This is a genomic window from Streptomyces sp. NPDC018964, assembly GCF_044390325.1.
GTDB lineage: Bacteria > Actinomycetota > Actinomycetes > Streptomycetales > Streptomycetaceae > Streptomyces.
In genome coordinates this window covers 1-56431 of the sequence record NZ_JBIRYZ010000023.1, presented here as the reverse complement: position 1 = coordinate 56431, position 56431 = coordinate 1, and the positions used below count along the sequence as shown (strand labels likewise).

Genomic DNA, 56431 nt, shown 5'->3' with positions numbered 1-56431 from the left:
ACCACCGTGTGCCCGGGCGGCACGTCGGCGGCCGGCGTCACCCGGGCACCGGTCCGGTCCTCGCGCAACTGCCGTGCCACGGTGGCGGAGGAGAACGTCAGCAGGCCCCGCACCGGCCGGTCGGCGTGGGTGAGCCGGACCGCGTCCCGCACCTGGCGCGCCGTCGACGCGCGGTGCCACCGTCCGCGGCAGCGCCCGGCCCACAGGGCCCGCGCCCGCCGCTCGCCGTCGGCGCTCCCCGTCCACACCACGCTGACCCGCGCGGTCACCGCCCCGACGGCCTCCAGGATCCGCTCCACCGGTTCCTCGTCCCCGAGCAGCAGCATCAGGTGCTCCCCGCACGGGGTGTCGTCCCCGCGGCCGTCCGGCGCCGGGCCGACCCGTTCCAGCCGCAGCGACGCCAGGGCACGCCGGGCGGCCTCCTCGGCGGTGCGCGCGGCCTCCTCGGCGGTACGGCCGCGCGCCAGTACGTGGCCGAACCGGTCGTGGTTGGTGCGCAGCGCCCGTACCCGGTCCCCGGCGGTGACCTCGAGACGGGCCTCGACCACCGAGGCGTCCGGTCCGTCCACCGGCCCGGCGGCCCGCACCACGGCGTCCACGGGACTGGTCAGCTGGTGCAGGGCGACGACCGACTCGGCCGGCGCGGCAGGCCGCACCGGGTCCCCGACGGCCAGCGCCACCAGGTCGCGGGTGATCGACCGCCCCAGTGCCAGCGACATCTGACGCGTCACCACGTGCCCGGCGATCCGGCCGTTGACCTCGATCAGTTCCGGCCCGGTGGGGGTCAGGAGCAGCTCGGCGTGCACCGCCGAGGCGCGGATGCCGAGGGCGCGCACGGCGTCCAGGACGAAGGCGCGGGCCGCGGCCTCCTGCTCGGGCCGGGCCGGGAAGTGGCCGCCGAGCTCGGCGGTCTGCCCGGGCGGAGCAGGCAGCCGTTCGGCGAAGCCCAGCAGCACGGTGCGGTCGCCCTGCACCAGCAGCTCGGCACTGACGTGCCGGCCCACCGCGTACTCCTCGACCAGGGCGCGCGGCGGCCTGCCGTCGTCGCCGGCGGCCGCGCCGAGCACCCGCGCCAGCGCGGCGGCCGCCTCCGCCCGGCTCCAGGCGACACTCACCCCGACCGACCAGCCGCCCACGGTGGGCTTCACCACCACGGGCAGTCCGATCTCGTCCACGGCGGCCAGCCCCTCGGCCTCGGTGGCGGCCACCCGCCAGCGCAGCGACCCGATGCCGTGCTCGTCGAGCCGCGCCCGCACGGCCGCCTTGTCGCCGAGCAGCCGTGCCGCGGCCGGCGACTCGTGGGGCACTCCCAGGTCCCGGGCGAGTCCGACGACGGCCGGCAGGTGCACTTCGTCCCGGCAGATCACACCGTCCGGCGGCACCGGTCCGAGCCTGCCGCGCAACCGGTCGGCGAGGGCGCCCTCGGCCGTCAGGGAGACCTCGACCAGACGCGCGGCGCGTGCGGAGAGTTCGAATCCCGGCTTTCCCCGATAGGCGTCCAGGTTCGCGGTGACAAAGCTCACCTCGATACCCGCATCCGCCATTTCCGCGACCATGTCGAAACCGCGGACCGATGCCGTTTCCACCAGCACTATGTGCACGCCGCTCAGCTCCCTGGACCGGTTTCCTGCACTTCGTGCGAGCCTGTTCCGCGCACGGCCCGGCCTGCAAGGAGACGACCCGGAATCGGTCAGGTAGCCCTCCCGAGGCCCCTGTCCGGGGGCCCGTCGGCACCGTTCGGGGCTCTGTCAACACCACGGCGGCTAATACCCGAAGTTGCCACATTGCTGTCCGTCCGCTCGTCACCGGACGTTCCGGCGCCTAATTTCGGTGCCCGGCGAACGCGTCACCGCATTTCCCGCGGCGGCGTTCGCGCCCCCCTGGAACCGACGACCCCGAAAAAACGGAAACCTGTGACCCGAAAAATCCGGGAAACCGAGAAAAGGACGAGACGGCGTGCGGACCATTGACCTTCCGGCCTACGGATCAGGCCACTTCGCCCCACTCACCCACGTGGGATTCACCCCCGACGGGAAACGCCTGGCCACCTGCTCGTACGACGGCACGGTGATCGTCTGGGACACCGCCGACCCGACCCGACCGGTGCCGCTGGCCCGTCTGCGCCACCGCCGCCTGGTCAACGCCTCCGCCTGGAACCCGGCCGATCCCGAACTGCTGGCCACCGCCTCGGCGGACAAGACGGTCGCCGTGTGGCGGGTGGACGGCCGGGGCCGCGGCTCCCTGCAGACGGTGCTGGCCCGGCACACCGACGACGTCAACTCCGTCGCCTGGCTGCCCGACGGCAAGCGCCTGATCTGCGTCTCCGAGGACGGCCGCGCCACGCTGTGGTCGGCGGTCGACGGCGCGTTCCTCGCCGAGGTCGGTTCCCACGAGGCGCACTGCATGATGGTGTCGGTCAGCGCCCGCGGCCTGGTCGCCACGGTCGGCGAGGACGGCCTGGTCGCCGTCAGCGACCCCGACGGCGCCACCGGACCCGTCACCCGCCGCTACACCTCCTCCATCGAGGGCTGCGCCTGGTCCCACTCCGGCCGCCTCCTGGCCGTCGCCCGCGACGACGGCTCCGTGGACCTGCTCACCCCCGGCCTGGAGGTGGTGCGCACCGTCGCCGTGTCCACCTCGGCGGCCCGCGCGGTCGCCTGGGCGAAGGACGACTCCTGCTTCGTCGTCGGGGCCTACGACGGGGCCCTGCACTGCTTCGACGTCGTCGGCACCCGCCTGTACCGCGTCGACGACCGCCGGCTGTGGCCGCGTTCGGTCAGCGTCGCCGACGGCCTCCTCGCCGCCGGCAGCTTCTGGAACGGCCCCCACCTGTACGACCTCGACACCGGCCGGTGCGTGGCCGCGCCCGACGCCCCCACCCACGGCCCCAACGCGCTCGCCCAGTCGGGCGAGGAACTGCTCGTCGGCACGGACTCCGGACTCCTCGTCGCCCTCACCCCGCGGACCGCGGGCGACCCCGAGGTCCGCTTCGTCGAACTCACCGACGGCCCCGTCCTGTCCCTGGCCGCCGACGGCGACACCGTCTACGCGGGGACGTACTCCGGCCACGTGCTGCGCCACGACGGCGACGGCGTCACCTCCAGCGTCCCGCTCGGCGCACCCGTGCCCTCGCTCACCGTGCACGACGGCACCCTCGTCGCCGGCACCTACAACGGGGAGTTCGTCCTCCTCGACCCGCACACCCTGGACGTCCTGGAACGGACCGACGCCCACGACGGCTCGGTGAAGTCCCTCGCCCCGCTCACCGGCGGCTTCCTGTCGGCGGCCACCGACCGCACCGTCGCCGCCGGCCCCGTGCGCGGACGCGACCGGCTGTGGGAACACGGCAACCTCGTCAACGCGGTCGCCGCACTCGACGGCCGGGTCGCCGCCAGCGCCTCACGCGACCACACCGTCAAGACCGGACGGCTGCACCGGCTGCCCGACGGCACCTGGCGCGCCGAGGACGTACGGACACTGCTCGGCCCCGACGAATCCGTCAAGTGCGTGGCCCTCCTCGGCGACGCGGAGGCACCCGTGGTCCTGGCCGGCAGCTACGACTTCGGCCTGTACGCCTGGCGGATCGACTGGGACGACTCGGCCGCCACCCTCGCCTCCGGACACGTCGTCGCCGAGTTCACGCAGGGCCTGTCGTGCATGCTCCGCCTCGACGACGGCACCGTCGCCGTCGCCGGCTGGGACGGGCGCCTCCTCCTCACCGCCCTCGACGACACGGGCCGCCCCGTCGTCCGCCGCTCCTGGCAACTGGGCGACCTGCTCGGCCGCTCCGCACCGGCACCCGTGAACACCCGCACCGTGGAAGGCAGGGCCGCATGAACCACCTCACCGGACTGCCCGGCACCGCCACCGTCCGCGCCCGGGTACCCGTCACCCTCGACCGCGCGGCCGGCCGCACCGCCGAACTGGTCACCTTCCACGACCTGCCCGACCCCCAGGAGCACATCGCCTGCGTCCTGCCGCACACCCCCGGCACCGTGCCCCTGGTGCGGCTCCACAGCGAGTGCCTGACCGGCGACGTCCTCGGCTCCGCCCGCTGCGACTGCGGCCCCCAGCTCGACGAGGCGCTCACCGCCCTGGCCCACACGGGCGGCATCCTGCTGTACCTGCGCCAGGAGGGCCGCGGCATCGGCCTGTACAACAAGCTCGACACCTACGTCCTGCAGGACCAGGACATCGACACCTTCCGGGCCAACCGGCTCATCGGCCGCGGCGAGGACGAACGCGACTACCGCGCCGCCGCCGCGATGCTGCGCGCCCTGGGCCACACCCGCATCCGGCTGCTCACCAACAACCCCGACAAGGTCGCCCAACTGCGCGACCTGGGCATCCGCGTCGAAGCGGTCCTGCCCACCGGGGTCCACCTCACCCCCGACAACGCCCGCTACCTGTCCGCCAAGGCCGGAAGCGGCCACACCCTGACCCTGCTGAAGGAGGCGAGCGCATGAACCTCGAGGACGTCGCCCGCTCCCCGCACTTCACCGAACACGCCGACCTCGCCGACCCCGCCCGCGTCCACCCGGCACCGGCGGCCGGTCCCCCCTCCGCCGACCGGCTGCGGCTGGCCGCCGCCGTCGAGAACCCGTCGCTGCCCCTGACCGACCGGCTGGCCGCCGGAGGCATGCTGGCCCTGCTCGGCGACCCCCGCATCACCCCCGTACCGGCCGTCTGCTTCGTGCCCGGCGCCGCCGTCCCGATCGGCCTGCCCGCCGAGGAGGTCGGCCACGTCACCCGGGCCTGGGCCGACAAGGGCGTCGAGGAGTCCTGGATCGCCAAGGAGACCCCCGAACACACCGTGCGGATCGCCGACTTCTTCATCGCCCGCTACCCGGTGACCAACGGCGAATGGCGCGACTTCCTCGCCGACACCGGCCTCGAGGAACGCCCCACCACCTGGTACCTGGGCGCCTACCCCTGGGACCGCTCCAACCACCCCGTCGCCGGCATCCGCCCCGAGGACGCCGACCACTACGCCCGCTGGCTCAGCGAGCGCACCGGCCACCCCTGGCGGCTGCCCACCGAGGCGGAGTGGGAGTACGCGGCCAAGGGCCCCGAGGGCCGCCCCCACCCGTGGGAGGGCGGCTTCGACCCCGACGCCGCCAACACCCGCGAGAGCGGCGTGCACACCACCACCCCCGTCGGCGCGTTCCCCGCCGGCCAGGCCCCCTTCGGAGCCCACGACATGGGCGGCAACGTGGAGGAGTTCACCGCCGACGACTACACCCCCTACCCGGGCGGGGAACAGGTCGACGACCACCTCGTGCAGACACTCGGCTCCTACCGCGTGGCCCGCGGCGGCGGCTTCGCCCGCTTCGGCGACCTCACCCGCACCCGCCGCAGGCACGGCCCGTTCCCCGGCCCCCTGTACCCGGTCGGATTCCGCCTCGCCACCAGCGAGCGTCCCTCATGACACCGCCGACCCCGACCCTGACCGCCGTCGGCCACCGGTCCGCCATCGAACGGGCCCTGGCCGAGCGCCGCCCCACCGCCGCCGACATCGAGGCACCCTTCGGCCCCCTGGAACGACGCGCCCACCTGCTGCTGCCGAAACTGTCCGCGATCCGCCCCCTCATCGGCTCCACCCCCCTCGTCCCGGTGCCCAGCCGGGCGGGCCGCGGCACCGTGTGGCTGAAGATGGAGGTCGCCAACCTCACCGGCACGGTCAAGGCCCGCACCGCCTACGCGCTGCTGTGCGCGGCCGTGGCCCGGGCCGGCACCGCCCGGCTGAGGCTCGTGGAGTACTCCGGCGGCTCCCTCGCCCTGGCCCTGGCCGAGATGTGCGCGCTGCTCGGCATGGACCTGCACCTGGCCGTGCCCGACGGCAGCCCGGACCGCCTCACGGACACTCTGCGCCGGCACGGCGCGCAGGTCAGCCACGGACCCGCGGGCGCCGGATTCCTCGGTGCCATGGACGAGGCCGTCCGCATCGCCGAACGCGAGCAGCGGCACCTGCTGCTCCAGCACTGCGCCCCCGAGGCGGCCGCCGTGCACCGCGAACACACCGGCGCCGAGATCATCGCCCGGCTCACCCAGGAAGGCGTCGTCCCCAGCGGGCTGGCCGCCTCCGTCGGGTCCGCCGGCACGCTCGTCGGCACCTCCCGGGCCCTGCACACCCGCTGGCCCGGCCTGCGAACCGTCGCCGTCTTCCCCACCGAAGCGCCCTACGCCGACCACCACGCCCCCGGCAGCGCCCCCCGCATGACCGGCACCGGCGGTCTCGGCCACGGCCTCAGGCAGCCCCTGCTCGCCCCGTACGAGAACGACGTCCACTTCGCCGAGGTGGGCTACCCGCAGGCCCTGGAGGCGATGCGGGTGCTGCGCCGGACCCAGCGGATCGCCGTCTCCTCCAGCGCCGCCGGCGCCTACCTCGCCGCCTCCCGCATCGTCGACGAAGGCCCCCGCGACGGCCACGCCGTGGCCGTCGCCGCCGCCCGCGGAACAACCGAGGAGTGGACCCATGCCGACCGGCACTGACACCGTGGCGGACTACCCGGCCTACCGCCGGATCGTCGCCGACTCCTTCGGCACCTGGTACGGCCAGGGCCGCGACTCCTGGACCGGCGACGCCACCAGCGCGCAGGTGACCGGCTTCGTCCACGCCCAGGCACCGGTCCCGCCCGCCGGACGCCGGCTGAGGGTCCTGGACGTCGGCTGCGGCCGCGGCCGGCAGAGCACCGACCTGGCCACCCGCCTGGACGCCGACGTCACCGGCCTGGACCTGCTGCGCGTGTGGGACGCCCCGCCGCCCGAACGCGGCCGGGCCCGCTTCGTCCAGGGCGACTTCCTCGACCACACCGAGGACACCGGCGCCCTCGACCTCGTCGTCGACAACGGCTGCCTCCACCACCAGCGCCGCACCGACTGGCCCGCCTGGGCCGCCCACGGCGCGCGCCTGCTGCGTCCCGGCGGCGCCCTGGTCGTCAGCGTCTTCCTCAGCCCCGCCGACGAGGTCACCGCCCTGCCCCTCGACGACGGCCGGCTGAACTGGTGGCTGACCGAACGGGCCGTCACCGACCTGTACGCGGACGCCGGGCTCGCCCTCTCCGACCGCCTGGTCATCGACCGCGACTTCCAGTACCAGGGCCACCGGCTGTTCTACCTGGTGCTGTCCTTCCGCAAGACCGACGGATGACCTTCGTCCTCCGTGAAGGGACCCCACATGCTCAAGGAAATCGACCTGGCCCGGCCCGGCGGACACAGCCATCTGCGCAGCGCCCTGCACGACGGGTTCTTCCTCGTGCGCAACACCGTGCCCGAGAGCCTCCTGGACGAGGCGTACGACTTCCTCCGCGCCTTCTTCGCGCTGCCCGCCGAGGACAAGGACGCCTGCCGCGTCCCCGGCAGCAACGGCCAGGCCGGCTACACCCCGCCCCTGGTCGAACACGCCGAGAAGGGCGCCGTACCCGACTGGAAGGAACTCTTCCACTGGGGTGCGCCGCTGCCCGTCGGCCATCCGCTGCGCGTGCGCTACCCCGCCCGCTACCCCGACCCGTACTTCCCCGACCTCCTGGTACCCGGCATCGGCTCCGCGCTGCGCGAACTGCACGCGCGCATGCTGGACTTCCAGCACGACGTCGTGCGCACCCTGGCCGACGCGCTCGGCGCCCACCCCGACTACTTCGCCGACATGCTGGAGGACGGCCCCGTCGTCAACCGGGCCACCTGGTACCCGCCGATGGACCTGGCCCCCTCCGACCGGCACGTGTGGGCGGTCGAGCACCAGGACTTCGACCTGATCACCGCGCTGCCCCGGGCGACCGCGGCCGGCCTGGAGGTCCTGGTCGACGGCGAGTGGCTGGCCGTGGACGCGCCCCGCGGCTACGCCGTCGTCAACGTCGGCACGGTGCTCGACCGGCTCACCAACGGACTGGCCCGCGCGGCCGTCCACCGGGTGGTGGCCCGGCCGGGACAGCACGAGGGCCGGCTGTCCATCGTGCAGTTCTGCCACCCCGCCCCGTGGACCACGCTCGCCCCCCTGCGCGTCCCGGGGGCCGAGGACCGGCCGCAGCGTTTCGCCCCGCTGACCGCCGACGAGCTCTTCCAGCGCACCATGTACCGCATCCGACGGCTGGACGCCCCGTCCCCGGCGTCCACCCGGCGATGACCGGGCCCGGGCCCGGGCCAGGGCCAGGCGCCCCGGCCGCGGCCCCGAAGGCGGGCACGGACACCGGCGCGGGCGCGGACACCGGCGCGGGCACGGACGATCCGCGGAGCGGCACGACACCACCCGTCCGGCGCCCGGCCCCCCGCGGCACGGGCACCCCGGTCACCCTCCTCCCGCAGGCCCCCACTCCCGGACCCTCCGCTCCCGCTCCCGCCGCACCGCACGGCGGCGACACCCGCCCCGCCCCGGGCCTGCTGCGGCTGGTCCGCGAGGACCTGCACGCCGTCCTGGACCGCGACCCGTCCTGCTCCGGCCGCCCGGAGGCCCTGCTGCACGCCGGCTGGCAGGGCCTGGCCCTGTACCGCCTCGCCCACCGCCTCCACCGGCGCGGACACCGGCTGCGGGCCGCCCTGACGTCCCGTCTGGCCCGCCTGCTGACCGGCATGGAGATCCACCCCGGCGCACGCATCGGCCGACGCGCCTTCATCGACCACGGCTTCGGCGTCGTCATCGGGGAGACGGCGGTGATCGGCGACGACGTGACGCTGTACCACGGCGTCACCCTCGGCTCCCGCGGGTGGCTGCGCGACGGCGCCGCAACCCGGCGCCGCCACCCGGTCGTCGGCGACGGCGTCCTGATCGGCACCGGCGCGTCCGTCCTCGGCCCGGTCACCGTCGGCGACGGCTGCCGCATCGCCGCGCACGCACTCGTCCTGGACGACCTGCCCGCCCGCGGCACGACACCGCGCCGCACGAAGGCACCGCACCCCCGAAGGTGACGGACTCTCCCCCGGTCGTCCCGCCGCCACCCCGCCGTCCCGGATGCTGCACCCACGACTCGCACACGTGTACCCCCACACGCGTGCCCCGCACCCACGCCCGTGTCCCATCACGGAACACCCAGGGCCCACGTCCCACGGACGGAACGGAGAGTGACCCACGTGATCAGCAGGCGCTCCCTCATACGTGCCTCGGCCGGCGCCACGGCCGCCGCCGCCCTCACCACCACCACGGGCGGCCTCGTCCTGGCCGCCGGCGACACCACACCGTGGAACGACCTGCGCGGCCGCCTCACCGGCCGCCTGGTCCTGCCCGGTGACTCCGACTACGACACCGCACGGCAACTCCAGCTCGCCCAGTTCGACGCCGTCCACCCCCAGGCCGTCGCCTACTGCGCCACCAGCCGGGACGTCGCCGCCTGCGTCCGCTTCGCCCAGGACCACCACCTGGCCACCGCCGTGCGCAGTGGGGGCCACAGCGCCGCCGGCTACTCCACCGGCCCCGGCCTCGTCATCGACGTCTCCCGCCTGAACGCCGTCCGCACCGACGGCTCCACCGTCCACCTCGGCCCCGGCACCCAGGGCGTCGACGCCGTCAACGCCCTCGCACCCCTCGGCCTGCAGGTCGCCGGCGGCACCTGCCCCACCGTCGCCATGGGCGGCTGGGTCCAGGGCGGCGGCATCGGCTACGCGGCGCGCAAGTACGGCATGGGCGTCGACCGCCTCGTCTCCGCCCGCGTCGTCCTCGCCGACGGCACCGCCGTACGGGCCGACGCCGACCACCACGCCGACCTGTTCTGGGCCCTGCGCGGCGGAGGCGGCGGCAACTTCGGCATCGTCACCGACTACGAGGTCCGGCCCGTCCGGATGCCGGTACTGACCCTGTTCAACCTCAACTTCCGCTACAGCGACGCCACCCAGGCCATCCTCGCCTGGCAGGACTGGATGACGACCGGCCCCCGCGAACTCTTCTCGGAACTGATGTTCCTGCACTCCACCGACGCACCGGCCGGCACCGAACCGAACGTCGTCCTCACCGGCGCCTACCACGGCTCCAAGACCGACTGCGACCGCCTCCTGGACCGCCTCACCACCGGGATCGGCCACCCCGGCACCAGCCGCACCAGCACCGAACTCCCCTACGCGCAGGCGATGATGCAGGTCTACGGCTGCGGCGACAAAACCGTCACCGAGTGCCACCGCATCGGCTTCAGCCCCGAGGCCCAGCTGCCCCGCGACAACTACACCGCCCAGCGCAACCAGTACTTCGCCGAGCCCTGGACCACTACAACGGCCCGAGCCGCACTCGACGCCCTCACCGCCGACACCCGCCCGGGCCAGTTCCGCTTCCTCGGCCTGTTCCCCTACGGCGGCAGGATCAACGACATCGCCCCCACGTCCACCGCGTTCGTCCACCGCGACGCCGTCCTCAACGCGGGCTTCGCCGTCTCCCTGTACACCCCCGACCCCGCCCAGGACGACCGCGAGCACGCCCACACCTGGGTGGACCGCGCCCACACCACCATGAGCGTCCACTCCAACCACGAGTCGTACCAGAACTACATGGACCCGGCCCTGACCACGTGGCGCGAGGCGTACTACGGCCGCAACTACACCCGCCTGCAGGCCGTCAAGCGCTCCTACGACCCCTACCGCTTCTTCCACTTCGCCCAGGCCATCGACTGACCCGGTGCGCCCCGATCCGAAGGACCCACCATGACCCACACCAGCGCCCCGCGCGACGTCATCGTCATCGGCTCCGGCCCCGCCGGCTACACCGCCGCCCTCTACACCGCCCGAGCCCAGCTGAAACCCCTGGTCTTCGCGGGCTCCCTGCTCGTCGGCGGCGCTCTGACCACCACCACCGAGGTCGAGAACTTCCCCGGCTTCCCCACCGGCATCCAGGGCCCCGACCTCATGGACGGGATGCGCGAACAGGCCGAGCGCTTCGGCGCCGAGATCATCGACGACGACGTCACCGCCGTCGATCTGACCGGCGCCGTCAAGACCGTCACCGACTCCACCGGCACGCTCCACCGGGCCCGCACCGTGATCGTCGCCACCGGCTCGCAGCACCGCAAGCTGCACCTGCCCGGCGAGGACGCCCTCGGCGGCCGCGGCGTCTCCTCCTGCGCCACCTGTGACGGCTTCTTCTTCAAGGACCGCCACATCGCGGTCGTCGGCGGCGGTGACACCGCCATGGAGGAGGCCACCTTCCTCACCCGCTTCGCGGCCTCCGTCACCATCGTCCACCGCCGGGACACCCTGCGCGCCTCCAGGATCATGCAGGACCGCGCCTTCGCCGACCCCAAGATCAGCTTCGCCTGGAACAGCGAGGTGGCCTCCCTCCAGGGCGAGGACCGCCTCACCGGCCTGACCCTGCGCGACACGCTCACCGGGGCCGAGCGCCCCCTGGACGTGACCGGTCTGTTCGTCGCGATCGGACACGACCCCCGCACCGAGCTGTTCAAGGGCCAACTCGCCCTCGACGACGCCGGCTACATCAAGGTCGACGCCCCCTCCACCCGCACCAGCCTGCCCGGTGTCTTCGCCGCCGGAGACGTGGTCGACCACACCTACCGCCAGGCCGTCACAGCGGCCGGCACCGGCTGCGCCGCCGCCCTGGACGCCGAACACCACCTGGCGACGATGCGGACCCCCGCCCTGACCTGACCGCCTCGACGTGGTGTGCAGCTCGGGCGGGCAGGACCACCGTGGGACGGTCGGGAACGCTCCCGGCCACCGCGCCCCGACCCCGGTACTCCTCGACGCGCGTCCGTGTCGGGGAGCGTACCGGGCCTGCCGTACCCGCAACGTTCAGCGGGTGACGACATCCGGCAGCAGCACTCCCCCACCCGTTCCTTGGACCCGCACCACCGAAAGTCAGCCACGACGATGCCGGCAGTCGACGGACCAGGCACGCGTGTGTCACGGCAACCCCGTCCCGGTCCCAGCCACGCTTCCTTTTTCGAAGACCCCGGCGGACCCGTCGGCCGCCCACGGCGAACGACCACCCCGGCGGGGCACCGCAAGCCCGTCAGGGCTGAGGAGCTACCGACCCAGCGCGTACCAACTCCAGCCCCCGGAGGTCGACTTGGCGCCTTGTTGCCCTCAAGAGGGTCACCGATGTCATGGGAACGATGACCCCTGACATCAGCCCTCAAGGGCGGCACACAAAGACGGACCCGCACTTATAGAGAATAGAGCGGATCACATCTTCGCAGGTCAGAGGGGTTCACGACGCCTCAGAACATGACTCCCACGTCATTTTGAGCCCGCGTAAGTTGCGTTGAGAGTCAAGTTGCCCCGTATCCATTGCGACCTATGTGCGCAATCTCGCGAAGGGGGGTCCGAGTTGCCGCGGACATGACTTCAGAGTCACGATTCGACGCGCCCAACGCGCAGATAGGTCGCGTCGTTGCTATCTATATGCGCAATCACTACTGTGCCCTGCGTCTAGGTTTCGATCTTGAGGAGCACGTAGCGTCATGTCCGCACAGCCTCAACGGGACCCTCGCAGGGCCCCCGGCTCGCCCCCGCCGCGTGCGCCGAGTCCCACCAGTCCGTACGCCGGAGCCCTCGGTCCGAGGAAGAACCTCGTCGAGCTGCCCGTCGGCCACACGGCGGAGGTCAAACCCCCGGTCACCGCCGGTGACTTCATCGGCAAGTACTTCGCCCAGGACAGTCTGGAGTTCCTGCGCTGGGCCGCCAGGTACTTCAGGGACGACAACGTGACCCTGTGCGTACTGCTCTACATGATGGGAAGCCAGGAGGTCGGGGGAGCGGTCGAGCTCAAGCAGGCCGAGATCGCCGCCGAGCTGGACATGGATCCCGCGCAGGTGTCACGGGCCCAGAGCAAACTGAAGAGGCTGGGACTGGCCTACTCGCCGAAGAAGGGGTCGATCCAGCTCCAGCCCGCGGTGACCCTTCGCGGAGGCTACCGGCTGATCGAGAAGCCCGTTCGCGGGTCAGCGGCCAGGAGCGTCAAGGTCCAGGTGGAACAATTGAGCCTCCTCAACGAGCTCGTGCTCGACCCGAACGTTCCGGAAGAGTTCAGAGGTATGGCCCTTCCGGGGGCGAACCTGCCCGAACCGTCGTCAAAGAAGCGTAAGCGCAAGTGCAAGAAGCCGGAGGCGTGAGATGAGGACTGCAGCGTCCGCGAGCCCGGAGCCGCTGGATCTGACATACGGCACTTTCAACGGTTTCGCCTACATGCCGGCGATGCCGGGCATCGCCTACCGCGTGCTGTTCCGGCTCCTCGGGACGCAGGAGCCGGGAGGCCGCTGCCTGGTCACGGAAGAAGAGCTGGCCGAAGCCCTGGACGTGCACCGCTCCATGGTGGGACGGGGCCTGCAGGCCCTTATCCTCGCCAAGCTCGTGTTCCGTCAGGCCAAGGGCATCTACCTCCTCAACCCGATGATCAGCGGTGGGCGCAGCGTCACCGAGCACCTGGAGGCCATCGGGACGCTCGATCCCGCGGACCGCCTCGACGTCGACGACTATCAGGAGCGGTACGACGCCGCCGTCGCCCAGGCGGAGCAGGAGAAGAAGGAGAAGCGTCTGGGCCGCAGGAGTTCGCCCGGCCGCTCGAAGCCGACCAAGGCCGTCGCGGAGGGGACCGCGGAGGTACTGAGCCTCTCGACAGCCCGTGACCGGTCGCGGCGGAGGCCGTCCCGTTCGTGAGACGACCGGCACGACATTGAGGCCCCCGCCGGAGCGGGGGCCTCAATGTGTCTAGGTTTCGGAGGACAGCTTACCTTTTCACGCGCATCGACACCACAGAAGATCTTGACGTCGACGTCACGCCGGTGCCTCCAAGACCGGCCGACCGGCACCGCAGCGCCTGCTCCAGGACGGCCGGACCATGCGGAACAACGCCGTGTCGTCGATGGTTCGCCGGCGGGCGGGGCGGTGTCAGCACTTATCACGGCGTGATAATCCGGCCCGTGGCGTCGTCTCGGTGGCCCGGGCCGGGAGAGCGGCAGCAGAGGTCGACCACTCCGTGAGGCACCGCCGCCCGGCACTGTCCGATCGATGAACCACGGTCACCGGAGAGATCCCGGATCGAGTGGTGGCGTCTTCCCCGGCTGTCTAGAAGAGGCCTGCGCGAGCGTATGGCGTGAGGCTCTCGAGGATCTCGCGCATCCACGGGCTGCGGACGCCCGGCAGTCGGACCAGAGTGCGCCGGAACACTCCCCAGTCGGCCTGGAACAGGCTGTAGGGGTGAGGGAGGGGAGGATCGTCACGGAGGACGCCGTCGGGCATGACCCCCGACGCGGGGGCGGGCAGGTGCGGTTCGGGGAAGGCCAGCCACCACCACACCCCGAACGGCAGCGGCACCGGGTATGCCGAGGTGGCTTCGGCCGGCGTCCATGATTCCCCCGTCTGCGGGTGGACCGGCACGAGAAGGATGTCGGCGTCCGCGTCGGGGGCGGGCCATCCCGGTCCGGCCAGCACGGCCCGCCGCTTCGGCGCGTCTGCGGGCAACAGGGTGTCGAGGACACGTTGGAACACTTCCGCGGTCAGTCCGACCGGGACGGTCACCGGCCGGCCTTCCGAAGCCACCAGCAGATGGGCGAGAGCCCGACCGGCTGCCGCTTCCCATCGCGGGCTCCACGACCACCAGTGGTACAACCCCAGCCGCGGGCCTTCCCAGGCAGTGATCGGCTCGAACGGAGGTGTACCCCTCCCCTCCGCCGTCAACTCCGCCCAGGAGAGCGGTACGGCGTCGGTGCCCTCGACGGGTTGGCGGCGCACGGCGTCCGGGGCGAGCCACACCGCCTGCCAGAGCGAGCAGTCGTCGATCCGGCTCGCCACGGGCAGTCCGCAGGCCTCGCAGGCCATGTTGGGGCCGTCGGCCCCGTCGAGGCCGCAGCAGTAGCCACCGGCACGCTCCGGAATCAGCCGGGTGCCGCGGACATCCCCCGGTGCGATGACGATCGTGCCGGGGGCGCCGTCGGACAGGGTGTGGACCGGCGCGTGGATGCCACGGGCCGCCGCCTCGGCCGGATCGATTTCCTCCCACCTCCGCCACGGCGGCCCCCAGGGCTCCGGCTCCACGGCGAACGTGCCCGGCTCCATGAGTACGGGGAGCTGGATTCCGTTCCCGTACTTCTGGTGGGTGTGGACCGGCAAGGGGACCTGGGACAGCGGAGCGGTCAACTCGGCGCCGCACCCTGTACACACGAAGACGAACAAATGCCCTCCGCTTGGGAAACAAGGGCATCGTCACAGCTCGGCAGCGATCGGCCAACGTGTTTTTCCCGTGCGACCACCGGGCCGGAGCGCGACCACGGCGTGGAGTGTCAGCAAGTCCAGCTGCTTCTCGGCAACGCGGCGGACCCGCTCATGCAGTCCGGAGCGGTTCCGCTTGATGACGGCCAGGTGGTGAGCCCGCGCTCGTGCAGGAAGGAGGCGTGATCGTGCCGGGTGTGCAGGGCGTCGGCCTGGAGCGGCACCACCGAAGCACACCGAGCCGGAGGAACCTCACCCATCTCAGGATCACAGGTCGGTGATCGCTGTCGCCGACCTCCGTGGACGGAACACCTGGGCTACCGCGGCGGCCAGGTGGGTCAACGACGCGTCGAGCTCGTCGGCGGTGACGACCGGCAGCCGCAGCAGGTCTGCCGGGTGTGTGACCGCTGCCCAGTCGTAGGTCTGGGTCACCTCGGTACGGCCGTCGTCGGTCGGGGTGAGCTTCCAGGTGAAGCGGTGCCCGCTCGGGAGCTGCCCGGGCTGTCCGGGGGCCCAGCCGATGACCTGGTTCTCGGTGAAGGCGACGACGCGGTTCTCGATCCGGTAGTCGCCGCGCTCCTCACTGTGCATGGCCATGACGAAGGTGTCGCCGACGGCGGCGAGCGGCTGGGAGGTCTCGGCGTGCCGCAGTCGGCCGGTGGCGTCGAGTCCGGGGTGGCGGCGGGGGTCGCGGAGGACGGCGAAGATCCGCTCGGCCGGGGCGTCGAGCACCTGGGAGACGGTGGTGTGGGTCGGGCCCTCCATCGTGACCGGGTCGGGGTAGAACCGGGCCCAGGCGATCAGTCCGTCGCGGGTGGTGAGGATGACCGGGCCGCGCAGCAGGACCGTCGCTCCGGTCGGGGCGGTGCCTCGATACTCCCACTCCGACCACAACTCGTCGCCGTTCTGCGCGTGGCGCAGGATCTCGACCCGCAGGTCGGGCAGCCCAGCCAGGATCTTCGTCCAGTTCGCGGCGACCTCGCCGGAACCGATGAACCCTTCGGCCGGCCGCAGCGGTCGTTCGGCGACGTAGTCCTCGGTGAAACAGCCGGCGATCCGTTCCGGGACGTGGGAGTTGATCGCGTCGCGCAGTGATTGAAGGGCCTGGGGGAGCATGGCGTGGGTCTCCTAGCGGTGGTTCGTCCTGTCATGTCGATCATGAATATCGGAGGTGTCGCCCGACAACCGGACGCTGCCCTGACACCGTCCGGACAGCGGTCCGGACAGCGGTCCGGACCCGGTGGGCATAATCGACATCGTGAACGATTCAGCGGGACCGGCACGGAAGACGATCAGCTTCGCGGCGCTCCTGCGGGACTTGAGAGAGGCCAGGTCGCTGACCCAGCAGGAGCTGGCCGCCGCCGCCAAGGTGTCCGTCGACGCGGTCAGCGCGCTGGAACGCGGGCGACGGACCCAGCCCCAGCCGCACACCGTGCGGGCGCTGGCCACGGCACTGCAGCTCCGCGACGCCGACCGCATGGCGCTGCTGTCCACCCTGGGCCGGGCCGGGGACGCGGCGCTCGAAATGCCGTCCCGCACGCTGACGCCCCGCACGCCGTCGCCGCCGAGCGTCGAGGTGGTCGGACGGGACGACGAGGTCGCGGAGATCGTCGCCGCCCTGGGCACCACGCCGGGTCGGCTGGTGACGCTCACCGGTCCGGGCGGGGTGGGCAAGACCACCGTCGCCCTCGTGGCCGCTGATGTGATGGCCGCCGAGCGCCCGGACGCCGTGTACTTCGCCGACCTCACCGAGATCACCGAACCCGAGGACGTCCTGGCGGTCGTGGCCCACGCGGTGGCCTGCACCACCGACACCGTGACCGGACTCGCGGAGCATCTCGCCGGGACGTCGGCCCTGCTCGTCCTCGACAACCTGGAGCGCGTCACGGCCTGCGGCCCCCATCTGGCCGAGCTGCTCACGGCCTCCCCCGACACGGTGATCCTGGCCACCAGCCGCGTCCCGCTGCGCGTACGCCGGGAACGTGAGGTGCGTATCGCCCCGCTCGGTCCGAGCGCGGCGGAGCGGCTCTTCGGCGAGCGGCTGGCCGCCGCCGGGACACCGCCCAGGGGGAGGGCGGACGACAGTGCCGTCGCGCAGCTGTGCCGACGGGCCGACGGACTGCCCCTGGCCATCGAACTTCTGGCCGCCGCGGCGGCCCGGCTGGGGCCGCGGGCGCTGCTCGAGCGGATCGACGCGCTCACGGAACTGCCCGTGGCCGGCCCACAGGACCTGCCGGCGCGGCAACGCACCATGGCGGCCACCATCGAGTGGAGCTGCCGGATGCTCGGCCCCGCGGGCCGGCGCCTGCTCCCCCGGCTCTCCATGGTGCCGGGCAGCTTCTCCCTCGACACCGTCGACGCGATCGCCGCACCGGACGCACCGGACGCGGCGGGAACGGTGGGGGCACTCGCCGAGCTGCTCGAGCACTCCCTGGTGACCCGCGCCGACGACATGGAGCCGGTCATGCGGTACCGGCTGCTGGAACCGGTCCGCCGGCACGCCGTCGAGACCCTCGAACCGGCCGACCGGGAACACGTCCTTCGAGGCGTGGCCCGATGGGCCCTGCGGGCGGGACGCGAACACGGTGCGCGGATCCGGGGCCGCGGCGACATGACGGCGGTCGAGCAGGTCGAGGCCGACCGCCATGTGCTGCGGCTCGGCTTCGACCACCTCGTCGACACCGGCCAGTACGACGACGCCGCCGAGCTGCTGTGGTCCGTGTGGCTGCCGCTGTGGATGACCGGGCACACCCACGAAGCCCTGTCCTGGACCAACCGCCTGCACGAGGACGACCTGAGCGAACACGGGCGGGCCCGCTGGCTGGTGGCGCGCGCCGGGTCCAATCGCGTGGCCGCGGATCTGTTCACCACCGCGGAGCGGGCGATGCGCCTTGCCGAGCGGATCGACGACGCCTCGCTGGCCGCGGAAGCAGCGATCTTCGCGTCGGCGGCGGCGCTGCGCCTGGAGGACTTCGACGGTTCACGGACGCTGCTGGCCAGGGCAGAGGCCCTGTTGAAGAAGCGCCTCGATGCGGAGCACGACGTGTGGGCGGCCGTGCACGTGCCGATCGGCTACGGCGACGGTGCGCTGTTGCGCGGCGACCGGGCCGCGGCAGCGCGGCACTGGCGGGCCGCCGCGGACACGGCGCGAAAGCTGGGCAGTGAGTTCTCGGTCCCGGCGGTCCTCGCGGAGTGCGCGCAGGCCGCCCGCAGCGAAGGACGCCTGGACGACGCCGCCGTGATGCTCGCCGTCGCCGCCGAACTCTCCCCCCGGCAGGACGAGCGGCCGCGGACACACTTGGCGGGCGTGGCCGCAGCCGTGGCCGCCGACCTCGGTGACGCGGCATCAGCGCGATGGTGGGAGGCAGTGGCGGGCTCGGAACCGGCTCCGGACTCCGACCAACTCGGCGAACGGTTCCGAGAACTCGTCCGGCGTGCCGAGTCCCTTTCCGGGCGGGACTGAGCCCGGCCGTCCGCCCGTACCGGCGCTGTCCGGTCGCTGTCCGGTGGTCTCCCCCCGAGCGAGGCGGCCAGGATCGGGTTCATCGGGTCGGCCACCCCTACGGGCCGACCTCCGTCGACCCCGAGGAAGCCCTCCATGACAGCCGCCCCCGTCGTGCTCGCCGCGACCCCGCTCACCGGTCACGTCCGGCCGGTCCTGAACCTCGCCCGCCACCTCGTCGCGGCCGGACGACAGGTCACGGTCGTCAGCGGCAGCCGGTTCGCGCGGCAGGCCGAAGCAGCGGGGGCGGCGTTCGTCCCGCTGGCCGGACCGGCCGACTTCGACGACCGCCGCCTCGGTGAGCTGCAACCGTGGCTGCACGAACTGCCGCCGGGCCCGGCCTTCCTGGAGGCCATGTTCGGCTGGTTCACCGACATGGCACCGACGCAGAACGCCGTGCTGCAGGAGGTGCTGGCACAGCAGCCGGACGCCGCCGTCATCCACGAGGCCGCCTTCTACGGAACGTGGCCGCAACTGCTGGGCGCACCCGGGATCCGGCCACGGCGCACCGTCGGCCTCGGGATCTTCCCCCTGACCCTCAGCGGGGCCGAGCTGACCATGATGGGGCCTCCTCCCCCGCGCGCCGGGCTCGACGTGCGGGGAGCGGCTGCGGCGTTCAACGCCGAACTCGCCGCCCAGCTCGCCGACGCCACCGCGCACGCCCAGCACGTCATGGCGGGGCTGGGCGCGACGGCCACACTGCCCGTGATCAGCGACGCGCAGATCCTGCTGCCCGACGTGTTCGCCCAGCTCACCGTCCCGTCCTTCGAGTACCCCCGGATCGATGCGCCGCCGACGCTGCGGCTCATCGGGGCCCTGCCGCCCGAACCGCCCACCGCGTGGCAGCCCCCCTCCTGGTGGCCCGAGCTGTCGCAGCGCCGCGTCGTCGCGCTCACCCAGGGCACGGTGGCCAACCACGACCTGACCGATCTCGTCCAACCGACACTCGACGCGCTCGCCGACGAGGACGTGCTCGTCGTGGCCGGGCTCGGCGGCCGCAAGATCGCCCCCGGTGACCTGCGCGTGCCGCCGAACGCACGCGTCGAGTCGTTCATCCCGTTCGACGCGCTGTTCCCACTGGCCGACGTCGTGGTCACCAACGGCGGATACGGCGGCGTGCAGCTCGCCCTGCACCACGGTGTGCCGCTCGTCGTGGCAGGCGGCAGCGAGGACAAGCCCGCCGTGGCCGCCCGGGTCGCGGACTTCGGAGTCGGTATCGACCTGCGCACCGGACGACCGGAAACCGCCGCGGTCGGACAGGCCGTCCGGCGGGTGCTCGACGAGCCGGCGTTCCGACGCCGGGCGCGGGACCTGAGCGCCGAGTACCGGTCCGCAGACCCAGTGCGCGCCGTTCTCGACCTCATCGAGGTTGCATGACCTCTCCGTTCGCGACCGCCCGTTGTGGCTCGGCCGGCCTCGTCGACGGTGAACGACGTCCCCGTTCGGCACGGCCCCGGCAGCGTGGAAAGCGTCAAGCACTGTCGGCTCGCCCCGGCCCTGTTCGAGTACCGCAGCCCGGCCGGACGCCACTTGCGACCCGACTCCGGAATCGGGTCGCTTCACTGTCGAGGGCAGATACGAGCTGAAGCTTCCCAAGGACTCAGCAGCGGCGGTCGGTTCGACTGTCACCGGGGCGGCCACCGCGGACCCCGCCGAACTCCACGACCAATGGATCGCCTTCCCCCGCCGCTGCCTCTCCGACGAGAGCATGGACGCCCCCCCACCCCGACCGCGGGCCGACTTCAGCCCTCCCCACCACAGAAGACCTGCGGGAGCCCGTTGCCATGGGCGCAGCCGTGCCGGACGGCAATTATCACGGCGTGATAATCCAGCTGGGGTGCCCACCGGGTGAAAACGCGTCAGAACTTGCAAAGCGGGTGCCATTACACCTTCAGAAGTCAGTATGCTGACGTCATGGCTTCTCCTTACCCCGACGGAGACCGGGAAAAGGTAGCGTCCAAGCTGCCCTCGGCGCTCCAGCAAGCACTCAAGGTTCGCGCCGCCGAGCTCAGCCTGGACATCCAGGACGCCGTCGAGGCGGCCATCAACGACTGGCGCGGCAGCGCGGGCGGTGGCACCGAAGTGGACACCGCCGGCGCGAAGTCGTTCTCCACGTGGCTTCCGCCAGGGCTGTACGAGCAGTTCAGGGAGACCTGCACCGACCGCGGCGTCTCCTATACCCAGGGACTCGCCCAGTCGATCCGTGACTGGCTCGACGCGAACCCCTCCCCCCGGCACGGCGCACGCGGGACCGATCCCGAACGGAAGATCGTCGGCAACCAGAAGGGCGGGGTCGGCAAGACCGCCATCTCCGCCGGCATCGGCCAGGCCTACGCCGAGGCGGGCAAACGCGTCCTCGTCGTCGACTTCGACCCGCAGGGACACCTCAGTGAACAGCTCGGCGTCCCCCAGATCGAACCCAACCACGACAGCCTGGTCTCCCACATGTGCGGCGAAGGCAGCGGGGACCTGCGCGACCTCGTCGTGGAGATAGACGATCCGCGGTTCGAGAAGCGCCTGCACGTCCTGCCCGCCTGCTTCGACGGGTTCCTCCTCGACGCGAAGATCGCCGTCGTGGCGACGCAGAAGCGCGGCTTCCAGAAGGAAGCGGCCCTCGAGCTGGCCCTGCGCCCCCTGGAAGCCGACTACGACGTCATCATCGTCGACTGCCCGCCCAGCCTCGGCATCGCCATGGACGCCGCCCTCTACTACGGGCGCCGGCGCCGCGGCGAGCCCGTCGGCGTCTCCGGGGTCGTCATCCCCGTACTCGCCGAGGACTCCTCCGCCACCGCCTACGGCATGCTCGCGCAGCAGATCGAGGACCTCTGCGAGGACCTCTCCCTCGAGATCGACTACCTCGGCCTGGTCGTCAACCTGTACGACTCCCGCCGTGGTTACGTCGCCACCTCGTCCCTGGACAACTGGAAGTCGCTCGGAGACCCGAAGGTCCTCGCCGTCATCGGCGACCTGAAGGAACAGCGCGAAGCGGTCCGCAAGCGGATGCCGTTGCTGACCTACGCGCCCCACAGTGATCAGGCGGAAGCGATGCGACAGGTAGCGAAGGGAGCAACCCGTTGAGCAAGGCGGACACCCTGGGGTCGGCACCCGCGTTCGGCGCGGCCCGCGGCGCCCGGTCCTCCCGGCGCAACCTCATCGACAAGACCATCGCCGGCGAGGAGTCGACCGCGGCGGCCATCACCGAACTGCCGGTCACCCTCATCAGCGACAACCCCGACAACCCGCGCGACCACCTGCGCAACCTCGACGAGACGGTGCAGACCGTCCGCGAGGTCGGCATCATCATCCCCATCGCCGTGGCGACGATCGAGGCCTACCTGCGCACCCGGCCGGACCGCGCCGCAGAGCTGTACCCCGGGACGCAGTACATCGTCGTCGACGGCCACCGCCGCCTCGAGGCCGCCCGCCGCGTCGGAATGGCCACCATCCCGGTCCGCGTCGACAACGGACGGGTCGCCACCGACGAGACGCTCCTCGAGGCCGCGTTCGTCGCGAACTACCACCGCGACGACATGACGGACCTCGAGGAGGCCCACGCCCTCAAAGCCCTGGTCGACTACTACGGCTCCCAGACCAAGGCGTCCAAACGGCTGGGCATCCCGCAGAACACCATCTCCAGCAAGCTGTCCCTGCTGAAGCTCACCCCCGAACTCCAGAAGGACCTGGTGACCGGGGTGCGGAAGGTCGAGCACGTCCGCAACCTCGGCAAGCTGTCCCCCGAGGAGCAGAGGGCCAAGGCGGACGAACGGGCGGAGGCGGCCCTCAGGAAAGCGGAGACCCGGCCGCAGGAAGACATCGAGCGCTCGGCAGGCCCCGCCGATCATCACGGCGTGATAATCCCGAAGACGCCTGCCGAGCCGGCCGCTCCGCCGCCCCCTCCGCTCCGGCCCGGCGCGGCCACGTCGTCCGCCGAGCGCGAGCAGGCCCCCGAGTCCATCCCGGAACCGCGCACCGGCGCAGGGGAACCCGGGACGGCGAACGCGGAAGCGGAACAGCCGAAGCAACCGAAGCGGCTCCCCTACGACGACGCCTTCTACTGCGTGCACCATCTCCACCAGAAGATGAAGCCCGAGACGTTCGTTCAAGGGGCCCGGGTGTGGATGGACGTCCTGCGGGAGCAGCACCCGGACGAGTACGAGGCCCTGCTGGCCGAACTGAAAACCCGGTAACAGAGCCCCACCCCTCGGCCTGGATGCGGTCAAGACGAGACACGTGCAGGGGGAGCCCGGTCGGGGGCCCCGCCGATTATCACGCCGTGATAATCCCGAAGCCCCCGACCGGTCCAGCCACTTCACCGCCCCCTCCTACGCCGCTCCAGGACCAGGGACGACGGGCACCGTACGTGGAAGACTCGGCGGTCGATTCGCCGAGCCAGAAGGGTCATGCGCCGTGTCGGACACCGCACCGCCGCCGGTCCACCTCGACAAGGTGCTGGAAGGACTCGCGGAGAACCCCGCGTTGCCGCCCGAGTACGTCCGTCGCCTCCTCGCCCACCGCAAGAGCCGTCGCGGCGTCGCCGGGCGCCCGGATCTGACCGACGGCATGATCGCCGAGATCATCGCCCTGGACGACCACTGGCTCACGCATGCGCTCGCGCTCAACCGCAGCCTGCCGGACGCCTTCCGGATGACGCTCGCTGAGCACCCGGACCCGGCGGTACGGAAGGCCGTGGCGGTCGGCGCGGACGGCGGCGCACCGCGTGAGTTGTTCGAGCGGCTGCTCGGCGACAGCGAGCCGCGGGTGCGGGAGCAACTGGCGCAGAGCGATCGGATGCCGGAGGACCTGCGCGCCCGGCTGGCCGCCGACCCGGATCCGGAGGTACGGGCGACGCTCGCCCAGTGGTGGACGCAGGCGCCGGAACTGATACGCCGGACCCTGCTGACGGATCCCGAGGGCATGGTGCGGGCACGAGCCTGCGCGACCTACTACGCGCGGCTTCCTCACCCCGTACCGCCCGCCGACCTGCTCCCGGCGCTGCTGGCCGACCCGGTCACGCGCGCCGGGGCGGTGCGCCACTGCACCCTCGACACCGACACGGCCCGCCGGCTGGCCGACGACCCGGCCCCCGAGGTGCGGGAGGAACTCGCCGGGCACCCCGACCTCCCGCCGTCGCTGCGCGACGTCCTCGCCGAAGACTCCAACCCGCAGGTCAGGCTCCGCGTCTTCGCACGCCCGGACACCCCTGAGCCGACCCGCGCCGCGATCCACGCACGGTTCCTGTCCGACGTGCCCCCGCGGGACTGGCTCACCGATCCCCACGCCGACCTGGACGACGACGCGCTCGAACTGCAGATCCTGAGCGAGATGGCGCATGTGCAGCTACGGACACTGCGCCTGCCGTGGGTGACCGCCGACCCCCTGCCGCACGTGGACTCGCCCTATGCCTGCTTCCGCGCCTCGGCGGCGATGTCCGGCGCCCTTCCCGCGCCGGTCGTGGCCCGACTGCTCGACGACGAGGACAGCGGCGTCCGTACGGCCATGGCCCTGCACGCCCGGGACCTGGTCGACGCGGCCACCGCCGAACGCATCGACCGCACCCACCGCCCGGTGAAGAGGACCCGCTGGCGTCCGGCGGATGACTTCCCCCTCCCGACGGACGTCCTCCGGCGCCTGGCCACCGACCCCGACCCGAGGATGCGGCAACTGGCCCCACGCGACCCCGACCTGCCGGTGGAACTCGTCCGCCACCTGGCCGCCGATCCCGACCCCACCGTGCGCCGCACGATCGCGACCCATCCCCGGCTTCCGGTCCGCGAGCTGACGCGGTTGCTGGCCGACCCGTCGGAGCAGGTCGCGGCCACCGCGGCCGGCAACCCCCGCCTGCCGCCCGCACACATGCGACAACTCCTCGCGCTGGCGGGCCTGTGAGGCCGGCGTGTGCGCTGCGGGCAGTCGGCCGGAGGTCTTTCCCGCCGGACCCCGGCCCGACCTTCCCCCGGGGCCGTGACACGGGAGCCGGCGACGAAGGCCGGGCCGACGCCGGTGAGCGGGCGCCCGGTGCCGGGCCGGGAGGAGGCTCACGCCCGAACGACTGCCCGGCCTTCCCACACCTCCTGGGCCGCGGCGAGCTCGGACAGTACGCGGTCGGCCTCCGTCCGGAGCTGCTCCGCTCGCCTCCGGGCGACAGCCTCCCGCTCCTCCGGCAGGCCCGTCAGCCTGTCGTCCCCTCGTGGCGAGGGCAGGGCCGGGTGGCGGCAGGACCGGAGCAGGGCGATGGTCTGTTCGCGGGTGCGGGACGGAGCGTCGTTCCAGGCGCACACCAGCTCCCAGTCGCTGAAGAGGGCGCTGTCGTGGGGGTCCAGGCGGGCGCGTACGGCGGCCAGGGCGGCTCTCACCTCGGCACCGCAGGACTGTGCGTCCCCGGTCGCCGCCCAGGCGAGGGCCCCGGCCAGGCTCGCCGCCTGCGGGTCGTGGGGGGATCCGATGTACAGCAGTCCCTGTCCCTGGCACCAGCCTCGTCGGGCGATCAGCAGGGCGCTCCGCTGGAAGACCGTGTCGTCGCCCGCCTGCTCCGGCGGCGGGGTGGGGTTCGTGAGGGCGGGGTCGTACAGAGTCGTGCTCACCGGTTCGGGCTCCCTGTCCTGGCGGGTTGTCACGTCGGGTTCGTGTGGGGCGGCGGAACGGACCGCTGCGCCGTCGCTCGGGAGGTGAGGCGATCGGCGCAGCGTGTCCTACGGAGGGAGGTCGCAGTGGGCGGGTCGGGTCACCGTGCGGTGTGGTCGGCCAGTTCCCGGGGCCGGCTCGTGGTGTCCGTCGCCGCGGCCGTCGTGGGTACCGGCTCGGGGACGGAGGGCCGCTCCTCGGTGCGGCGGTGGCGGCCCCAGGTGCGGTCGCCGATGAGCAGGAGCGTGGCGGGCATGACCAGGCGGCGGATGACGATGGCGTCCAGGATGACGGCGGCGGCGAGGCTGATGCCGAGTTCGCGGACGATGCTGATCTGCGCGCTGGTGAAGGAGGCGAAGACCGCGACCATGATCGCCGCGGCGCCGTTGACGAGGCCGGCGGTGCGGGCGAGGCCACCGAGGACGGCCTCGCGGTGGGAGGCGCCGCCCAGGTAGGTCTCCCGCATGCGGGAGATCATGATCACCATGTAGTCCATGCTGAGGCCGAACATCACGGCGAAGAGCATGAGCGGGGTGACGCTGTTGATGGAGTGGTCGGCGTTGCCGGTGAGCAGGGCGAGGAAGCCGAGGCTGGCGCCCACGACGGCGATGTTGAAGGCCAGGGCGAGCAACGGCAGCAGGACGGAGCGGAAGGCGTAGAGCAGGATCAGGAAGCTGAGCAGGGCGACGGAGAGGACGACCAGGGGGGCCGAGCGCAGGACGAGGTCGTCGAAGTCGGAGCCGGTGGGGGTGGCGCCGGCGAGCTGGACGGTGACCTCGGGCTGGGTGCGGTCGTCGAGGTGGTCGCGCAGGTCGTCGACGAGGTGGTGGGCCGAGGAGCTGTCGGGGTCGGCGCTGGGGGTGATGATGACGCGGGTGACCAGGTTGTCGCCGTCCTGCGTCCACAGCTGGTCGAGCGCGGTGCGGGCGGTGGCGTCCAGGGAGGCGGGGTCGTCCAGGGACCGGGAGAAGGGCTCGACGGACTGGACCTTGTCGGCGCCGGGCGCGGACCGGGCGTAGGCGGCGATGTCGATGGCGCTCTTGACGAGGGCGTCGGACCGGTCACGGTCGGCACTGAGCACGACCTGGACGGGGAACATCTCGCGGACGCCGATGTCCTGCTTGATGCGCTCCATTCCGATGCGGGCGCTGTCGTCGGCGGGCAGGATGTCCGCGCTGGCGACGGGGACGCGCAGGGTCAGCTGGGCGGCGGGGGCGGCGAGTGCGGCGAAGACGACCGCGAGGGCGGCCAGGACGAGGCCGGGGCGGCGGGTGAAGCGGTTGCCGGGGCGGTCGTCCTTGTCGGTCTTGCGGGCAGCGGTGGTCTCGGCGGTGTTCTTGCGGCGGCGCAGGGTGCCCCAGTTGATGCGGTGGCCCAGCAGGCTCAGTACGGCGGGCAGCAGTGTCATGGCGATGGCCACGGCGACCAGGGAGACGGCCACGCCGCCCAGGGCGATGCTGGTGAAGGACATGGCGCGGGGGATGAAGAGGGCCGAGAGGGCGACCACGACGGCCAGGCCGCTGAAGACGACGGAGTGGCCGACGGTGCGCATGGTGCGGTCCAGGGCGTCGGGCACGGTGTGCCCCTCGGCCAGCTCCTCGCGGAAGCGCTTGATGATGAAGAGCGAGTAGTCGACGGCGACGGCCAGGCCGACCATGCTCACGATGTTGGTGAACAGGCTGTTGACGTCGGTGAACCGCGTCATTCCGTAGCCGATGGCCTGGGTGGCCATCAGGGTGACGCCCGCCATGAGCAGGGGGACGACCATCGCGGCGACGGAGCGGAAGACCAGCAGCAGCACGATGAAGAGCACCGGGAAGGCGATCATCTCGGCGCGGGTGACGTCCTCCTTGGAGTGCACGTTCAGCGCGTAGTCCAGGGCGGGGGCGCCGGTGACGTCGACCTCGACCTTGTCGCCGACGGCGTCGCGCACGTCGTCCTGGAGGTCGGGCACGAGGTTCTGGACGGTGGTGTTGTCACTGGTGAAGCCCACCTGGAGGAAGGTGGTGCGGCCGTCCTCGGACAGCCACTCGGGGTGGGTGGTGCGGTCGGTGACGGCGGAGACTCCCTCGCGCTGCACCGCCTTTCGGGCCTGTCCGATGGCGTCCTGGACGGTGCCGTCCTTGCTGTGCAGGACGACCAGCAGGGAGTTGGGGGCCTCGTCGAAGGCGCGCTCCAGGGTGCGCTGGGCCTTGACGGACTCGCCGCGGGGGTCGGAGAAGCCGCCGGTCTTCAGGGCTCCTTCGAGCTGGAGGGCGAAGGGGACGGCCAGGGCGAGCAGCAGCAGCCAGCCGGCGATGACGGCTTTGGGCCGCGCAACGGCGAGGTGGGCGATTTTCTTCACTATTACTCCTGGGTTCCGGGGGTCCGTCCACCGCTTGCGGGAGCGGGCCGTACGACAGCAGCCAGACAGGCGTATTTCGATGCTGGAACAACGATGATGCGTTATCGATGACCCATCATGAGTGATGTGACATCGATGACGCAACATCTTTGAAGGTGAATTTCTGTCGCCGCACCCGCCAGGCGCCCGAAAAGCGGCCGTGACCTGCGAGGGAAGCAGAGGTGAGTCAGAGAGCGATCCTGGAGAGGCCAGGCGTCGCCCCGCGCCCGTCGGCGCTCGGGCGCATGGCGCGGAGCCTTGCGACTTCGCCGTGGTCGGCGCGCAGGATGAGGCGGTACGGGGGACGGCTCTCCTGGCGCGCCACGGTGACCCAGCCCCGCCGGGCCCAGGTGTACAGGGTGATGTGCGGCATGGAGAGTTCCGCGGCCAGGTCCCTCAGCCACCACTCGTCGGCCCCCAGGCTCTCCTCGGGAGCCGGGGCGGGCCGACGACGGGCCGGCGGGGCGTTCTCGCGCAGCAGCCGGCGCACCGTGGTCAGGCTGATGGAATCGCTGCGGCCGGGGGCCATGGTGTAGCCCTCGTTCCGCAGCACCCGGGTGATGGTGGGGGCGGTGCAGCCCTGTCCGGCCAGATCGGTGATGCGCGCGACGATCCGGCCGTAGTGATGCTCCGGCGGGACGGCGGCCGAGGTCATGACCGCAGTGACGGGTCCAGGGTGCTCACCCGTCCGCGGCCTGGCGTACATGGCCTGGTGCGCGGAGAGGAGGGGGCCTCGACGAAGCGGGAAACGGCGGGATTCAAGGTGGCGTCCTTCATCGTCCCTTTGTCACTCACTGCGTTGGTTGTCGGTACGGCGGAGGATCAACGCCTGTCGTTCGCCACAGCGCGTTCGCCACGCTAGAGCGTGCCCTGGCGCGCCGGGTGGACGGTCTTGTGATGCGGCTTGAATCCGCCGTCGGCCGTCACCGGATCCTCTTCCGTCACCGTGCGCATGATCTGGGCTTTCGCCGTCGGGCCGACATCGGGGGTTTACACCATCGGCTTCCGCGTTGGCCTGAAACGGTGCGGCCGGGCGCGGGTCCGGTCGCCCGCTCGGCTCAGTGCCGGCGGGTGGCGTCGTCGGCGTCGCGGAAGGCCAGGCAGACGTTGTGGCCGCCGAAGCCGAAGGAGTTGTTGAGGACGACGGCGGGGCCGGGGGCCAGCTCGCGCGGTTTGTCGCGGACGACGTCCAGGTCGACCCGCTCGTCGAGGGTGCCGACGTTGATGGTGGGCGGTGCCAGACGGTGGTACAGGGCCAGGACCGCGGCCACCGACTCCACCGCCCCGGTCGCGCCCAGGAGGTGACCGGTCATCGACTTGGTGGCGGAGATCGGTACCCGTTCGGCGTGGGAGCCCATCACCTGGCGCAGGGCGGCGAGTTCGGCGAGGTCGCCCAACGGCGTGGAGGTGGCGTGGGCGTTGACGTGGGTGACCTCCTGCGGGGAGCTGCCGGCGTCGGCGAGCGCCGCGCGCACGGCGCGGGTCACGTCACGGCCCTCGGGTTCGGGCTGGGCGATGTGGTGGGCGTCGGACGTCAGGCCGACACCGGCCGCCTCGCCGTAGACGCGGGCGCCGCGGGAGCGGGCGTGCTCCTCGGATTCCAGGACGAGGATGCCGGCGCCCTCACCCATCACGAACCCGTCCCGGTCGCGGTCGTAGGGGCGGGAGGCGGCCTCGGGGTCGTCGTTGCGCCGCGACATGGCCGTCATGTTGGTGAAGGCCGTCATGATCAGGGGGTGGATGGGGGCCTCGGTCCCTCCGGCGACCACGACGTCCGCCCGGCCGGAGCGGATCATCGTCAGGGCGTGCCCCACCGCTTCGGCCCCCGAGGCGCAGGCGGAAGCCGTGGTGTGGACGCCGGCCCGCGCGCCCAGTTCGAGGCCGACGTGCGCGGCCGGCCCGTTCGGCATGAACATCGGCACGGTGTGCGGGGAGACGCGGCGCGGCCCCTTCTCCCGCAGCACGTCGTGGGAGGCCAGCAGCGAGGTCAGGCCGCCCAGTCCCGAGGCGATGACGACCCCGAGCCGGGTGGGGTCCACGGCCGGCCGGCCGGCGTCCTGCCAGGCCTCGCGGGCCGCGACGAGCGCGAACTGTGCCGAGCGGTCCGTCCGCCGGGCCAGGGCGTGGCCGATGTGCGGGGCGGGTTCGTTCGCCGCCGGACACGCGATGCGTACGGTGAGGCCGCTTGCCCACGGCTCGGTCAGGGTCCGGGCGCCGGAGCGCCCGGCCAGGAGGGACTGCCAGGTGGAGGCGGCGTCGCCGCCCAGCGGTGTGGTGGCTCCGAGCCCGGTGACAAGCACCTTGCGGTCGGCGTGCGTCATCGTGGGTCTCCTGGAGGTGGATCGCGGGGTTCGGCCGGGGTCGCCCGGATGCGGTCCGGGGGCATGGAACGCCCGTTCGGACAATCTGGTCAGACGGCCTGGAAGATGCGGGCCATGATGTCCAGGACGGTGGTGAGCTCCTGGGGCGCCGTGCCCGGCCGGTCGGTGTCGGCGGCGAGGGCCTCCTCGCCGCGGGCGAGGAGGTCGGTGTCCGGCTGAGCGGTGGTCACGTTCATGGCAACTCCGGTGCTGGATCGGACGGGCGGGGAGACGGTTCGGGACGTGCGCGAGGGAAGGGACGGGCGTCAGGGCAGCGTGATCACCTGAGCGGCGTAGGAGAGTCCCGCGCCGAAGCCGATGGTGAGGGCCGGCGCGCCGCTGCGGGCGGCTCCGGTCGCCAGCATCTGCTCGATCGCCAGGGGGATGGAGGCCGCCGAGGTGTTGCCGGTGTGCACGATGTCGCGGGCGACGGCCACGTGTGCGGGCAGGCGCAGTGTGGTGGCGAGGGCCTCCACGATGCGCAGGTTCGCCTGGTGCGGGATGAACGCCTCGAGGCCGGCGGCGTCCATGCCCGCCTCGTCCAGGGCCCGGCGGGCGGCGCGGGCCATCTCGTAGACGGCCCAGCGGAACACCGTCTGGCCCCGCATGGTCAGAGCGGGAAAGCGCGGCGGCCGGCCGTGGCGCAGTTCGAGCCAGGAGGCGCTCTGGTCGATGGCGTCGCCCTGCGCCCCGTCGGAGCCCCAGACCACGGGGCCCATGGCCGGGGTGTCACTGGGGCTGACGACGACGGCTCCGGCCCCGTCGCCGAAGAGGAAGGCGGTGGCGCGGTCGTCGTGGTCGATCAGGTCGGACATCCGCTCGGTCGCCACCACCAGGACGTGGCCGGCGCTGCCGCCGCGGACCAGGTCATGGGCGACGGCCAGGGCGTGGGTGAAGCCCGCGCACGCCGCGGACAGGTCGAAGGCGGCGGCCTGCGCGGTTCCGATCCGGTGGGCGATGTCGGCGGCCAGCGCGGGCAGTTGGCGGAAGTGGGTGGAGGTGGCCACCAGGACGCAGCCGACCTGGTCCGCGGTGACTCCGGCGTGCGCGAGGGCCTTCTCGGCGGCCGCTGCGCCCATGAGGGCGACGCTCTCCTGCTCGGCCGCCCAGCGCCGTTCGGCGATGCCGGAGCGCTCGCGGATCCACTCGTCGCTGGAGTCGATGCGGGGGGCGATCTCCTGGTTCGACACCACGCGGGAGGGCCGGTAACCGCCCACGCCGGTGATGCGGGCGTACGCCGGGCCCGTGGCGGGCCGGAGCACGGAGGGTGCGGACACGATGGGTCTCCCTGGGACGGGCGGTCGAGGACGGTCGGAGGGGAGGGTGGATGGTGACGGGCCCGGGCGGGGGATGTCTCCGGGCCCGTCACGAGGGGGGCGGCCTCCTCAGTCGAGGCCGCGCAGGATGTGCTCCTCGGCCGCCTCGCCGTCCAGGCGGGCCAGGTGCAGTGGCACCGGCAGCGCCCAGCAGTCGGTACGGGCGGCGGGCAGGAGCGCGGTGTCCGGCTGCGTGCGGTCGCCGGGGGTCGTGGTGGCGGACGGGGCGGCGGCGGGCGGCATGGTCAGGCCACCTTGGCCAGGGCGCGCTGCCGGGCCTGCTGGGACAGCCGGCCCAGGCGCAGGTCGGCGACGCCGGCGAACGCCGGGCGCAGCAGGGCGGCAAGGGTCCCCCGGTTGGTGAACGAGTGGGTGACATGGGTGCCGTCGCCGTGGGGCAGCAGGCGCCAACTGTTGGTCTCGGCCAGGCCGGGAACCTCCCACCAGCCCTCGATCTCGTTCTCACCGATGCTGCGGTACTCCCAGTGCCCGGTGAGACCACCGCGGGCCGTGAGGGGGTAGCGCCGGCCGATGATCGCGTCCTCGGGGCCCCCGACCGACAGGAAAGCGGGGTTCCATTCGGCCAGTGCGGTGGGCTCCAGGAGGATCTGCCGCACCGTCCGCAGGGGGGCGGGGATCAGGATGTGTGCGTCGGCGGTGTTCATCAGTACCTCATTCCTCCGTCGGAGCGGATGACCGTGGCATTGATGTAGTCGGCGGCCGGAGAGGCCAGGAAGGCGATCGTCTCGGCCGTCTGGGCGGCTTCGCCCAGGCCGAGCAGGGAGCGGTCGGTCATGCGCCGCCGCTGCAGGCCGGCCACGGCGGCGCCCAGGCCGGTGTCGAGGATCCCGGGGGCCAGGGTGGCGGTGCGGATGTTGTAGGAGGCGTACTCCTGCGAGACGGTCATGGCCAGGCCGTGCAGGCCGGCCTTGGAGGAGGCGTAGGCGGCCTGCCCGGCGTTGCCGGTCAGGGCGGTGATCGACGAGATGTAGATGATGCGGCCGTAGCGTGCCCGCATCATGGTCTTCAGCGCGTACTTGGTGGTGAGGAAGGCACCGCGCAGGTTGACCCGCTGCACCTCGTCCCAGTCCTCGACCGACATCCGCACCAGAGGCTGGTCGCGGGTGATCGCGGCGTTGTGGATGAGGACGTCGAGCCTGCCGAACCTGCGGGCCTCGGAGGCCAGCAGAGCGGCCGTGTCGTCGGTGGCCGCGTCACCGGGAACGAGCCGGAGCCGGTCGCTGTGCTTGTCCGCCAGACGTTCCAGTTCCTCCGAGGGGGAGCGGTGGTTGGCGACCACCGTGGCTCCCTGTTCCAGGAGCGTCTGTGCGGTCAGCAGGCCGAGGCCCCGTCCCGCCCCGGTGAGGAGTACCACCCGTCCCGCCAGCGGGCTTGCTGGGGGCGGGGCCGGTGAAGTCGGAGGGGTCATGGTGTGGTCTCCCAGGTACGGACCGCGGCCACCGCCCTGTCGGACGGGCACAGCATGGCGGCGGGATCGGTGGTGATGCCGGCGGTGATGTCGGTGGTGAACAGATGGTCGGTGACCGGCGCGAGGCGGTCGTCGGCGAAGGGGCGGGGCGGGCGCAGGCGGGCGAATCTGAGGTTCCCCAGGTGGCGGGGAGGGTCCTCGACGATCAGGTGCGGCAGCAGCAGGTCGGGCTTCTTCTGCAGCAGCCGCGTGCTGTTCTCCAGGAAGCGCAGGCCGCGTTCGCGCAGCGCGGCCGGCATCCAGTCCAGGACCGGCAGGTGCAGCTCGCTCACCACACCGTCACTGGTCAGCGTGGCCCGGGCGGCCACGTCGGACGGAAGACGCTCGGCCTCCTCGGCGTACATCGGTACCGAGATGCGCTCCTGCTCGATCAGGACGAGGAGACAACCGCCGCTGTACAGGTGGTCCATGACCTCGGCCGCCTGCGCGGGGCTCGGCCACAGAGCCGTGGGGATGTAGTCGCCGGGTGCGGAAGCCTGCCAGGACAGGCGACGGGGCCCGTCGAAGACCACGAGTGTCTTACCGCACCGCAGGAACGCTGATGTGCTCATGGTTCTCTCACGACCTCGAATTCGCAGGGCCGCCGACGCCGGCGAGCTGCTGGTAGTGGGCTTCGGCCCGGCGCCGTCGGTCCGCCGTCCTGGCGTCGGGGGCCGGCGCGGTGAGGATGCCGCGCAGGTGCGGCGCCGCCTCGTCGTCACGGCCGACGGCGATCAGCGCCTCGGCGTACGCCATGGGATAGCGGGTGTCGTGGGCGCCCAGGCGGGCCGCGTGCCGCAGGTGCTCCAGCGCCTGGAGGCGGCGGCCGCCCAGGGCTCGGGGCATCAGCAGGTGCCAGCGGCCCAGCAGGTAATGGGCCATCAGGTGGTCGGGGTGTGTGCGCAGTACCTCCTCCGCGGTGTGCCGCACCCCGCGCAGCACGGCGGGCCGCAGCGGTGCGGGGGCGTTCAGGGCGCGCAGCCCGGTGAGCCGGGCCTCCAGGACGCGGGCGTCGGCACCGAGGGAGGTGCCGGGCCTGGTGAAGCCGCCGGAATCGGTGACGCGGGCCAGGTCGAGCAGCAGGCGCGCCTGCCGCATCCGCCGCCGGGCGGGCAGCTGGTCGGTGCGGCTGAGCATCGTCTCCACGACCGTCTCGGCCCGCTGGACGAGTTCGGCGGCCGCCTGCCGGGCCCGCCGGGGGTCGGGGGCCGTCCGCGCGGTGTCCACCAGCCGCTCCAGCGCCTGACGCGCCGCCTCGGCCAGTGCCGCGACCCGCTGGGGCCTGGGCCGTGCGGTGTCGTCGGGCAGTGCGGGGCCGAAGACGACCCGCACCTGGGCCCGGCGGGGCCGCCACCCGCCCTTGGGTAGGACGTCCTGTGCCCCCCACAGCGCCACGGGGATGACGGGCACGCCCGCCCGGACGGCGAAGCGGAAGGCGCCGTCCTTGAAGGGGAGCAGTGGCCAGCCCGGTCCGCGGGTGCCCTCGGGGTAGACCACCAGGGCGCCGCGGTCGGCGAAGACGCCGTCCACCGCGGCCAGCAGTTCCTTGTCGGGCCGGTCGCGGTTCACCGGGATGCCCCCCATGCCCTCGGTCCACCGGCGGCGCACGGGATGGACGAAGGCCTCCGCCTTGGTGAGGTAGGACGTGGGGGTGTCCCGCAGGCCGTCGAGGACGGCGTCGAGGACGAGGTGGTCCGCGAAGCTGCTGTGGTTGGCGACCAGGACGAACGGTGTGTCGGCCGGCAGGTGCCGTACTCCTTCTACGCCGGCGAGGTACCGGTGCGTGACCGCGGGGCGTGTCAGCGCGGTCGACGCACCGGCCATCCACCGGGAGGTGCGGCTCACAGAACCCGCTCGCTGCGCGTGGCGGCGTACTCGCGCAGCTTCTCGATGCTGGTGAGCACCAGGCCCTCGCGCCGGGCGAACTCGGCCAGCTGGGGCAGGCGCGCCATCGTCCCGTCCTCGCGGATGATCTCCACGATGACGCCGGCGGGCGTCAGCCCCGCGAAACGGGCGAGGTCGACCGCGGCCTCGGTGTGACCGGGCCGCTCCAGGACGCCTCCCGGGCGCGCCACGAGCGGGAAGATGTGGCCCGGCCGGCGCAGGTCGCCGCTGGAGCCCTTCAGCATCAGCTCGATCGTCTTGGCGCGGTCCGGGGCGGATATCCCGGTGGTCACCCCGTGCTCCGGGCCGCCGTCGACGCTGACGGTGAACGCGGTGCCGTGGTGGTCCTCGTTGCGCTCGACCATCGGAGGCAGTTCCAGCTGTGCGGCGCGCTCCTCGGTCACCGAGACGCAGACCAGGCCGCGACCGTGGGTGATCATGTAGTTGATGGCCGCGGCGTCGGCGTGTTCCGCCGCCACGATGAGGTCTCCTTCGTTCTCCCTGTCCTCGTCGTCCACCACGACGACGAGCTCACCCCGTGCGATGGCCGCCACGGCCGCCGCGGCGTCGTCGAGGACGATCGGGGTGTCGAGGGCGACGGGAGTGCCTTCAAGAATCTGCGCGGTCATCTTGCTTCCTTTGCTTGACGTGGGCTTGCGCTGAGGTCGTGCACCGGGGTCAAGAAGCGGTGCGACGACACCGACATCGATGTTCCGACATCGATGGCGTAACACCGATGCCTCATCATGCATGTCGCAGCATCGTTGTTGCAACAACATTTGAGGGGTCACTCAAAGTGATAGGCGGGGCTCCGGAAAAGGCCTGAAACGACTCATATCGATGACGTAGCATTGAATGACACGCCATGGATGCTGCATCATCGAGAAACGACGCACCCCCGTTCGGCTGCCGCAGCCGACTCGACTCCCAGGAGAGCCGCCATGTCCCCCTCCCCGGCCACCACGGAAACGCCGCCAGGCGCGATGCCCGAGCCGCCCCGGAACGAATCGGAACTGCGCTACCTGCTGCTGGCGGCCCAGCGCGAGGGAGCCCGGCAGATGACCGGGCGCCTCAGGCCCCTCAACCTGACCCCGGCCCAGGCCGAGATCCTCCTCGTGCTCGCCGAGCGCGCCCCCCTCACGCTCGCCGAGGTGGGCCGCCTGATCGTGTGCGAGAGCGGCAGCCCCAGCCGCATCGTCGACACCCTCACCAAGCGCGGCCTGGTCGACCGCGAACCGGGCCAGGTGGACCGCCGGGTCGTCTACCTGCGGCTGTCCCCGCGCGGAGAGGAACTGCTCCCCGCGCTGCGCGACATCGACGCCCTCACCGACGCCATGGTCAACGACTGCCTCAGCCCGGAGGAACGGCTGGTCATGACCCACGGACTGCGCCGCATGCTCGACAGCACCCCCAGCGGAACCGCGCTGGCGGCCCGCTTCGGACGCGGGAAGTAGGAGACGGGAGGCAACCGGCCACGCCGGCGGTCCGGGCCCCGTCGAGGAGCGCTCCTCGGACAGCCGCCGCCCGTCGAAGCGGCCGCGTCGCCGGCGACGTCACCGACTCCGGTTCGACACCGGACACACGTGGGCCCCCGCAGCAACGGGGGCCCACATGATTTCCCTACGGCCACCGCCCGCGTCGGCGCCGGTGCACGGTCAGGTCCCTCGAGGGCTTGGCGCTCGCGCACCGGCCGACTCCCGATGCGCGGGTGTCCGACTCCGTAAGAGCCGGCGGGACACCGGTGGACACCAGGCCGGGGCTGCCCGCGACGGACGACCCCCGGCACCGGCCGCCGCGGTGGCCGCCCGTGGCCGGGACCGCCCGACGCGTCCTCCGCCACACCGGCGACACCCGGTGGTGCCCATGACGGCCCCGGTCGAGCGGTACCGGCACGAGACCGGCGCCGGCCGCCTCCGGCGGCGTCCGGGTGGACGGGGCGTCTACAGGCCGGGGTGGACGGCCTGGACGCCGGTCCCCGCGTACGCCTTGGGCGTCAGGGTGAGCAGGAAGCGACCGGTGGGGAAGGCGGGGGAGGGCCGGGCGGCGTGGATGGCGTGGACGGCGGCCCAGGAGTGCCCGAAGCGCAGCAGCTCGGTGGCGGTGACCGCGGCGTCGGTGTCGAAGGCCTCGATGCGGATGAACCGCAGTCCCTTGACGTAGCCGAGGAGGCCGGGCCGCTCGGCGTCGCCGGCCGTCAGCGACAGCACCGGCGCGTACAGTGTTCCCAGCCCGCCCGAGGCCTGCACGTAGAACGCCGCGACCGCCTCGTTGAACGGATCCTTCGGGTCGTACAGCGCCGCGGCGGTCGTGTGGTCCAGGACGACCGCGATCGCCCCCACTACGCGGCCGCCCGCGGGGTGTGCCGCGTCCCGCCCAGCCGCTCCAGCAGCGCCCGCGCCTTCGCCTCGGCCTCGGGGCTCGGCGCCGCGCCGAGGGCGGAGGCGAGCTCGGCGCGGGCCAGCTCGGCACGCTCGGCGTACTCGGCCTGGGTCGGGGTGCCCTGCGCGAGATCCTCGACCAGTGCGCGGATGGTCGTGCCGTGCTCGGCCGCCAGCCTGGCCAGCCGGTCACGCGCCGCCACACTCACCTTGATGCTCGTCTCATCTGCTGCCATACCCGCACTGTACCGCCTTCCTCTACTCCTGGTAGAGAACCGGTGCGCCCAGATCACCGACCGCGTCACGAGCAGCGGAAGCACCGGGTCCACCCGGGACCCGTGACGACACCGTGCCCGGTCACGGAGGCTCCCCTGCGACAACCCGTGCAGGGGAGAGGCCCTTCTCCTTCCCCCTCCGTCACGTCGGCACGGCAGTCGCAGTGACCACGTCTCGGACGCGTCCTAGGCGTACCGGTGGAGGGTCCGGGACGCGAGCTCGCGCATCCGGTCACGGGCCTCGGGAGGACCGGTCACGGTGAGGTCGTCCGCGAAGGGCAGCAACTGGCGCACGTCCTCGATCTCCCGGCACGCCACCGTGATCATGACCTCCGCCCCCTCACGGGACCGCACGGTCAGCCGGGAGCCGAGGATGCGCCCGGCACGATCGAGCTGGCGGGCGGCGAGCCGTGCGTGGACCTGGACGGCACCGGTCGTCTCCCAGCGTGAGGTCAGTTCCGCCACCACGTCGGCGAGGGTCGTTCCGGGGCGCAGCCGGCGCGGGACACGCATCGGCCGCCAGTCGACCAGCCGCTCGAGGGCGTACAGCCGGGGAACTCCCGAGCGGTCGGCGACGAGGTACCACCGGCCCGCTTTGGCCAGGAGGCCGTACGGATCGACGACCTGCCAGGCCGGCTCGGCGGCCCCGGAACGCCGGTAACGGATGCGCAGCCGCACACCGCGGCGTACGTCACCGACGACGGCGCTCGGATCGGCCCCTTCGGCGTCCCGGCCGAACCAGGGCCTGTTGTCGGTGATGACGACAGCGTTGATCGGCAGCCGGGACGTCGTCGGCCGGTGCCGTGCCGCGACCTTCGCACGGGCCCGGCGGCTCTCGGCGCCGGCCCCCAGCTGGTGCCGCTGCTCGTCGTCCAGGCCGTGCAGTACGAGGTGGTCGCGCTCGGCCGGAGTGAGCCGCGAGGTGTCGAGGGCGCCACCGGGCAGCAGCCTCACCCCGCCCCAGCGGCCGCGCTCGGCCACTACCGGAAAACCCGCCTCCTGCAGCCACCGCAGATCCCTCGACACGGTGCGCACCGAGACGCCGACCCGGTCCGCGAGGTCGGCCGCGGTGATGACCTCCCGGGTCTGGAGGGCCAGCAACAGGGAGAAGAAACGATCCGGGGTCATGACGCCGAGGTTCTCACGGGAACACGACAGGATCTGTCATGTATGACCGGCAGGCTCCGTCTCGTCCGCAACGACCGGCAGAACCGAAGGAGCCGCTCATGGCAGTCCCGAACATGGTCATCCTCCACGTCTCCGACGCACCGGCGTCCACCCGCTTCTACGCGGAACTGTTCGACATCGAGCCGGGCTTCGAAACGCCCAGGTTCGTCTCGTTCCCCCTCACCGAGGGATTCGAGCTGGCCCTGTGGAGCGGGGGCCCGGACCATCCGACGGCGCCGCGCACCAGCGAACTGTGCGTGACCGTGAACGGCGGCCCCGAACAGATCGACCAGCAGTTCCGGGACTGGACGGCGAAGGGCGTCAAGACGGTGGAGGAACCCCACGAGGAGGTGTTCGGCCGCACCTTCGTCGTCGCCGACCCCGACGGCAACCTGATCCGGGTGGCACCCGTCGACTGACGTGCCCTGCCCACCGGTACGAGGCACTGCGACCGTCGGGTGAGCACGACGGGACGGGAGCCCTCGGTCGCCCCGAACCGGATGTTCGGTGCTCGATCCGCGCACGGAGACCGAGGAGTTCCCGGCCGGCCCTCTCCACCACACGGGTAGAGTCCGGGGCATGTACCCGGTCGAACGGTCCAGCGCGCGTCTTGACCTGCGGGAACTCACCCTTGACGACGTGGACGCGGTACTCGCCGTCTACGGCAGCACCGAAGCGACGGAGCACCTGAGCTTCACACCACGCACCCGCGACCAGGTCGAGCAGATCGTGGCGCGGTCCATGACCTCCGCCACCACAACGCCCCGTACCGAGTACGCCCTTGCCGTCGTCGAACGGAACACAGCCGAAGTGATCGGGTTCGGCCGTCTGGCCGCCGACCCCCACCAGCAGCGCGGAGCCACCATGGGCTTCGCTCTGCGCCCGGACGCCTGGGGTGCCGGGTACGGCGTGGAGACGGTGCGGCTGCTGCTCGGCGTCGGCTTCGACGACCTGGGCCTTCACCGCGTCTGGGGTGCGCGGTCCCCGCTCAACGAGGCCTCCGCCAGGACCATGGCGGCCGCGGGCATGGTCGAGGAGGGCACGATCCGCGAGCACGTGCTGAAGGCGGGGAAGTGGCGTGACTCCGTCGTGCACGCCATCCTCGAGCGGGAGTGGCGGCAGGTCCCTGACCAGCCGCACCGGAGCCGACCGCCGTCGGCCTCACGGCCATGATCCACGCCACGCACCGACCGGTACGCCGCCCGGGTCCGCAAGAACGGGAAACCGCTGTACGGGTCCGAGTGCGGGGCGGACGCGCGGACCCGCACTCGGACCCGGTGCCGGTGCGCACCACGGGCGACGGCGCACGGCGTCACCCTCTGTCCCTTGCGGCGGCTCCACCGCGCATCAGCACGTCCGCACGCTCCCGGTGGCCGACGACAAGCCGGGCTTCCACATCCACAAGGAGGCGACGGACTACGTCATCAACTCGATGTGGGGGTGCTGGGGTATCGCCGGGGTGAGCTCGGAAGCCGCCAGTAGTTGATCTTGGAAGCGTCAACGCTTCCGGCGGGCAGCGGGGTCGCGTTCGGCAACGGGTCGGGCGACGGCGTCGACGCCGGGGCGGGCGTACCCCGCACCCTGGCACTGCAGGTTCAGTCCTTCATCCAGAGGCATCTGGGTGACCCGGATCTGACACCGGCCGCCATCGCCTCCGCGCACCATATTTCAGTCAGCCACCTGCACCGCGTCTTCAAGGTTCACAGTCAGGGAGCCACGGTCGCCGGATGGGTCCGCCAGCACCGCCTGGAACAAGCCCGACGCGACCTCGGCGACCCTGCCCAGCAGGCCCTTCCCGTCCATGAGATCGGGGCCCGCTGGGGTTTTGCACACCACGCTGTCTTCACCCGTGCATTCCGTGCGGCCTACGGCATCCCGCCTCATGACCACCGGCACCAGGAGCTCGTACATCTCGCCCGGAACGCGCCACCTGTACCACCGGCGACGGATTGTCAAGAAACCGGCCATTCCGAGTCAACGACTCAGCGAGCCCAGACCTGAAAGTCTCGAAGCCCTGCCCATTACAGACGGGCAAAAAGCGTGTATGCAGGATGCTTATGGGCTGCGGGTGTGTTGACCGCGGCACTCGTGGCAGGAGCCGCGGCTCCTGCGCTATTTGATGTGCTCGGTCAGGTACGGCGAGATGTGGGCCAGGTCCTCGGGATCGATCCCCCACCCCACTCCCAGGAGCTGGCGGACGATCTCGGCGATGTCCAGGGCGTTGTCAGGGGTGCAACCGGGGCGCCGTGCGTGCCAGCGGGGCCAGTCGGGGAAAGACCGCGGCGACATCGAGCGGCCGTGGCGGAGCGACAGCGGGTGTGAGTAGTTGGCGTACAGGAAATCCCGGTGAGAACGATCTTGCTGGGATTCGGCTACCCCGTGGGGGCTTCGAGCTGGCGGGGCACTGCGCCCGCCCGGAGTTCGCGGAGGTCGGGGATGTGGTTGTAGAGCGTGCCCGGAGAGACGCCCAGTAGCTTCGCGATCGAGGTGATGGAGCGACCGGGGTCGGGCAGCAGGTCGCGGGCGGCGCGGATGACTTCCGCGGTGGCGACGCTGGGGCGTCCACCGATACGGCCCCGGGCGCGGGCAGCGGCCAGGCCCTCGTTGGTGCCGATGACGATGAGTTCCCGGATGAACTCCGCCAGGGCGGCGAAGACGTGGAAGACGAGCCGGCCGCCGGGGGTGGTGGTGTCCAGGTTCTCGTGCAGCGAGGTGAAGCCGATGCCGCACTCGCGCAGTTCGGCGACCATGTTGATGAGGTCCTGGAGACTGCGGCCATAGCGGTCGAGCGAGGGGACGACGAGAGTGTCGCCAGGGTCGAGGAAGGCATGGCACGCCTTCAGCTCGGGGCGGAGCGCGTTCTTGCCGGACTTCTTGTCCGCGAAGATCTTCCGGCACCCGGCGGCGGTGAGCGCGTCGAGCTGCCGCTCCAGCTTCTGCCCGCCGGTGGAGACCCGGGCGTATCCGATCTTGATTTTGGTGCGGACGAGTGGCTCGGCAACGAGTAGGCCCGGCTCGTCGGCCGGTTCGAGAGCGGTCATGGCTCCGGATCATGTCAGAAAACGGTGGTCCCGGGTTGTTGAATAACTCAGGTTTTTGAAGGGGTTATTGAAGGCTCTGCGGGGTCTGGACAGCTCCGCAGGGTGATCTTCAGAAAACGAAGGTTTTTTGAAGATTGGTGGTGTGCTTGGGCACTCGGTTGACGGTGGGTGGAACCAGGTGCCCGAGATGTCGGGCGAGCCCGGCGGCGATCAGTAGCAGAATGATGCAGCCTGTGAACAGTGCGGGGGCCTGGTGGGCGGCCAGCAGGAGGCCAGCCAGGGCTGGGCCGCAGATGGTCCCGCTGGTCCAGGCGACCGCGTACAGGCCGTTGTAACGTCCCCGCAGCTGGTCGGAGGCTAGGTCGTTGACCAACGGTGCGGAGGTCGGGGATAGGAAGGTCTCGCCGATGGCGAAAATGGCCATCGTCGTGGCGAACAGGGCCATACGTGCTGTCCCGCCGCTGAGTTGACCGCCCGCCAGAGCCAGGATCCAGGCGGTGGCCCAGCAAAGTCCCACGAGGGCGAGCCCGTGTGTGCGGCGTCGGCCCCTCATGAGCCGTAGGACAGGAAGCTGCATGAGGACGACGGTGCAGGAGTTCACCGCGTACACGGTGGCCAGTCCTCCGGCGGTCAGATGCCCGGTGTCGGTGGCGTAGGCGGGGAACGCCGTTTGGAACTGGGCGGCTCCTGCGGTCACCAGCAGCAGCATGGCCAGCCACAGGCGCCGGAAAGGCCGGTCAGCCAGGACCTGTCGGAACCCCTCCTTCTGTTCCGGACCGTTCGTGCTGTCTGAAGGGGGCTGGAGGGGAGTCCGGTTTGCGGACGCACTGCGCCGGAGAGCTGGGGTGAAGAGCAGGACGGGGATGAAGGCCAGGAAGGTTGCCGCGTCCAGGAGGTAGAGGAGCTGGAAGCTGGAAGGGGATGTCAGGTGGGCAAGCCCGCCGGCCAGTGCGGCCCCGGCGCCCAGGCCGATGTTCATGGTTGCGTGGCGCGCGGCGAACACTGTCGAGCGGTGGGTGAGCGGTGTGAGGGTCGCGAGCAGGGCGTCCTGGGCGGGCCAGATGACGGCGGCGCCGAGGCCGACCAGGCCGGTGGCGGCGAACGCCTGCCACAGGCTGTGCACGTTGGCCAACGCTACGGCGCCTGCTGCCGCCGTGAACAAGCCGAGAATCAGTGTTAGGCGGGGGGTCCTACGGTCGGCAAGCCAACCCCCCAGCGGGTTGCCGACCAGCCCGGCCGCGGCCAGTGTTGCCACCGCCAGCCCGGCGTATCCGGTGGCGATGCCGCGCACCGTGTGCAGATACACCAGCAGGAACGGCAGCGTCAGGCCGCTGCCGAGTGCGGAGAGCGCATCGCCGCCTAGGACAAGCCATGCCATGCCGGGTATGCCAGCTGGGTTGGTGAGTCTTCGGCGGCGCGGTGCTGGCGCGCTCCCGGTTGTCATGTGGCACTCTCGTGCGGATCCGGTGCGTCGGCGGAGTCTGTTGGGGATAGTGGCGCGTTGCTGGTGATGGCCTGCAGACGGTCGCGTGCAGCTTGAAGGGTGGGGTGATCGGGAGCGACGTGTGGGGCGAGGATGGTGATGGCGCGGGCGTACACAGCCGCGGCCGCGGTGGCGTCGCTCATGTCGCGGTGGGCGGTGGCCAGGTTGACCAAGGTGGTGGCGCACTCCGGATGACCGGAGCCCAATAGACGCTCCTTGAGGGCCAGCGTGCGGGTGTAACCGTCGACCGCGGCTGCGAAGTCGCCACGCCGATGACAGAGGACGGCGAGGTTGTGCAGGGTGACGGCGACCTCATAATGCTCGGGACCGTAGCGGTTCTGGAAGACGACCAGCGCCTGCTGCAGAACAGCCTCGGCCTCACGTAGCCGACCGCGGCCCTCCAGCAGGGCCGCCCAGGCGGCCCGGTCGGCGGCCACAGTCGGATGGTCGGGGCCCAGCAGGGCGGCTCGGATGGTGACCGCGCGGCGGGCCCACGGCTCGCCGGCGGCGAAATCCCCACGAGCGTGCGCCAGCCCGCCAAGGTTGTGGCAAACACTGGCCACCGCGTGGCTGACCGGGCCGTACGCGCGCTCACTGATTGCCAGCGCCCGCTGATACAGGACCTGGGCGCGATCGAAGTCACCGGTGTACTTGCCCACCATGGCCCATTCATTGCACACCGCCGCCACAACGGGTGCCTCCGGGCCAAGAGAGGCTTCTGCCGCGGCCAGAGTGAACCGAAGCAGCAGCCCAGCCCGTCGGTACTCGCCCGACCGCCGCCACAGCTCGCCCAGCGCCACCTGTGCTCGGATCCGGCTCTCCTGATCGCCTTGGGCCCGACACTCGGCAACCCGCCGGTGCCATCCTTGCTCGTCAAGCGGCCGGGCACTGGAGGCCCGCCTGGTGGCAGCACCCGAACACCATGACGGCATGCTGTTTTGCACCGTCACCCCGGTTGTTCCGGTTCGTAGGATCCAGGCGTGGACGCTTCCTGCATCACGGGGCAGCCAGTGGACAAGCTCCGGACAGTCTCCCCTGTGCCGTCAACTCTTTCCTGACGCCGCCTGCTCAGAACCGCACGCCGGTAGCCGCCAGGGTTGTCCGGGGTGCGGATGCGCATCGCTTCCGAGACAAGTCGGCGGGTACGAGTGAGATCCCCCCGAGGAGGGGAGAAGTCGGTTCGTTTCAGTTCCTCGTCCCGGTAAGCCTCGCAAGGTACCGGCTGGAGACCGAAAAGCGGCACGTCGGGCCGCAGATGCACCACCTGATCCGTCTTCCGGAAGCGCAGGTTCCCAACAAGCGGCCCATGCCACCAGCCGGTCTCGACGATTCCCTCCATAACCTCGTAGACAAGGTTGCCCGGCGCATTCGGCACACCGCGGACCAGCAGACTCCACTCCGGCGGGGTAACCGCGATGAGCCCCGTCCAGACCTGCAGGATGCCCGGCTCCGGTGCCGGCGTGAAAACCGGCAGGGAAAGCAGCGGATCACTGGAGGTCTCCAGTCCGCGCAACTGGCAGAGAATCCTGGGCGTCACGCCGCCGCCGGATATCGGCATCCATGACGACCGGCCGGGCGGTAGCCAAGAGAACCCCGCACCGTCCCATTTGATAAAGCATTCAACCGGGGAATACGAGTACCATCCGTACCCGCAGGCCTCCCGGAATGGCTGGCAGTGAACCGTCCCCCGGAATGGGGCGGTGCCAGCGAGAGTGGCATCGGCCGGTGCTGGCTCTACCACACCGTCGAAGCAGCCGAAAAACTGGAATTTAGTCATCACTCGCTGCCCGTGCATCGGAGGCTTGGACGGACTCATACAGCAAAGCTCGTGCCGCCGACGGCATCATGAACCGTCAGCGACACGGAGCTTCACCTGTGTCCTGATGTCACACGAGGCTCTCGTTGTGGTTCGCGCTGAGGCCGAGCTCAGCGGCCTGGGTGTCGACCAGCACCTCATCAGCAGACCACACGAGGCTCTCGTTGTGGTTCGCGCTGAGGCCGAGTTCAGCGGCCTGGGTGTCGACCAGCACCCCATCAGCAGACCACACGAGGCTCTCGTTGTGGTTCGCGCTGAGGCCGAGTTCAGCGGCCTGGGTGTCGACCAGCACCTCATCAGCAGACCAGAGACTGTTCATGGGGGATTCTCCTTGAATTTAGATTTCCAGCTCACAAAGTGCAGTCCATCGCCGGTGCCAATTTTTCCTTAATCGACCACGATTTTCCCTTAATGAAGCCATTTTATCCGCACGCGAAGGTGAATCAGTCAGTCCTTGCGTGAGCAATTCCATCTTGGGGGCGGCACCTATGTGGAGAGCTAGACTTTACCTTTCACGATTGCAGGCATCTGCAGCCCACGGCCTGAGTAAGTAATACTCAAATGGACGGCGTTCGGCAGGCAGGGTCTTTGAAAAGTGATCTTGTGTCCGGGTTTGTCAGGCCAGTCCGAGGGCGGTGAGAGGTCGCAGGTGGTCGCGGCCGGCTCGGCGGGTGGCCGCGGCAATGTTGCTGTGGCCGTCCTGGCGGTGGACGCCGATGGCGAGGTTCCGCAAGCCGGCGATGATGCGCGGCAGGTGCCGGGTGCGGATCTTCGAGGCTTCTTCGCGGAAGGTGCGGTCCCGGACGTGGTGGAGCTGATTCTCGATGTTCCAGTGGCCGCGGATCCATGCGGCGAGTTCAGCTCCGGTGGCTGCGCCGGGCGGCCGGCTGGTGACCAGGTAGATCCGCTCGATCGTCAGCTTGTCCCGTCGCCGGCGGACGGCTTGGAGGGCCTGGCGGGCGTGCGGGTAGTCGAGGTGTGCGAACGCTGCGGTCTTCAGACGGCGGATGTCGTCGCGGTGATGGGCCCGGGCGCGTTCGTGGTGATCGAGGCGGATGTCGCGCCAGGGCAGCCGGCGGACCCGGTCGTGCAGACCGGGTGGTTCTTCTTGACGACGGCCAGGTAGTGGGCTCCGCGTTGGTGCAGGCAGGAGGCGTGGTCGTGCTGGGTGTGCAGGGCGTCGGTGGTGATCACGGCTCCCTTGAGGGCGATGTTGTCCAGGAGCGGGGCAAAGGCCGGGATCTCGTTGCTCTTGCCGTCGACCTGCAGTTGGGCGAGGACTTCACCTGTGTGTGCCATTGCCGCGATCAGCATCGTGGCCGGCCGGTCCTTGGTGCGGGAGCCCCGCAGCGTCTTGCCGTCGACCGCGATCACTCGTCGGCTCGTCGGCGGGGTCCGGCGTTCGTGGAGGAAGCGGCCGATGGCCCCGTCCAGGGAGTCACCGTCCGCTGCGGCCAGGACGAGGCGGACGGTCGTAGGATGGGGCGGGCGGATGAGGCCGGTCAGCGGGTCGGGACGGGACCCGAGCCGGGCCAGGACCCGCTGCGGCGCGTCGGCGACCCACTCGCCGATCGCGGCCGTCGAGGTGGCGCCGGCGAGAACGGCTGCGGCCGACGCGGCCAGCAGGGCCGGCCACGGGTAGCGGACCCCGCGACGGGCTCGCGGATCGGGCACGTCATTCAGGTATGTCCGCAGGCCAGCGACGGTTTCCGGTGAGACGGGACCAGAAGCGTCCCCCAGTTGTTCCAGGCAGGACGGCATACGGGAAGATGGGCGGGCAGGCATGGACTCGCTCGGTGCTCATACGGATTCGACACCCACATGATCACCAACGGCCATGCCTGCACTGCTTCCAGGGCCCGCCATCCGCGCAAGCCGACAAGTCTCACATCCAGTGCTCAGCAGGCGAACCGCCCACCTCGAGACTTCTCAAAGACCCTGGTTCGGCAGGTCCGCAGAGAGGTCGGTCTGTAGGTACCACAATGGGCCCGTCCGCCACCCAGGTGTTCCCGCGACCCGCAGAGCCGGGGCGGCGCGGTGCGCCCACGGGGGTCACTTGTCGCTGGCGTCATCGTCGTCGATGTTGACGGCGTCCGGGTCGCGCAGCGGGCGCAGTCCCTGACCGGGACCGCTGTCCTGGATATTGAACTGGTAGCGGCCCAGGAAGTTGACGTGCCGGTCCTTCCGCCTCTGGATCTCGTCCGCGTGCTCGTACACCGTCGAGCGCCGCTCGGCGTACCGCTTCACGCACGAGGCATCGTCGATACCGAGCTGCCCTGCCAGGTACTCCACGACCTCCCACGGCACCGCGAGCGGATCCTCGCCCAGAAACCGGCCGACGTAGCGGACCGTGCAGATCTGCACCGCCATCCCCAGCCGGTGCGCGTCCGTACGACGCAGCGCGATCAGATCGCGGTCGTCATCGTCGAGGAAGAAGAACCGCTCCAGCTCCGGGCGCGTGGGCACCTCGGTGAACGTCCCATACGCCTCGGCATGCTCATCATTCAGAAACTCCACCGGCACGAGGCGGACCGTAGCCAGCGCCGGCATCCGCTCGACGATCTTTCCGTGAACCTCAGCGAGGCGACTGACCATGTGCTAGCTGTATTGACCCGTGAGGTTGGGGACGCGGCTGGCGGGTGGTTGGCCTTTCAGCGCGGTGTGTCCGCGGTGGTGATTGTAGGTGTGCAGCCAGCCGGGGAAGGCGTCGCGTCGTTCCTGCTCTGAGTGGTAGGGGCGCGCGTAGGCCCACTCGTCGAGCAGGGTGCGGTTGAAGCGTTCGACCTTGCCGTTGGTCTGGGGCCGGTAGGGCCGGGTGCGCTTGTGTGTGATGCCGGCCCGGGCCGGCTCGTCGCGCCAGTCGCGTGAGCGGTAGCAGGAGCCGTTGTCGGTCAGGACCCGCTCGACGGTGATGCCGGTCTGGGTGAAGAAGGCGTGGGCCCGCTGCCAGAAGCCGGTGGCGGTCTCCTTCTTCTCGTCCGCGTGGATCTCGCTGTAGGCGAGGCGGGAGTGGTCGTCGACTGCGGTGTGCAGGTAGCTGTAGCCCAGGTTGGGGCGGCCGTGGCGGGTGCGGGGCCGGGTGGGGTCGCGGTGCGCGGAGCTGTTGCGGCCGCCCTGGGCCCTGCCGTGGACCTTGTGCCCGCCGCCGTCGGGGATGTTGCCCAGTTTCTTGATGTCGACGTGGATGAGTTCGCCGGGCCTCTCACGTTCGTAGCGGCGCACGATGCGGCCCGTGGCCCGGTCGAGATGGGACAGGCGGGCCAGGCGGTAGCGGGTGAGCACACGGTGGACGGTCGAGGGGACCAGATGCAGGAAGTGCGCGATGCGGGCCGGTCCCCACCGACGCAGCAGGCGGACCTTGATGATGCGCCGTTCGGTGCGGGTGGGAGTGCGGCGAGGGCTGTGGCGGGGCCGGCTCGAGCGGTCGGCCATGCCCGCCTGTCCGTGCGCGCGGTAGCGGTCGGCCCACCGCTGGGCCGTGGTGGGCGAGACCTGGAAGCGTTCGGCGGCCCGACGCAGCGGCCAGCCCTCCTCGACCACACAGCGGGCCAGGCGCAGGCGGCCGGTCTCGGTCAGGGGTGCATTACGGTGGGGCACGAGGGCCTTTCGGTTGGTGTAGACGTCGCAATCCACACCGAACCGGAAGGCCCTCACCTGTTCAAGATCTCTCAGCCGAGACCTGGCTCACCTGTCCACAACCTCCCCGGACAGAACAGCTAGCTGACCAAGATCAATCTCACCGGGATTTCCTGTACCCCAACTACTCGCACCCGGACAGGGGCGACATGCATGTCCACCATCTCGCCGACTGCTTCTGACAACGGCTCTCACAGCTATCCCGACCACGCCCTGTGCCGATCTGCTCGGTGAGCTCACCGTGTCTTCTCGAACCGGCCGAAGAGCGGGACGGCGTCCAGCGGGTCCTTCTCCTCGACGTCGACGGTGTCGTCGGGCCGGTCATACTCGGTGTCGGACAGGGTGGAGCGGGCCCCCCAGTCGCCGGCCTCGTTGCGGTCGGAGAGCGGCACCTTCGCACGCTTCATGTCGGTGTTCGGCCCGGCCCGCAGGGAATGGCTGGTGACCTTGAGACCGTTGATGTATTCGACGCCGGCCTCCCTGGCACGCTTCTTCACGATCTCGTTGACCGCCCGCCCGGACAGGTGCAGCCCGCGCACCGTGGCGTTGCCGCGGCCCTTGAGCCCACCGGTGACGGTGAGGGCCCGAAAGAGGGGGAGAGCGGGGGCGTCCGCCCCCAGTTCCCGCAGGTCGGCGAGCCAGGCACGGACGCGGCGGACGGTCTGCAGATCCGCGCGGTCACGGATGAAGCGCCACTTCCCCTTGCCCTTGCGGCGGGTTTTGGTCTTGGCGGAGAAGACCCACACGCCCTTGTCGGTGACGCGGACGTTCTTCACGAGCAGGTCGGCGGTCTCGATCGCCCGGGCCAACTTTCCGTAGCCGATCACCAGGAGCGCGGCGTCGCGACGGCCGATGCGGGTGGTCTCGTCGATCTCGGCGAGGATCCGCACGAGGTACGCCAGGGTGAGGCCGGCGGCCTGCTCCCGCTCGCCTCCCGCGGTGACGTAGTCCTCCAGGCGGTAGTCCTCGATCGCGTCCCGGACCACGGAGGCGTCGGGGCGTTCCCCTTTCGGGTACCAGGAGACGATGCGCGGGAGGTAGGCGAGCAGGGTGTCCGGGCTGTACCGGCTGCCGTCCTCCTTGCCCCTCTCCATGAGGTGGTCGAAGTAGGCGAGGACGTTCGCCGTGGTGGTCGACGGCCGCGCGACGCGTCCTTCCTCCTCGCACCAGGCCGCGAAGCGGGCCCGGGTCGTGTCCCGGTTGATCTGGGTGTTGCGGGCGCCCCGGCGTTCGGTGCGGCGCTTGGCCGACTTCGGGACGGTGAAGTCCCGTTCGGTGAAGGCGGGTTGCCGGTCGGCGCGCGGTGGCAGTTCTCCCTCGACGAGGACGGTGTCGCGGGTGATGCGGTACGGGGGCGGGGCGTCGGCCGGGGCGGGCAGGAACCGCGGTTCGTCGTCGACGAGTTCGGCGTCGACGAGATCGTCCACGCCGCCCTCCGGGTCGGTTGCCTCGGTGGCTGTCGTCATCCGGCCGTCGCCCTTCGTCGCAGGTGGTCAGAACTTCGCGTGACGCGTTTCCGGACAGTTCCGGCACGGACCGGTACCGTCTTTCGGCCCCGGGAACGCCCGTGTCGAGGCGACCGCCGCGCTGGAGCGGTTCGTCGAAGCCCTCGCTGCGGGAGGAGCACAGGGAGCGCGGCGTTCCTCAAGGGCTTCGACCATCCCTGCCTTGTCCACCATGCCGGGTCCCCTGAACCTTCCTCACTACCTCGTATTCTGCCAGGAATAAGAGGTAAGGATCACCTAACCAACATGTCGGTGGCCGGACGTGAGTGAACGCGGATGGAGGAGGGCGCTCGTCGCGCTACGGTGACGGCGCCACGTCTAATCGATCTCTAACCACGTCTGTTGCAACGGAAGGCCCAATGAAGATCACCGTCACCATCGAGGAACCGACCGACGTGTTCCGGAGCGAGCTGCTGGAACTGCTCAGCCGACACGCGACCGCCGTCGAGGTCGACGCCGACTGGACACCCGAACGAGCCGAGCGCTACTACCGCGCGCTCCCGCCCCGCGCCGCCCGCATCATCCGCGAGGCCGCACAGCGCGGAGGGTATGTGCCGGCCGACGCGCTCCGTGAGGACGGCAAGGGACTGCGCGGGCATTCCGGCCCGCTGACGACCACGCTCCTCAAAGGAGTGAGGGAGGGCTGGTTGCCACAAGGCATCGAGCAGCCGCTGATCTACCACGGGCCCGGCTACGGCCCGGTCGTGGGCTACCAACTACGGGACGACGCACGTGACTTCTTCGCCTTGGCCGTCGACAAGACCCTTGCTGACGAGAAACTCGCACCAGAATCGGCAGGGTGACGTCCGGACTGCCGTCCACCAGGCCCGACAGGTGACCACTCATGCGGCAGACGGCCTTGGGACTGGTGGGCTCGTATGTTCAGATGTCACGTATTCCAGACGGAGGCGGGTCACCGTCACTCTGCGTCAACCGCGGATGTGAGCTCACCAGTCTCGAGGCCGTAGTGAGAAGGGCGAGGGCCCGGCGGTGGAACTCGGGCGGATAGCTGCGGGGCATGGTGGCCTACGGATGCTGCTGGATCGGTCAACTCTCCAGCAACCCAACTCCATCAGACCCGGGGCAGACCATCTCTACCGAACCCGGAACGGTTCACAGCGCTGCAAGGGCGATGGAAAGTGCACCACCTGCGATGGCTCCGGCTACCGAGGTGTGTGGAAGTGCGACAGCTGCCGGGGCAGCGGGCGACTGCAAGGCGTGCGACGGCCGCGGCTGAGCTGACCACCTTGGGGTGACCTGCGCTCCCTGAAGAAGGGCTCCCCGCCAGCTCGACCGGCGGGGAGCCCCCAGGCTCGTCTCTCATGTTCATCGGCGTCCACGCCGGCCGGGTCGAGCAGAGCGCGAACCAGCCCGCCGAAAACGTTAGTCCCCCGGGGCCGGTGTGCCCGCTCCAACACCGGGACCAGCGAATACGCGGTCCTACTCGTGGGGCGTCCGGGATTCCCCGCACCGGGGAGCCCTCCAGTCAGTCCTCTGCTCCATCGTCGTCGTCCCTGTCGTCCAGCCCGGGGGCGTCCGGGTCGCGCGGCGGGCGCAGACCGCGGGCCGGGACGAACGGGGTGAAGCTGTAGCGGCCGAGCACGTTGAGGTTCTTGTGCTTCAGCGGGGAGAGCCGGGCGATGTCCTCGTCGCGGATCTCGTGACCCTCGGCCCGCAGCTGGGCGACGGCGGCGTCGATGTACTTCGTGGTCCACAGCACGACGGCGTTGAGGACCAGGCCGAGTGCGCCGAGCTGGTCCTCCATTCCGTCGCGGTATGCCTGGTGGATGGTGCCGCGCTTGCTGTGGCACACGTCCCGGGCCAGCTTGTGGCGGGACTCCTGGACGGTGAGCTGCCGGTTCATCTGTCGGCGGTAGGTGTCGTCCGCCGGGTCGACCACGCGCAGCAGGTGCTCGGTCTTGGCGATCCGCCCGTACTCCGCGAACGCCGCCCCGAGCGGGGTCGGGCGGCCGTCGCGGCCGAACATGCGCAGCAGGTCGTAGGCGCGGACCTGGTTGGTGACCAGGGAACCGGCGACCTTCAGCATGTCCGGCCAGTGCGTGATCACCTTGTTCAGGTTCACGCGGTTGCGGGCCAGGTCCTCCACCGCGCCGTAGGTGCAGGCCTCGACACCAGGCATCGCGGCCCGCCAGAACCGCTGGTCGTCCAGGTCGCGAAACCGCGGGCTGAAGTTGTAGCCGAGGATCTTGAACAGGCCGAACACCATGTCGGAGTTTATGTGGACAGTTCAATTTGATCTTCCTTCGGGTTGCCGCTCGGGCCGTTGGCGGTGTTGGTGCGGGCCGGAGAAGCCGCGCGCATAGAGTGAGATCTTCGACGGAGTGGCAAAGGTGGAGGCCGTGGAGATCACCGTCCAGTGGATACGGACGTCCTGGACGAAACAGTCCCGCGGAGGAGAGGCCGCCGCCCGTAGGAACGCGGCCCCGGTCGGCTTCACTGTCCCGTCTGTGCCGCCCTCGTTTGCCCACGTGGTCCGCATGCATGAGCGAGACGGCTTCGAGCCCCATGGCGTCGAGGAAGACCTGCGCAAGGTCGACGTCCAGCTTCGCGAAGCCGACGGCCGGCTGCGCGTCCTTCCCCGAGTGGAGCCTCTGTTCGCCATCCCACCTCGGCCGCGACGGCCCCCAGCCGTGCGTCTTGCCTTCGGCCAGTGGGTCCGCTGGCAGCTCAACTACCGTTTCAGCAGCGCGGCGGGTGTGCGGGGCTGGTCATACTGGCTGGACACCTTCAACATCGCCTATGGCCCGGTGGATGCCGACGTGTTCTTGTCGGATCCCACTGTCCACATTGACGAGCAAGGACCGCTCCGGTAGCTCCGCCATGGGGTGATCACGCACTGGAGCTGTCCTCCTCCGCTTCCGCGTTGACCGGCTGGCTGAGGTCAGCCAGGAGTCTTTCGATGCGTTCGCTGGTGCAGCGGTGGCGTTCGACCTCGCGGCCCCAGCCGCGTTCGGCCGCGTCGCGGGCGAGGGCCAGCTCGACCTTGCGCCGTGCCCGCAGTCGTGGTGCGTGTTCGGGCGTGGTGACGAACTTCGCGCAGGTCAGGTAGAGATCGCATTCGCAGGGGCCTTCGGCGGAAGCCGAAGGCAGCGGCCGAGTTCGAGCTCGGTCTTGAAGAAGTTTGTCTTGAGCCAGTCGACCGACGCATCCGGCAGCGCGGCACCCGATCACTGTGCTGGGCGACCAAGATCAATCTCACCGATAACCGCTGTACCGATGCTCCCCAAGGCCGGTGTTCCTGCTGCCCGCGTATTCGCCCGACCTCAACCCCATCGAGGGCGTGTGGGCACATGTCAAAGACAGCCTGGCCAACCTCGCCGTCGTCGCCCTGGACCGGCTCGAAGCCCTCGTCCGCAACCGTCTCAAGCACCTTCAGTACCGGTCCGGCACCCTCGACGGCTTCATCGCCGGACCGGCCCGACCTTCGACGACCCAGCCTCACCCTGACAAGCCGAAGTCAGTAAGTTGACGCGGTTCCCGTCCTCTCAGCGGGCGCCGGGAGCGCCGAGGGGGCCGTCGAGCGACCACCAGTGGGCGATACCTGGCCGGTGGAAAGGTGTGGTGGAGACGTCGTCAGTAGTTGACGTAGCCCCACCAGCTCACACCGCTCCGTTGGCAGTAGCCCCTGGTCGCGGGCGTGGCCTCAATGTTGCGGAGGATACCCGCATTGCACTGCGCCTCCGTCGAGTACGACGACAGGCAACGGTAGCCCGGTGCGGCTGCCGGCGCGTTGGGCGGGCAGGACAGGATCCTCACATCGGACACCGGCGCGTGGGCCTGCGTTGCCTGTGCCGGAGCAGTGATGACGCCCAAGGCAATCGCCACACCCGCCCCCGCGCTCGCGAGCAGCTTGCGAACAGCCATGCTGTACTCCTCTCCCCATGCATGAACAAAAGCCGGCGGCACCACCGTCGGGTTGTGCCGATCGCGACCTCAATCTGGCAGCGGAGGCATGGGCAGTCCAGTACCCACTTCAGCCACGTGCCGGACTCGAGCCATGAGGGCTCCTGGTTGCGAGGAGGTTTTCCGAAGGCGGGCTCGCCGCGGCCTCTCTTCGGTTCATCGGATTTTCCGCGCCCGCCAGCGCGTACCGGTGCACCGTACCGGCGCACGGCTGGCACGCCGCGCCTGGCCGTCGCCGCCGGCCTGACCGGCGACTGGTCCGGGCGCTCCCTGCGGCGCGACTTTGCCACCGCCGCCCGGGCCGCCGGACACGATCCACTGGAGATCGCTCGCGTGGGCGGCTGGTCCGACGGTTCCCGCGTCCTCGCCCGGTACATGGACGACGTCGACCGCGTAAAGAACTCGCCGCTCGTGGGGATCGGCCTGTGACTGGGCAGGCCGCCGAGCCCCGCTCAATCATCACGTGACGATTGAGCGGGGAGCCGGTACCGTGCTCACCTAATCATCACGTGACGATTGACTGAGGGGGACGCATGACGACGTGCCCGGTATGCAGCGGGGCCCTTCCCGCGCAGCGCGGCCCCCGGGCCCGCCGCTACTGTTCGCGCGCCTGCCAGGCCAAGGCGTACCGCGCCCGTCAGCGACAGGACCAGGAGTACCGGGTCGCCCCCGGCAAGGAGCGGGAACTGCTGGAGGCGTACGCAGGGGTGCCCGCGGTGGAGCTGGCCGACAGCCTGGCCGCTGCCGCCCGGCGCCTGGCCAGTGCTCTGAACGCCGGACGGCCCGCCGACGACTTCGACCTCGGGGCCGTGGCGAGCATCCCCGTCGTCCTGGCGGCCCGCGCGCGGCAGGCTGCCCCGGCCGCGCAAGCCCTGCACGGCATCCCGGACCGTCCCCGGACTCCGACCGTCACCGTTGTCGACCTGGTCGCCGAGCCAGCCCCACCGCGCGCCACGGTGCAGGCCCCGCCCCCAGAATCATCACGTGACGATTCGGTGCCGCCCTCCCCGCAGCCCGCCGGCGCTCGGGAGAAGACGGCACCGGCCCGGCGCAAGCGACTGTCACAGAAGGCGGCCCGCGCCGTCGCGGACAGCGCCCGCCTGGTCAAGGGCGCGGACCACCGCGACACCCACCAATGGGACCTGATCGCCGAGGACGGCACGGCGCTGGGCTACGTGGAGCCGTCCTACGGCGGTACCGGCCGGACCGGGCGCAACGGCTGGAACTACCGACTTGTCGACTCCTTCATGGTCAGCGGCCCGTACAAGACACGCGAGGAGGCCGCCCTGCAGTGCGCACTGGCATGGACCCGCATCGCCACCGCCCCGGTACAACGCGCTCTCACCGCCGACTGAACTACCAGCCCGACACCGAGCGGCTACCGTGATCCCCAGCAGGACACGCACGCCGCACGCCGCCCGGAAGTGTGCGAAGTACACCACCGCTCCCCCTCAGAGTGCTGGTGAGAAGCCTGTCACCAGCCGCAAACGGTGCTGATCAGTCCTCTGCCCCGGAGAGCCGGGGCAGTTCTGCCGTGAGGTCCGTGAATTCCGGCCCCCTCGCGGTCGCGGAGCACGGCATACACACCAACCGTCAGGACGACGATTCCGCCCGGGGGCGTCGTCACGATGTAGTTGGCCGTGCCCGCGTCGATCACTCTGGAGGCCAGAAGGCTGGTCGAGACGCCCGCGCCGAGGAGGATGAGCAGCGCATATCCCTGCAGCAGAAGCAGCAGGGCTCGGTCTGGAAGACGGACTTCTTCTTTCCTCGATCTTCCTCATCTGGCCTAGGAGCTGTCCGGGCGATCAAGGATCTCGTTAGGGTGACTCGGCGGAGGGACCTGATGAGTGCTCCGGAGATGAGTCGCGCGGAGGCAGTCGTGCTCGTGCAGCGGATCATGGACGCGGTCTACGCCTCGGACGACGAGGTGGACGACTGGCTGAACAGGCTGGACAGAGCTCTCGAGTGCCCGTCCGGACGGGTCAGGGACTTGATCTTCTGGCCGCCGGAGCGGGAGCTTTCGGCTGATGAGGTGGTCGATCAGGCCCTGGCGCATCGGTCAGTCACTCTGTGAGGTCGGGACTCAACTCCGGAGCCAGATGAGCAGGGCCGCGGTGGTGGCGGTGCCGAGGAAGACGTAGCCGCGCTTGTCATAGCGGGTGGCCACGTCCCGGGTGAAGCCCGGAACAAGGTCGAGCTCCTTCGGGTCGACCTTCAGGTAAACCAGCAGCTTGCTGCGCTGCGGCGGGCACAGGCAGGCGAAGTTCCGCAGCCGCTGATAGGGCCGGTAGGTTTTGTGCTCCACCCGGTTCACTCCGTCCCCGAGTCCGAGCAACACCCCGTCGACCGCGCTCGCCAACTCCGCCATCGCCGCGCCCTGACATGGGGCCAGCCGGGCAACCGACTGGCCCCATGCCCGGCGGCCCACCTGCATCCCGCCACTTAGACGTCGTCTCATTTGGCGAGTCTGCGGTAGCAGATGAGGCTGCAGGCGATGGCGGTGAAGGCCAGGAAGTGTTCGGCCTTGCGTTCGTAGC

At 71.0% G+C, this 56431-nt stretch carries 53 protein-coding genes and 4 pseudogenes (1 of these 57 cut by a window edge); 26 read left to right on the top strand and 31 right to left on the bottom strand.

Going from position 1 to position 56431, the window contains the following annotated elements:
• A protein-coding gene (locus tag ACH5AO_RS29350) for an ATP-grasp domain-containing protein (protein WP_398929849.1) crosses the window boundary here: on the bottom strand, window positions 1–1544 show its start. It extends 1783 nt beyond the left edge of the window; only the first 1544 of its 3327 coding nucleotides appear in the window; it begins with the start codon at window positions 1542–1544; its stop codon lies off the left edge, out of view.
• Window positions 1545–1956: 412 nt separating this feature from the next.
• On the opposite strand from ACH5AO_RS29350, the gene ACH5AO_RS29345 reads away from it, so the two are divergent.
• From ACH5AO_RS29345 to ACH5AO_RS29295, 11 genes are all read left to right on the top strand, one after another.
• Window positions 1957–3837 carry a WD40 repeat domain-containing protein gene (locus ACH5AO_RS29345; RefSeq protein ID WP_398929847.1) on the top strand — a complete coding sequence of 627 codons (1881 nt, stop codon included), beginning with the start codon at window positions 1957–1959 and terminating at the stop codon, window positions 3835–3837.
• A complete protein-coding gene (gene ribA / locus ACH5AO_RS29340; protein ID WP_398929845.1) occupies window positions 3834–4466 on the top strand; it encodes a GTP cyclohydrolase II RibA in 633 nt (210 codons plus the stop codon). Before ACH5AO_RS29345 ends, ribA begins: the two co-directional genes overlap by 4 nt.
• The gene (locus ACH5AO_RS29335; RefSeq protein WP_398929843.1) at window positions 4463–5428 is read left to right on the top strand and encodes a formylglycine-generating enzyme family protein; all 966 of its coding nucleotides are present in this window, start codon (window positions 4463–4465) and stop codon (window positions 5426–5428) included. The genes ribA and ACH5AO_RS29335 overlap by 4 nt, the downstream gene beginning before the upstream one ends.
• Complete coding sequence (locus tag ACH5AO_RS29330) at window positions 5425–6492, top strand: pyridoxal-phosphate dependent enzyme (protein WP_398929841.1); 1068 nt, start codon at window positions 5425–5427, stop codon at window positions 6490–6492. Before ACH5AO_RS29335 ends, ACH5AO_RS29330 begins: the two co-directional genes overlap by 4 nt.
• Entirely contained in the window at window positions 6476–7150 is a 675-nt protein-coding gene (locus ACH5AO_RS29325) for a class I SAM-dependent methyltransferase (RefSeq protein WP_398929839.1), read from the top strand. The genes ACH5AO_RS29330 and ACH5AO_RS29325 overlap by 17 nt, the downstream gene beginning before the upstream one ends.
• A gap of 27 nt (window positions 7151–7177) precedes the next feature.
• A complete protein-coding gene (locus ACH5AO_RS29320; protein ID WP_398929837.1) occupies window positions 7178–8122 on the top strand; it encodes an isopenicillin N synthase family dioxygenase in 945 nt (314 codons plus the stop codon).
• The gene (gene epsC / locus ACH5AO_RS29315) at window positions 8119–8901 is read left to right on the top strand and encodes a serine O-acetyltransferase EpsC (protein ID WP_398929835.1); all 783 of its coding nucleotides are present in this window, start codon (window positions 8119–8121) and stop codon (window positions 8899–8901) included. The genes ACH5AO_RS29320 and epsC overlap by 4 nt, the downstream gene beginning before the upstream one ends.
• A gap of 162 nt (window positions 8902–9063) precedes the next feature.
• Window positions 9064–10587, top strand: a complete 1524-nt coding sequence (locus ACH5AO_RS29310) for an FAD-binding oxidoreductase (RefSeq protein ID WP_398929833.1) — start codon at window positions 9064–9066, stop codon at window positions 10585–10587.
• A gap of 30 nt (window positions 10588–10617) precedes the next feature.
• Window positions 10618–11574, top strand: coding sequence for a thioredoxin-disulfide reductase (gene trxB, locus ACH5AO_RS29305; protein WP_398929831.1), 957 nt, complete (start codon window positions 10618–10620; stop codon window positions 11572–11574).
• A gap of 815 nt (window positions 11575–12389) precedes the next feature.
• Window positions 12390–13040, top strand: a complete 651-nt coding sequence (locus tag ACH5AO_RS29300) for a hypothetical protein (protein ID WP_398929829.1) — start codon at window positions 12390–12392, stop codon at window positions 13038–13040.
• Between the two features lies 1 nt (window position 13041).
• Window positions 13042–13584, top strand: a complete 543-nt coding sequence (locus ACH5AO_RS29295) for a hypothetical protein (RefSeq protein ID WP_398929827.1) — start codon at window positions 13042–13044, stop codon at window positions 13582–13584.
• A 408-nt stretch (window positions 13585–13992) separates the two neighbouring features.
• Here the strand turns inward: ACH5AO_RS29295 and ACH5AO_RS29290 are convergent, their stop codons facing one another.
• Both ACH5AO_RS29290 and ACH5AO_RS29285 read right to left on the bottom strand, forming a co-directional pair.
• The gene (locus tag ACH5AO_RS29290) at window positions 13993–15099 is read right to left on the bottom strand and encodes a hypothetical protein (RefSeq protein ID WP_398929825.1); all 1107 of its coding nucleotides are present in this window, start codon (window positions 15097–15099) and stop codon (window positions 13993–13995) included.
• A gap of 303 nt (window positions 15100–15402) precedes the next feature.
• A complete protein-coding gene (locus ACH5AO_RS29285) occupies window positions 15403–16251 on the bottom strand; it encodes a nuclear transport factor 2 family protein (RefSeq protein WP_398929823.1) in 849 nt (282 codons plus the stop codon).
• Between the two features lie 142 nt (window positions 16252–16393).
• On the opposite strand from ACH5AO_RS29285, the gene ACH5AO_RS29280 reads away from it, so the two are divergent.
• The 5 genes from ACH5AO_RS29280 (at window position 16394) to ACH5AO_RS29260 (ending at window position 24523) form a co-directional block, all read left to right on the top strand.
• Entirely contained in the window at window positions 16394–18598 is a 2205-nt protein-coding gene (locus ACH5AO_RS29280) for an ATP-binding protein (protein ID WP_398929821.1), read from the top strand.
• A 135-nt stretch (window positions 18599–18733) separates the two neighbouring features.
• Entirely contained in the window at window positions 18734–20014 is a 1281-nt protein-coding gene (locus tag ACH5AO_RS29275) for a nucleotide disphospho-sugar-binding domain-containing protein (RefSeq protein WP_398929819.1), read from the top strand.
• A 537-nt stretch (window positions 20015–20551) separates the two neighbouring features.
• Window positions 20552–21715 carry a ParA family protein gene (locus tag ACH5AO_RS29270; RefSeq protein ID WP_398929817.1) on the top strand — a complete coding sequence of 388 codons (1164 nt, stop codon included), beginning with the start codon at window positions 20552–20554 and terminating at the stop codon, window positions 21713–21715.
• Window positions 21712–22824, top strand: coding sequence for a ParB/RepB/Spo0J family partition protein (locus ACH5AO_RS29265; RefSeq protein WP_398929815.1), 1113 nt, complete (start codon window positions 21712–21714; stop codon window positions 22822–22824). The genes ACH5AO_RS29270 and ACH5AO_RS29265 overlap by 4 nt, the downstream gene beginning before the upstream one ends.
• A 220-nt stretch (window positions 22825–23044) precedes the next feature.
• Window positions 23045–24523: a hypothetical protein gene (locus ACH5AO_RS29260; RefSeq protein WP_398929813.1), complete on the top strand. Its 1479-nt coding sequence runs from the start codon at window positions 23045–23047 to the stop codon at window positions 24521–24523.
• A gap of 149 nt (window positions 24524–24672) precedes the next feature.
• On the opposite strand, the gene ACH5AO_RS29255 is transcribed toward ACH5AO_RS29260, so the two are convergent.
• The 12 genes from ACH5AO_RS29255 to ribB form a co-directional block, all read right to left on the bottom strand.
• A complete protein-coding gene (locus ACH5AO_RS29255) occupies window positions 24673–25218 on the bottom strand; it encodes a hypothetical protein (RefSeq protein WP_398929811.1) in 546 nt (181 codons plus the stop codon).
• 140 nt (window positions 25219–25358) lie between these two features.
• Window positions 25359–27602 (bottom strand): MMPL family transporter, encoded by a 2244-nt coding sequence (locus tag ACH5AO_RS29250; RefSeq protein ID WP_398929809.1) that lies wholly within the window; start codon window positions 27600–27602, stop codon window positions 25359–25361.
• Window positions 27603–27828: 226 nt separating this feature from the next.
• Window positions 27829–28296 carry a hypothetical protein gene (locus ACH5AO_RS29245; protein WP_398929807.1) on the bottom strand — a complete coding sequence of 156 codons (468 nt, stop codon included), beginning with the start codon at window positions 28294–28296 and terminating at the stop codon, window positions 27829–27831.
• Between the two features lie 403 nt (window positions 28297–28699).
• Window positions 28700–29962: a beta-ketoacyl-ACP synthase II gene (gene fabF / locus ACH5AO_RS29240; RefSeq protein ID WP_398929805.1), complete on the bottom strand. Its 1263-nt coding sequence runs from the start codon at window positions 29960–29962 to the stop codon at window positions 28700–28702.
• Window positions 29963–30051: 89 nt separating this feature from the next.
• Entirely contained in the window at window positions 30052–30198 is a 147-nt protein-coding gene (locus ACH5AO_RS29235; protein ID WP_398929803.1) for a hypothetical protein, read from the bottom strand.
• 69 nt (window positions 30199–30267) lie between these two features.
• Window positions 30268–31278 carry a beta-ketoacyl-ACP synthase III gene (locus tag ACH5AO_RS29230; RefSeq protein WP_398929802.1) on the bottom strand — a complete coding sequence of 337 codons (1011 nt, stop codon included), beginning with the start codon at window positions 31276–31278 and terminating at the stop codon, window positions 30268–30270.
• A gap of 108 nt (window positions 31279–31386) precedes the next feature.
• Complete coding sequence (locus ACH5AO_RS29225; protein ID WP_398929800.1) at window positions 31387–31560, bottom strand: hypothetical protein; 174 nt, start codon at window positions 31558–31560, stop codon at window positions 31387–31389.
• A gap of 2 nt (window positions 31561–31562) precedes the next feature.
• Window positions 31563–31982: an SRPBCC family protein gene (locus ACH5AO_RS29220; protein WP_398929798.1), complete on the bottom strand. Its 420-nt coding sequence runs from the start codon at window positions 31980–31982 to the stop codon at window positions 31563–31565.
• Window positions 31982–32746: an SDR family oxidoreductase gene (locus ACH5AO_RS29215; protein ID WP_398929796.1), complete on the bottom strand. Its 765-nt coding sequence runs from the start codon at window positions 32744–32746 to the stop codon at window positions 31982–31984. The genes ACH5AO_RS29220 and ACH5AO_RS29215 overlap by 1 nt, the downstream gene beginning before the upstream one ends.
• Entirely contained in the window at window positions 32743–33357 is a 615-nt protein-coding gene (locus ACH5AO_RS29210) for a hypothetical protein (protein ID WP_398929794.1), read from the bottom strand. Before ACH5AO_RS29210 ends, ACH5AO_RS29215 begins: the two co-directional genes overlap by 4 nt.
• A 7-nt stretch (window positions 33358–33364) precedes the next feature.
• Entirely contained in the window at window positions 33365–34630 is a 1266-nt protein-coding gene (locus ACH5AO_RS29205) for a 1-acyl-sn-glycerol-3-phosphate acyltransferase (protein ID WP_398929792.1), read from the bottom strand.
• On the bottom strand, window positions 34627–35298 hold the full coding sequence (gene ribB / locus ACH5AO_RS29200; RefSeq protein ID WP_398929790.1) for a 3,4-dihydroxy-2-butanone-4-phosphate synthase: 672 nt from the start codon (window positions 35296–35298) through the stop codon (window positions 34627–34629). The genes ACH5AO_RS29205 and ribB overlap by 4 nt, the downstream gene beginning before the upstream one ends.
• A 312-nt stretch (window positions 35299–35610) precedes the next feature.
• Here ribB and ACH5AO_RS29195 point away from each other — a divergent pair, with 312 nt between their 5' ends.
• Window positions 35611–36123 carry a MarR family winged helix-turn-helix transcriptional regulator gene (locus ACH5AO_RS29195; protein WP_398929788.1) on the top strand — a complete coding sequence of 171 codons (513 nt, stop codon included), beginning with the start codon at window positions 35611–35613 and terminating at the stop codon, window positions 36121–36123.
• Between the two features lie 486 nt (window positions 36124–36609).
• Here the strand turns inward: ACH5AO_RS29195 and ACH5AO_RS29190 are convergent, their stop codons facing one another.
• From ACH5AO_RS29190 to ACH5AO_RS29180, 3 genes are all read right to left on the bottom strand, one after another.
• Complete coding sequence (locus tag ACH5AO_RS29190) at window positions 36610–37008, bottom strand: hypothetical protein (protein WP_398929786.1); 399 nt, start codon at window positions 37006–37008, stop codon at window positions 36610–36612.
• Window positions 37008–37283: a hypothetical protein gene (locus tag ACH5AO_RS29185; RefSeq protein ID WP_398929784.1), complete on the bottom strand. Its 276-nt coding sequence runs from the start codon at window positions 37281–37283 to the stop codon at window positions 37008–37010. Before ACH5AO_RS29185 ends, ACH5AO_RS29190 begins: the two co-directional genes overlap by 1 nt.
• Window positions 37284–37508: 225 nt before the next feature.
• On the bottom strand, window positions 37509–38450 hold the full coding sequence (locus ACH5AO_RS29180) for a helix-turn-helix transcriptional regulator (protein ID WP_398929782.1): 942 nt from the start codon (window positions 38448–38450) through the stop codon (window positions 37509–37511).
• A gap of 98 nt (window positions 38451–38548) precedes the next feature.
• Between ACH5AO_RS29180 and ACH5AO_RS29175 the strand changes: the two genes are divergently transcribed.
• The 3 genes from ACH5AO_RS29175 to ACH5AO_RS29165 all read left to right on the top strand — a co-directional run bounded on the left by ACH5AO_RS29175 (window position 38549) and on the right by ACH5AO_RS29165 (window position 40490).
• On the top strand, window positions 38549–38908 hold the full coding sequence (locus ACH5AO_RS29175; protein ID WP_398929780.1) for a VOC family protein: 360 nt from the start codon (window positions 38549–38551) through the stop codon (window positions 38906–38908).
• A gap of 160 nt (window positions 38909–39068) precedes the next feature.
• Window positions 39069–39662, top strand: a complete 594-nt coding sequence (locus ACH5AO_RS29170; RefSeq protein WP_398929778.1) for a GNAT family N-acetyltransferase — start codon at window positions 39069–39071, stop codon at window positions 39660–39662.
• 309 nt (window positions 39663–39971) lie between these two features.
• Complete coding sequence (locus tag ACH5AO_RS29165; protein ID WP_398929776.1) at window positions 39972–40490, top strand: helix-turn-helix transcriptional regulator; 519 nt, start codon at window positions 39972–39974, stop codon at window positions 40488–40490.
• Between the two features lie 111 nt (window positions 40491–40601).
• On the opposite strand, the gene ACH5AO_RS29160 is transcribed toward ACH5AO_RS29165, so the two are convergent.
• The 10 genes and pseudogenes from ACH5AO_RS29160 to ACH5AO_RS29115 all read right to left on the bottom strand — a co-directional run bounded on the left by ACH5AO_RS29160 (window position 40602) and on the right by ACH5AO_RS29115 (window position 49931).
• A complete protein-coding gene (locus ACH5AO_RS29160) occupies window positions 40602–40778 on the bottom strand; it encodes a hypothetical protein (RefSeq protein ID WP_398929774.1) in 177 nt (58 codons plus the stop codon).
• An 83-nt stretch (window positions 40779–40861) separates the two neighbouring features.
• The gene (locus ACH5AO_RS29155; protein WP_381224545.1) at window positions 40862–41530 is read right to left on the bottom strand and encodes a recombinase family protein; all 669 of its coding nucleotides are present in this window, start codon (window positions 41528–41530) and stop codon (window positions 40862–40864) included.
• A 109-nt stretch (window positions 41531–41639) separates the two neighbouring features.
• The gene (locus ACH5AO_RS29150; RefSeq protein ID WP_398929772.1) at window positions 41640–42908 is read right to left on the bottom strand and encodes an MFS transporter; all 1269 of its coding nucleotides are present in this window, start codon (window positions 42906–42908) and stop codon (window positions 41640–41642) included.
• A 62-nt stretch (window positions 42909–42970) separates the two neighbouring features.
• Complete coding sequence (locus ACH5AO_RS29145; protein WP_398929770.1) at window positions 42971–43675, bottom strand: tetratricopeptide repeat protein; 705 nt, start codon at window positions 43673–43675, stop codon at window positions 42971–42973.
• A 284-nt stretch (window positions 43676–43959) separates the two neighbouring features.
• Window positions 43960–44571 (bottom strand): DUF6065 family protein, encoded by a 612-nt coding sequence (locus ACH5AO_RS29140; RefSeq protein WP_381329283.1) that lies wholly within the window; start codon window positions 44569–44571, stop codon window positions 43960–43962.
• A 328-nt stretch (window positions 44572–44899) separates the two neighbouring features.
• Complete coding sequence (locus ACH5AO_RS29135; protein WP_398929768.1) at window positions 44900–45148, bottom strand: hypothetical protein; 249 nt, start codon at window positions 45146–45148, stop codon at window positions 44900–44902.
• Between the two features lie 677 nt (window positions 45149–45825).
• Window positions 45826–46503 carry an ISAs1 family transposase gene (locus tag ACH5AO_RS29130; protein ID WP_398929766.1) on the bottom strand — a complete coding sequence of 226 codons (678 nt, stop codon included), beginning with the start codon at window positions 46501–46503 and terminating at the stop codon, window positions 45826–45828.
• 516 nt (window positions 46504–47019) lie between these two features.
• Window positions 47020–47352 (bottom strand): annotated as a pseudogene (locus ACH5AO_RS29125) (DUF4158 domain-containing protein); the annotation flags it as partial.
• Between the two features lie 75 nt (window positions 47353–47427).
• Window positions 47428–48426, bottom strand: coding sequence for an IS481 family transposase (locus tag ACH5AO_RS29120; protein ID WP_398929764.1), 999 nt, complete (start codon window positions 48424–48426; stop codon window positions 47428–47430).
• Window positions 48427–48701: 275 nt separating this feature from the next.
• Window positions 48702–49931, bottom strand: a complete 1230-nt coding sequence (locus ACH5AO_RS29115; protein ID WP_398929762.1) for a tyrosine-type recombinase/integrase — start codon at window positions 49929–49931, stop codon at window positions 48702–48704.
• Between the two features lie 398 nt (window positions 49932–50329).
• On the opposite strand from ACH5AO_RS29115, the gene ACH5AO_RS29110 reads away from it, so the two are divergent.
• Complete coding sequence (locus tag ACH5AO_RS29110) at window positions 50330–50773, top strand: hypothetical protein (protein ID WP_398929760.1); 444 nt, start codon at window positions 50330–50332, stop codon at window positions 50771–50773.
• A 683-nt stretch (window positions 50774–51456) separates the two neighbouring features.
• On the opposite strand, the pseudogene ACH5AO_RS29105 reads toward ACH5AO_RS29110, so the two are convergent.
• Window positions 51457–52203, bottom strand: a pseudogene (locus tag ACH5AO_RS29105) (Tn3 family transposase); the annotation flags it as partial.
• Window positions 52204–52330: 127 nt separating this feature from the next.
• On the opposite strand from ACH5AO_RS29105, the gene ACH5AO_RS29100 reads away from it, so the two are divergent.
• Entirely contained in the window at window positions 52331–52804 is a 474-nt protein-coding gene (locus tag ACH5AO_RS29100) for a hypothetical protein (RefSeq protein WP_398929758.1), read from the top strand.
• A 419-nt stretch (window positions 52805–53223) separates the two neighbouring features.
• Window positions 53224–53438, top strand: a pseudogene (locus tag ACH5AO_RS29095) (transposase); the annotation flags it as partial.
• Window positions 53439–53564: 126 nt separating this feature from the next.
• Here ACH5AO_RS29095 and ACH5AO_RS29090 read toward each other — a convergent pair.
• Complete coding sequence (locus ACH5AO_RS29090) at window positions 53565–53855, bottom strand: hypothetical protein (RefSeq protein ID WP_398929756.1); 291 nt, start codon at window positions 53853–53855, stop codon at window positions 53565–53567.
• A 54-nt stretch (window positions 53856–53909) separates the two neighbouring features.
• Here ACH5AO_RS29090 and ACH5AO_RS29085 point away from each other — a divergent pair, with 54 nt between their 5' ends.
• The 3 genes from ACH5AO_RS29085 (at window position 53910) to ACH5AO_RS29075 (ending at window position 55968) form a co-directional block, all read left to right on the top strand.
• Window positions 53910–54323, top strand: a complete 414-nt coding sequence (locus tag ACH5AO_RS29085) for a hypothetical protein (RefSeq protein ID WP_398929754.1) — start codon at window positions 53910–53912, stop codon at window positions 54321–54323.
• Window positions 54324–54427: 104 nt separating this feature from the next.
• Complete coding sequence (locus tag ACH5AO_RS29080; protein WP_398929752.1) at window positions 54428–55249, top strand: hypothetical protein; 822 nt, start codon at window positions 54428–54430, stop codon at window positions 55247–55249.
• Between the two features lie 488 nt (window positions 55250–55737).
• Window positions 55738–55968 carry an e9imm peptide gene (locus ACH5AO_RS29075; RefSeq protein WP_398929971.1) on the top strand — a complete coding sequence of 77 codons (231 nt, stop codon included), beginning with the start codon at window positions 55738–55740 and terminating at the stop codon, window positions 55966–55968.
• Window positions 55969–56055: 87 nt separating this feature from the next.
• Here the strand turns inward: ACH5AO_RS29075 and ACH5AO_RS29070 are convergent.
• A pseudogene (locus ACH5AO_RS29070) lies at window positions 56056–56340 on the bottom strand (transporter); the annotation flags it as partial.
• Window positions 56341–56431: the final 91 nt, after the last annotated feature.

Coding starts and splice junctions, on each gene's coding strand:
- ACH5AO_RS29135 (WP_398929768.1), bottom strand. CDS start 45,148: ATGAACAGTCTCTGGTCTGCTGATGAGGTGCTGGTCGACACCCAGGCC.
- ACH5AO_RS29170 (WP_398929778.1), top strand. CDS start 39,069: ATGTACCCGGTCGAACGGTCCAGCGCGCGTCTTGACCTGCGGGAACTC.
- ACH5AO_RS29275 (WP_398929819.1), top strand. CDS start 18,734: ATGACAGCCGCCCCCGTCGTGCTCGCCGCGACCCCGCTCACCGGTCAC.
- ACH5AO_RS29245 (WP_398929807.1), bottom strand. CDS start 28,296: ATGACCTCGGCCGCCGTCCCGCCGGAGCATCACTACGGCCGGATCGTC.
- ACH5AO_RS29330 (WP_398929841.1), top strand. CDS start 5,425: ATGACACCGCCGACCCCGACCCTGACCGCCGTCGGCCACCGGTCCGCC.
- ACH5AO_RS29235 (WP_398929803.1), bottom strand. CDS start 30,198: ATGAACGTGACCACCGCTCAGCCGGACACCGACCTCCTCGCCCGCGGC.
- ACH5AO_RS29185 (WP_398929784.1), bottom strand. CDS start 37,283: ATGGCAGCAGATGAGACGAGCATCAAGGTGAGTGTGGCGGCGCGTGAC.
- ACH5AO_RS29145 (WP_398929770.1), bottom strand. CDS start 43,675: ATGGTGGGCAAGTACACCGGTGACTTCGATCGCGCCCAGGTCCTGTAT.
- ACH5AO_RS29080 (WP_398929752.1), top strand. CDS start 54,428: ATGACGACGTGCCCGGTATGCAGCGGGGCCCTTCCCGCGCAGCGCGGC.
- ACH5AO_RS29335 (WP_398929843.1), top strand. CDS start 4,463: ATGAACCTCGAGGACGTCGCCCGCTCCCCGCACTTCACCGAACACGCC.
- ACH5AO_RS29295 (WP_398929827.1), top strand. CDS start 13,042: ATGAGGACTGCAGCGTCCGCGAGCCCGGAGCCGCTGGATCTGACATAC.
- ACH5AO_RS29180 (WP_398929782.1), bottom strand. CDS start 38,450: ATGACCCCGGATCGTTTCTTCTCCCTGTTGCTGGCCCTCCAGACCCGG.
- ACH5AO_RS29270 (WP_398929817.1), top strand. CDS start 20,552: ATGGCTTCTCCTTACCCCGACGGAGACCGGGAAAAGGTAGCGTCCAAG.
- trxB (WP_398929831.1), top strand. CDS start 10,618: ATGACCCACACCAGCGCCCCGCGCGACGTCATCGTCATCGGCTCCGGC.
- ACH5AO_RS29215 (WP_398929796.1), bottom strand. CDS start 32,746: ATGACCCCTCCGACTTCACCGGCCCCGCCCCCAGCAAGCCCGCTGGCG.
- ribA (WP_398929845.1), top strand. CDS start 3,834: ATGAACCACCTCACCGGACTGCCCGGCACCGCCACCGTCCGCGCCCGG.
- ACH5AO_RS29225 (WP_398929800.1), bottom strand. CDS start 31,560: ATGCCGCCCGCCGCCGCCCCGTCCGCCACCACGACCCCCGGCGACCGC.
- ACH5AO_RS29160 (WP_398929774.1), bottom strand. CDS start 40,778: ATGTCGCCGCGGTCTTTCCCCGACTGGCCCCGCTGGCACGCACGGCGC.
- ACH5AO_RS29210 (WP_398929794.1), bottom strand. CDS start 33,357: ATGAGCACATCAGCGTTCCTGCGGTGCGGTAAGACACTCGTGGTCTTC.
- ACH5AO_RS29115 (WP_398929762.1), bottom strand. CDS start 49,931: ATGACGACAGCCACCGAGGCAACCGACCCGGAGGGCGGCGTGGACGAT.
- ACH5AO_RS29220 (WP_398929798.1), bottom strand. CDS start 31,982: ATGAACACCGCCGACGCACACATCCTGATCCCCGCCCCCCTGCGGACG.
- ACH5AO_RS29150 (WP_398929772.1), bottom strand. CDS start 42,908: ATGGCATGGCTTGTCCTAGGCGGCGATGCGCTCTCCGCACTCGGCAGC.
- ACH5AO_RS29110 (WP_398929760.1), top strand. CDS start 50,330: ATGAAGATCACCGTCACCATCGAGGAACCGACCGACGTGTTCCGGAGC.
- ribB (WP_398929790.1), bottom strand. CDS start 35,298: ATGACCGCGCAGATTCTTGAAGGCACTCCCGTCGCCCTCGACACCCCG.
- ACH5AO_RS29285 (WP_398929823.1), bottom strand. CDS start 16,251: ATGCTCCCCCAGGCCCTTCAATCACTGCGCGACGCGATCAACTCCCAC.
- ACH5AO_RS29325 (WP_398929839.1), top strand. CDS start 6,476: ATGCCGACCGGCACTGACACCGTGGCGGACTACCCGGCCTACCGCCGG.
- ACH5AO_RS29075 (WP_398929971.1), top strand. CDS start 55,738: ATGAGTGCTCCGGAGATGAGTCGCGCGGAGGCAGTCGTGCTCGTGCAG.
- ACH5AO_RS29300 (WP_398929829.1), top strand. CDS start 12,390: ATGTCCGCACAGCCTCAACGGGACCCTCGCAGGGCCCCCGGCTCGCCC.
- ACH5AO_RS29175 (WP_398929780.1), top strand. CDS start 38,549: ATGGCAGTCCCGAACATGGTCATCCTCCACGTCTCCGACGCACCGGCG.
- epsC (WP_398929835.1), top strand. CDS start 8,119: ATGACCGGGCCCGGGCCCGGGCCAGGGCCAGGCGCCCCGGCCGCGGCC.
- ACH5AO_RS29140 (WP_381329283.1), bottom strand. CDS start 44,571: ATGCCGATATCCGGCGGCGGCGTGACGCCCAGGATTCTCTGCCAGTTG.
- ACH5AO_RS29320 (WP_398929837.1), top strand. CDS start 7,178: ATGCTCAAGGAAATCGACCTGGCCCGGCCCGGCGGACACAGCCATCTG.
- fabF (WP_398929805.1), bottom strand. CDS start 29,962: ATGACGCACGCCGACCGCAAGGTGCTTGTCACCGGGCTCGGAGCCACC.
- ACH5AO_RS29155 (WP_381224545.1), bottom strand. CDS start 41,530: ATGACCGCTCTCGAACCGGCCGACGAGCCGGGCCTACTCGTTGCCGAG.
- ACH5AO_RS29090 (WP_398929756.1), bottom strand. CDS start 53,855: ATGGCTGTTCGCAAGCTGCTCGCGAGCGCGGGGGCGGGTGTGGCGATT.
- ACH5AO_RS29195 (WP_398929788.1), top strand. CDS start 35,611: ATGTCCCCCTCCCCGGCCACCACGGAAACGCCGCCAGGCGCGATGCCC.